52 protein-coding genes (2 of these 52 only partly in view) are annotated in these 56,433 nt (G+C 74.5%); 22 read left to right on the forward strand and 30 right to left on the reverse strand.

Going from position 1 to position 56,433, the window contains the following annotated elements; genetic code table 11:
• The 4 genes from mmsA to AC5RWQ_RS17060 form a co-directional block, all read left to right on the forward strand.
• Nucleotides 1-821: the 3' portion of a multiple monosaccharide ABC transporter ATP-binding protein gene (mmsA, locus tag AC5RWQ_RS17045; protein WP_494283690.1), read on the forward strand. It extends 727 nt beyond the left edge of the window; the window shows 821 of its 1,548 coding nt (coding positions 728-1,548); its start codon lies off the left edge, out of view; its stop codon occupies nt 819-821.
• Entirely contained in the window at nt 818-2,119 is a 1,302-nt protein-coding gene (gene mmsB / locus AC5RWQ_RS17050) for a multiple monosaccharide ABC transporter permease (protein WP_494283691.1), read from the forward strand. Before mmsA ends, mmsB begins: the two co-directional genes overlap by 4 nt.
• Before the next feature lie 52 nt (nt 2,120-2,171).
• The gene (locus AC5RWQ_RS17055) at nt 2,172-3,275 is read left to right on the forward strand and encodes a substrate-binding domain-containing protein (RefSeq protein ID WP_494283692.1); all 1,104 of its coding nucleotides are present in this window, start codon (nt 2,172-2,174) and stop codon (nt 3,273-3,275) included.
• A 132-nt stretch (nt 3,276-3,407) separates the two neighbouring features.
• Complete coding sequence (locus tag AC5RWQ_RS17060; protein WP_494283793.1) at nt 3,408-4,619, forward strand: ROK family transcriptional regulator; 1,212 nt, start codon at nt 3,408-3,410, stop codon at nt 4,617-4,619.
• Between the two features lie 15 nt (nt 4,620-4,634).
• Here AC5RWQ_RS17060 and AC5RWQ_RS17065 read toward each other — a convergent pair whose 3' ends face one another.
• Both AC5RWQ_RS17065 and AC5RWQ_RS17070 read right to left on the reverse strand, forming a co-directional pair.
• Entirely contained in the window at nt 4,635-5,594 is a 960-nt protein-coding gene (locus AC5RWQ_RS17065) for a DNA polymerase domain-containing protein (RefSeq protein WP_494283693.1), read from the reverse strand.
• Nucleotides 5,595-5,642: 48 nt separating this feature from the next.
• Nucleotides 5,643-6,401, reverse strand: coding sequence for an isocitrate lyase/PEP mutase family protein (locus AC5RWQ_RS17070; RefSeq protein ID WP_494283694.1), 759 nt, complete (start codon nt 6,399-6,401; stop codon nt 5,643-5,645).
• A 53-nt stretch (nt 6,402-6,454) separates the two neighbouring features.
• Between AC5RWQ_RS17070 and pdxR the strand changes: the two genes are divergently transcribed.
• On the forward strand, nt 6,455-7,858 hold the full coding sequence (gene pdxR, locus AC5RWQ_RS17075) for a MocR-like pyridoxine biosynthesis transcription factor PdxR (protein ID WP_494283794.1): 1,404 nt from the start codon (nt 6,455-6,457) through the stop codon (nt 7,856-7,858).
• Here the strand turns inward: pdxR and AC5RWQ_RS17080 are convergent.
• Nucleotides 7,798-9,240, reverse strand: coding sequence for an MFS transporter (locus AC5RWQ_RS17080; RefSeq protein WP_494283695.1), 1,443 nt, complete (start codon nt 9,238-9,240; stop codon nt 7,798-7,800). The two genes, pdxR and AC5RWQ_RS17080, sit on opposite strands and share 61 nt — an antisense overlap.
• A gap of 79 nt (nt 9,241-9,319) precedes the next feature.
• Here AC5RWQ_RS17080 and AC5RWQ_RS17085 point away from each other — a divergent pair, with 79 nt between their 5' ends.
• From AC5RWQ_RS17085 to AC5RWQ_RS17095, 3 genes are all read left to right on the forward strand, one after another.
• Complete coding sequence (locus AC5RWQ_RS17085; RefSeq protein ID WP_494283696.1) at nt 9,320-9,709, forward strand: winged helix-turn-helix transcriptional regulator; 390 nt, start codon at nt 9,320-9,322, stop codon at nt 9,707-9,709.
• 77 nt (nt 9,710-9,786) lie between these two features.
• Nucleotides 9,787-10,347, forward strand: a complete 561-nt coding sequence (locus AC5RWQ_RS17090; RefSeq protein WP_494283697.1) for a TetR/AcrR family transcriptional regulator — start codon at nt 9,787-9,789, stop codon at nt 10,345-10,347.
• 13 nt (nt 10,348-10,360) lie between these two features.
• Nucleotides 10,361-12,538, forward strand: coding sequence for an MMPL family transporter (locus AC5RWQ_RS17095; protein ID WP_494283698.1), 2,178 nt, complete (start codon nt 10,361-10,363; stop codon nt 12,536-12,538).
• 21 nt (nt 12,539-12,559) lie between these two features.
• On the opposite strand, the gene AC5RWQ_RS17100 is transcribed toward AC5RWQ_RS17095, so the two are convergent.
• Nucleotides 12,560-13,816, reverse strand: a complete 1,257-nt coding sequence (locus AC5RWQ_RS17100; RefSeq protein WP_494283699.1) for an erythromycin esterase family protein — start codon at nt 13,814-13,816, stop codon at nt 12,560-12,562.
• 80 nt (nt 13,817-13,896) lie between these two features.
• Here AC5RWQ_RS17100 and AC5RWQ_RS17105 point away from each other — a divergent pair, with 80 nt between their 5' ends.
• Nucleotides 13,897-14,088, forward strand: coding sequence for a DUF2795 domain-containing protein (locus tag AC5RWQ_RS17105; protein WP_334490837.1), 192 nt, complete (start codon nt 13,897-13,899; stop codon nt 14,086-14,088).
• Between the two features lie 66 nt (nt 14,089-14,154).
• Here AC5RWQ_RS17105 and AC5RWQ_RS17110 read toward each other — a convergent pair whose 3' ends face one another.
• Nucleotides 14,155-15,054: a Gfo/Idh/MocA family protein gene (locus AC5RWQ_RS17110; protein ID WP_494283700.1), complete on the reverse strand. Its 900-nt coding sequence runs from the start codon at nt 15,052-15,054 to the stop codon at nt 14,155-14,157.
• A 205-nt stretch (nt 15,055-15,259) separates the two neighbouring features.
• On the opposite strand from AC5RWQ_RS17110, the gene AC5RWQ_RS17115 reads away from it, so the two are divergent.
• Together AC5RWQ_RS17115 and AC5RWQ_RS17120 are read left to right on the forward strand one after the other, a co-directional pair.
• A complete protein-coding gene (locus AC5RWQ_RS17115; protein ID WP_494283701.1) occupies nt 15,260-15,664 on the forward strand; it encodes a hypothetical protein in 405 nt (134 codons plus the stop codon).
• Nucleotides 15,657-16,073 (forward strand): hypothetical protein, encoded by a 417-nt coding sequence (locus AC5RWQ_RS17120; RefSeq protein ID WP_494283702.1) that lies wholly within the window; start codon nt 15,657-15,659, stop codon nt 16,071-16,073. The genes AC5RWQ_RS17115 and AC5RWQ_RS17120 overlap by 8 nt, the downstream gene beginning before the upstream one ends.
• A gap of 102 nt (nt 16,074-16,175) precedes the next feature.
• Here AC5RWQ_RS17120 and fabG read toward each other — a convergent pair whose 3' ends face one another.
• Both fabG and AC5RWQ_RS17130 read right to left on the reverse strand, forming a co-directional pair.
• Nucleotides 16,176-16,934 (reverse strand): 3-oxoacyl-ACP reductase FabG, encoded by a 759-nt coding sequence (gene fabG, locus AC5RWQ_RS17125; protein ID WP_494283703.1) that lies wholly within the window; start codon nt 16,932-16,934, stop codon nt 16,176-16,178.
• 103 nt (nt 16,935-17,037) lie between these two features.
• On the reverse strand, nt 17,038-18,690 hold the full coding sequence (locus AC5RWQ_RS17130) for an alpha-amylase family protein (RefSeq protein ID WP_494283704.1): 1,653 nt from the start codon (nt 18,688-18,690) through the stop codon (nt 17,038-17,040).
• Between the two features lie 91 nt (nt 18,691-18,781).
• On the opposite strand from AC5RWQ_RS17130, the gene AC5RWQ_RS17135 reads away from it, so the two are divergent.
• Both AC5RWQ_RS17135 and AC5RWQ_RS17140 read left to right on the forward strand, forming a co-directional pair.
• The gene (locus AC5RWQ_RS17135; protein ID WP_494283705.1) at nt 18,782-19,390 is read left to right on the forward strand and encodes a DUF1349 domain-containing protein; all 609 of its coding nucleotides are present in this window, start codon (nt 18,782-18,784) and stop codon (nt 19,388-19,390) included.
• A 146-nt stretch (nt 19,391-19,536) separates the two neighbouring features.
• On the forward strand, nt 19,537-20,208 hold the full coding sequence (locus AC5RWQ_RS17140; RefSeq protein ID WP_494283706.1) for a DedA family protein: 672 nt from the start codon (nt 19,537-19,539) through the stop codon (nt 20,206-20,208).
• A gap of 82 nt (nt 20,209-20,290) precedes the next feature.
• Here AC5RWQ_RS17140 and AC5RWQ_RS17145 read toward each other — a convergent pair whose 3' ends face one another.
• The 6 genes from AC5RWQ_RS17145 to lysX form a co-directional block, all read right to left on the reverse strand.
• Nucleotides 20,291-21,607 (reverse strand): carbohydrate-binding protein, encoded by a 1,317-nt coding sequence (locus tag AC5RWQ_RS17145; protein WP_494283707.1) that lies wholly within the window; start codon nt 21,605-21,607, stop codon nt 20,291-20,293.
• A gap of 181 nt (nt 21,608-21,788) precedes the next feature.
• Nucleotides 21,789-22,532, reverse strand: a complete 744-nt coding sequence (gene yidC / locus AC5RWQ_RS17150) for a membrane protein insertase YidC (RefSeq protein WP_494283708.1) — start codon at nt 22,530-22,532, stop codon at nt 21,789-21,791.
• A gap of 79 nt (nt 22,533-22,611) precedes the next feature.
• Nucleotides 22,612-22,929: a DUF6412 domain-containing protein gene (locus AC5RWQ_RS17155; RefSeq protein WP_494283709.1), complete on the reverse strand. Its 318-nt coding sequence runs from the start codon at nt 22,927-22,929 to the stop codon at nt 22,612-22,614.
• A gap of 10 nt (nt 22,930-22,939) precedes the next feature.
• A complete protein-coding gene (locus tag AC5RWQ_RS17160; protein ID WP_494283710.1) occupies nt 22,940-23,785 on the reverse strand; it encodes an alpha/beta fold hydrolase in 846 nt (281 codons plus the stop codon).
• Entirely contained in the window at nt 23,782-24,444 is a 663-nt protein-coding gene (locus tag AC5RWQ_RS17165; RefSeq protein ID WP_494283711.1) for a DUF998 domain-containing protein, read from the reverse strand. Before AC5RWQ_RS17165 ends, AC5RWQ_RS17160 begins: the two co-directional genes overlap by 4 nt.
• Nucleotides 24,441-27,800, reverse strand: coding sequence for a bifunctional lysylphosphatidylglycerol synthetase/lysine--tRNA ligase LysX (gene lysX / locus AC5RWQ_RS17170; RefSeq protein WP_494283712.1), 3,360 nt, complete (start codon nt 27,798-27,800; stop codon nt 24,441-24,443). The genes AC5RWQ_RS17165 and lysX overlap by 4 nt, the downstream gene beginning before the upstream one ends.
• A 223-nt stretch (nt 27,801-28,023) precedes the next feature.
• Here lysX and AC5RWQ_RS17175 point away from each other — a divergent pair, with 223 nt between their 5' ends.
• The 3 genes from AC5RWQ_RS17175 (at nt 28,024) to AC5RWQ_RS17185 (ending at nt 31,536) form a co-directional block, all read left to right on the forward strand.
• The gene (locus AC5RWQ_RS17175) at nt 28,024-29,169 is read left to right on the forward strand and encodes a carboxylate-amine ligase (protein WP_494283713.1); all 1,146 of its coding nucleotides are present in this window, start codon (nt 28,024-28,026) and stop codon (nt 29,167-29,169) included.
• Nucleotides 29,170-29,217: 48 nt separating this feature from the next.
• The gene (locus tag AC5RWQ_RS17180) at nt 29,218-30,597 is read left to right on the forward strand and encodes an FAD-dependent oxidoreductase (RefSeq protein ID WP_494283714.1); all 1,380 of its coding nucleotides are present in this window, start codon (nt 29,218-29,220) and stop codon (nt 30,595-30,597) included.
• A gap of 69 nt (nt 30,598-30,666) precedes the next feature.
• A complete protein-coding gene (locus AC5RWQ_RS17185; protein ID WP_494283715.1) occupies nt 30,667-31,536 on the forward strand; it encodes an aminoglycoside phosphotransferase family protein in 870 nt (289 codons plus the stop codon).
• A gap of 147 nt (nt 31,537-31,683) precedes the next feature.
• Here the strand turns inward: AC5RWQ_RS17185 and AC5RWQ_RS17190 are convergent, their stop codons facing one another.
• Nucleotides 31,684-32,493: an Fpg/Nei family DNA glycosylase gene (locus AC5RWQ_RS17190; RefSeq protein WP_494283716.1), complete on the reverse strand. Its 810-nt coding sequence runs from the start codon at nt 32,491-32,493 to the stop codon at nt 31,684-31,686.
• 160 nt (nt 32,494-32,653) lie between these two features.
• On the opposite strand from AC5RWQ_RS17190, the gene AC5RWQ_RS17195 reads away from it, so the two are divergent.
• The 3 genes from AC5RWQ_RS17195 (at nt 32,654) to rocD (ending at nt 35,703) form a co-directional block, all read left to right on the forward strand.
• Entirely contained in the window at nt 32,654-33,337 is a 684-nt protein-coding gene (locus tag AC5RWQ_RS17195; RefSeq protein WP_494283717.1) for a thrombospondin, read from the forward strand.
• Between the two features lie 300 nt (nt 33,338-33,637).
• Nucleotides 33,638-34,492 (forward strand): dimethylargininase, encoded by an 855-nt coding sequence (ddaH, locus tag AC5RWQ_RS17200; protein WP_494283795.1) that lies wholly within the window; start codon nt 33,638-33,640, stop codon nt 34,490-34,492.
• Complete coding sequence (rocD, locus tag AC5RWQ_RS17205) at nt 34,489-35,703, forward strand: ornithine--oxo-acid transaminase (protein WP_494283718.1); 1,215 nt, start codon at nt 34,489-34,491, stop codon at nt 35,701-35,703. Before ddaH ends, rocD begins: the two co-directional genes overlap by 4 nt.
• Before the next feature lie 77 nt (nt 35,704-35,780).
• Here the strand turns inward: rocD and AC5RWQ_RS17210 are convergent, their stop codons facing one another.
• The 7 genes from AC5RWQ_RS17210 to AC5RWQ_RS17240 all read right to left on the reverse strand — a co-directional run bounded on the left by AC5RWQ_RS17210 (nt 35,781) and on the right by AC5RWQ_RS17240 (nt 44,298).
• Entirely contained in the window at nt 35,781-36,932 is a 1,152-nt protein-coding gene (locus tag AC5RWQ_RS17210; protein ID WP_494283719.1) for an FHA domain-containing protein, read from the reverse strand.
• Nucleotides 36,929-37,222, reverse strand: coding sequence for a 4a-hydroxytetrahydrobiopterin dehydratase (locus tag AC5RWQ_RS17215; protein WP_494283720.1), 294 nt, complete (start codon nt 37,220-37,222; stop codon nt 36,929-36,931). The genes AC5RWQ_RS17210 and AC5RWQ_RS17215 overlap by 4 nt, the downstream gene beginning before the upstream one ends.
• 131 nt (nt 37,223-37,353) lie before the next feature.
• On the reverse strand, nt 37,354-38,418 hold the full coding sequence (locus AC5RWQ_RS17220; RefSeq protein ID WP_494283721.1) for a fatty acid desaturase family protein: 1,065 nt from the start codon (nt 38,416-38,418) through the stop codon (nt 37,354-37,356).
• A gap of 107 nt (nt 38,419-38,525) precedes the next feature.
• Complete coding sequence (locus AC5RWQ_RS17225; RefSeq protein ID WP_494283722.1) at nt 38,526-42,032, reverse strand: SCO7613 C-terminal domain-containing membrane protein; 3,507 nt, start codon at nt 42,030-42,032, stop codon at nt 38,526-38,528.
• Nucleotides 42,033-42,079: 47 nt separating this feature from the next.
• Nucleotides 42,080-42,400, reverse strand: coding sequence for a divalent-cation tolerance protein CutA (gene cutA, locus AC5RWQ_RS17230; protein ID WP_334494147.1), 321 nt, complete (start codon nt 42,398-42,400; stop codon nt 42,080-42,082).
• A 9-nt stretch (nt 42,401-42,409) separates the two neighbouring features.
• Nucleotides 42,410-43,468, reverse strand: a complete 1,059-nt coding sequence (locus AC5RWQ_RS17235) for a 1-acyl-sn-glycerol-3-phosphate acyltransferase (protein WP_494283723.1) — start codon at nt 43,466-43,468, stop codon at nt 42,410-42,412.
• Nucleotides 43,468-44,298, reverse strand: a complete 831-nt coding sequence (locus AC5RWQ_RS17240) for a patatin-like phospholipase family protein (RefSeq protein ID WP_494283724.1) — start codon at nt 44,296-44,298, stop codon at nt 43,468-43,470. The genes AC5RWQ_RS17235 and AC5RWQ_RS17240 overlap by 1 nt, the downstream gene beginning before the upstream one ends.
• A gap of 180 nt (nt 44,299-44,478) precedes the next feature.
• Between AC5RWQ_RS17240 and AC5RWQ_RS17245 the strand changes: the two genes are divergently transcribed.
• Nucleotides 44,479-45,933, forward strand: coding sequence for a serine/threonine-protein kinase (locus AC5RWQ_RS17245; RefSeq protein ID WP_494283725.1), 1,455 nt, complete (start codon nt 44,479-44,481; stop codon nt 45,931-45,933).
• Nucleotides 45,934-45,935: 2 nt separating this feature from the next.
• Here the strand turns inward: AC5RWQ_RS17245 and AC5RWQ_RS17250 are convergent, their stop codons facing one another.
• From AC5RWQ_RS17250 to AC5RWQ_RS17290, 9 genes are all read right to left on the reverse strand, one after another.
• Nucleotides 45,936-47,039: a glycosyltransferase family 4 protein gene (locus tag AC5RWQ_RS17250; RefSeq protein ID WP_494283726.1), complete on the reverse strand. Its 1,104-nt coding sequence runs from the start codon at nt 47,037-47,039 to the stop codon at nt 45,936-45,938.
• A gap of 79 nt (nt 47,040-47,118) precedes the next feature.
• A complete protein-coding gene (locus tag AC5RWQ_RS17255) occupies nt 47,119-47,790 on the reverse strand; it encodes a BON domain-containing protein (protein ID WP_494283727.1) in 672 nt (223 codons plus the stop codon).
• Nucleotides 47,791-47,953: 163 nt separating this feature from the next.
• Nucleotides 47,954-49,510, reverse strand: a complete 1,557-nt coding sequence (locus tag AC5RWQ_RS17260) for a S1C family serine protease (protein WP_494283728.1) — start codon at nt 49,508-49,510, stop codon at nt 47,954-47,956.
• Nucleotides 49,511-49,572: 62 nt separating this feature from the next.
• Complete coding sequence (locus AC5RWQ_RS17265; RefSeq protein WP_494283729.1) at nt 49,573-51,132, reverse strand: sensor histidine kinase; 1,560 nt, start codon at nt 51,130-51,132, stop codon at nt 49,573-49,575.
• The gene (locus AC5RWQ_RS17270) at nt 51,129-51,830 is read right to left on the reverse strand and encodes a response regulator transcription factor (RefSeq protein WP_242794193.1); all 702 of its coding nucleotides are present in this window, start codon (nt 51,828-51,830) and stop codon (nt 51,129-51,131) included. Before AC5RWQ_RS17270 ends, AC5RWQ_RS17265 begins: the two co-directional genes overlap by 4 nt.
• A gap of 67 nt (nt 51,831-51,897) precedes the next feature.
• Nucleotides 51,898-52,512, reverse strand: a complete 615-nt coding sequence (locus AC5RWQ_RS17275; protein ID WP_494283730.1) for a PadR family transcriptional regulator — start codon at nt 52,510-52,512, stop codon at nt 51,898-51,900.
• Entirely contained in the window at nt 52,509-53,339 is an 831-nt protein-coding gene (locus tag AC5RWQ_RS17280; RefSeq protein WP_494283731.1) for a DUF4097 family beta strand repeat-containing protein, read from the reverse strand. Before AC5RWQ_RS17280 ends, AC5RWQ_RS17275 begins: the two co-directional genes overlap by 4 nt.
• 105 nt (nt 53,340-53,444) lie before the next feature.
• Entirely contained in the window at nt 53,445-54,410 is a 966-nt protein-coding gene (locus AC5RWQ_RS17285) for a lysophospholipid acyltransferase family protein (RefSeq protein ID WP_494283732.1), read from the reverse strand.
• Complete coding sequence (locus AC5RWQ_RS17290; RefSeq protein ID WP_494283733.1) at nt 54,407-55,183, reverse strand: GNAT family N-acetyltransferase; 777 nt, start codon at nt 55,181-55,183, stop codon at nt 54,407-54,409. Before AC5RWQ_RS17290 ends, AC5RWQ_RS17285 begins: the two co-directional genes overlap by 4 nt.
• Nucleotides 55,184-55,330: 147 nt before the next feature.
• On the opposite strand from AC5RWQ_RS17290, the gene AC5RWQ_RS17295 reads away from it, so the two are divergent.
• Both AC5RWQ_RS17295 and AC5RWQ_RS17300 read left to right on the forward strand, forming a co-directional pair.
• Nucleotides 55,331-56,002, forward strand: a complete 672-nt coding sequence (locus AC5RWQ_RS17295) for a hypothetical protein (protein ID WP_494283734.1) — start codon at nt 55,331-55,333, stop codon at nt 56,000-56,002.
• Nucleotides 56,003-56,151: 149 nt separating this feature from the next.
• A protein-coding gene (locus AC5RWQ_RS17300) for an ABC transporter ATP-binding protein (protein ID WP_494283735.1) crosses the window boundary here: on the forward strand, nt 56,152-56,433 show its beginning. 651 nt of this gene lie beyond the right edge of the window; only the first 282 of its 933 coding nucleotides appear in the window; the start codon lies at nt 56,152-56,154; its stop codon lies off the right edge, out of view.

Here is a 56,433-nt window from a genome sequence, read left to right on the forward strand (position 1 = left end):
TGGTCGGCCGCGAGCTGAGCAGCCGGTTCCCGGACCACACCCCGAAGATCGGTGAGGTCTTCTTCGAGGTGCGGAACTGGAACGTGCGGCACCCGATCTCGGCCGAGCGCCAGGTCTGCAAGAACGAGAGCTTCGTCGTCCGGCGCGGCGAGATCGTGGGCTTCGCCGGGCTGATGGGCGCGGGCCGCACCGAGCTGGCGATGAGCGTCTTCGGGCGCTCGTACGGCGTGTTCGAGTCCGGCACGATCATCAAGGACGGCAAGGAGATCGTGCTCAAGTCGGTGGCGGACGCGATCCACCACGGGCTCGCGTACGTCAGCGAGGACCGCAAGGCGATCGGCCTCAACCTCCTCGACGACATCAAGGCGTCGACGGTGGCCGCCAAGCTGTCCAAGATCACGCGCCACGGCGTCCTCGACGAGGTCCAGGAGTACAAGGCGGCCGAGGCGTACCGCAGGGAACTGCGGACCAAGGCCCCGACGGTCGACGAGAGCGTCTCCAAGCTCTCGGGCGGCAACCAGCAGAAGGTCGTCCTGGCGAAGTGGATGTTCACCGACCCGGACCTGCTGATCCTCGACGAACCGACCCGCGGCATCGACGTGGGCGCCAAGTACGAGATCTACGGCATCATCCAGCGGCTCGCCGACGAGGGGAAGGGCGTCATCGTCATCTCCTCGGAACTGCCTGAACTGATCGGGCTCTGCGACCGCATCTACACCGTGTTCGAAGGCGCCATCACCGGCGAGATCGCCCGGGAGGACGCGGACCCGGAGACCCTCATGAAGCAGATGACCTCGACGAAGAAGATGCAGACACGATGAGCCGATTCAAGGACCTGCAGAAGAACCTCTTCGGAGGCACCACGTCCAACGCCCGCCAGTTCGGGATGATCTTCACCCTGGTGGCGATCGTCGTCCTGTTCCAAGTCCTGACGGACGGCCTGACGCTGCGATCGGACAACCTGATCGCGCTGTTCCAGCAGAACTCGTACATCCTCATCCTGGCCATCGGCATGCTGATGGTGATCGTCGCCGGGCACATCGACCTGTCGGTCGGCTCGGTCGCCGCCTTCGCCGGCATCCTGGTGGCCAAGTCGATGGCGGAGTGGTCGCTGCCCTGGCCCGTCGCCATCCTCTTCGGCCTCGCGATCGGCGCGGCGATCGGCGCCTGGCAGGGCTTCTGGGTGGCGTACATCGGGGTACCGGCGTTCATCGTCACCCTGGCCGGCATGCTGCTCTTCCGCGGCGGCAACCAGTTCATCGGCAACGCGAACACCATCCCGGTGCCCGAGGGCTTCCGGGTGATCGGCTCGGGCTTCCTGCCCGAGGTGGGTCCCGGCACCGGCTACAACAACCTGACCCTGCTGCTCGGCCTGGCGGCCTGCCTGGCCGTGGTGTGGCGGGAGTTCCAGGCCCGCAAGACCCGCCGGGAGATGGACGCCGACCCCGCACCGATGTGGATCTCGTTGCTCCGGATGGCCGTCATGGTCGGCGTGATCGTCTTCGCCTCGCTGCGCTTCGCCAGCGGCCGGGTCGGCACCAGCTTCCCGGTCTCCGGCATCATCCTGGTGGCGCTGGTCCTGGCCTACTCCTTCTACACCCGCAACACCGCGGGCGGCCGGCACATCTACGCGGTGGGCGGCAACTCGCGGGCCGCGGAGCTCTCCGGCGTGAAGCTCAAGCGGGTCAACTTTTTCGTCATGATGAACATGTCGACCCTGGCCGCACTGGCCGGCATGATCTTCGTGGCCCGTTCGGCGGCCTCCGGCCCGCAGGACGGCAACGGCTGGGAACTGGACGCCATCGCCGCGGTCTTCATCGGTGGCGCGGCGGTCTCCGGCGGTATCGGGACCATCAGCGGTTCGATCGTCGGTGGTCTGGTCATGGCCGTGCTCAACAACGGCCTGCAACTCCTGGGTGTCGGCACCGACCGCGTCCAGATCATCAAGGGCCTGGTCCTGCTGTTGGCGGTCGCGCTCGACGTCTACAACAAGAGCCAGGGGCGCTTCTCGGTCATCGGCAGCATCACCCGCACGTTCCGCCGGGACACACCGAGCAGCGCACCCCCGTCCTCGTCCGACGCGAGCCGCGAGCCCGCCACGACGACGGTGTCCGGCTGACGGCCACCGACCTCTCACCCGTATCACCTCTGTAGAAGGGCATTACCTCCTCATGCGCAATTTCCTTGCCAAGACGGTGGCCATCGGCGCCATCGCGACGCTGGCCCTCACGGGCTGCGGCTCCGGCCGTGACGGCGACTCCGGCAGCGGTTCGGGTGACTCGGCCAAGGGCTTCGCGGCCGACTCCCTGATCGGTGTCGCGCTGCCGTCGAAGACCTCGGAGAACTGGGTCCTCGCTGGTGACCTGTTCACCAACGGCCTGAAGGAAGCCGGCTTCAAGAGCGACGTGCAGTACGCCGGCGCGTCGACCACCGTTGCCGACCAGCAGGCGCAGATCACCGCCATGGTGACCAAGGGCGCCAAGGTCATCGTCATCGGCGCGACCGACGCCGCGCAGCTCTCCACCCAGGTCGCCGCGGCGCACCAGGCGGGCGCGAAGGTCATCGCGTACGACCGGCTGATCACCAACACCCCGGACCTCGACTACTACGTCGCGTTCGACAACTTCAAGGTCGGCCAGCTCCAGGGCCAGGCCCTGCTGGACGGCATGAAGGCCAAGAAGCCGAACGGCCCGTACAACGTCGAGCTCTTCTCCGGCTCGCCGGACGACAACAACGCCGGTGTCTTCTTCAACGGCGCGATGAGCGTGCTCAAGCCGGAGATCGACAAGGGCAACGTCGTCGTCGCCTCGAAGCAGACCGACGTCAAGCAGACCGCCATCCAGGGCTGGAAGGCCGAGGGTGCGCAGGCCCGCATGGACCAGCTGCTGACCTCGACCTACGGCAGCAAGGCGCTGGACGGCGTCCTCTCCCCGAACGACACGCTGGCCCGCGCGATCATCACCTCGATCAAGGGTGCCGGCAAGCCGATCCCGGTCGTCACCGGCCAGGACTCCGAGGTCGAGTCGGTCAAGTCGATCATGGCTGGCGAGCAATACATGACGATCAACAAGGACACCCGGAACCTGGTCAAGCAGACCATCGCGATGGTGAAGTCCCTGCAGGCCGGTAACGCGCCCGAGGTGAACGACACCAAGTCGTACAACAACGGCAGCAAGGTCGTCGACACGTACCTGCTCCCGCCGGTCGCCGTCACCAAGGCGAACGCGGCCGAGGCGTACGCCAACGACCCGAAGCTCTCGCCGCTCACCAAGTAATCACCGCAGGACAGTGCTGACGTCGGGTCCCGGAAGCCTCCTTCCGGGACCCTTCGTCGTGCGGGGCCTCGGCCCGTGAGGCGGAACCCGGAAGGAGGGGACCAGACCGTGGTGGCACCCGTACGGTCCGGAATCCCCCGCCCCGGCCGCGGCCCGGACTTCCCGATCCCCTCGACGCCCGGCGCCGGCCAGGAGGAGATCCGGCGGCAGAACCTCGGCGCGGTGCTGCGCTACGTGCACATCCACGGCCCGACCTCCCGGGCCGAGCTGACCAGCCGCCTCGGCCTCAACCGGAGCACCATCGGCGCGCTCGCCGCCGACCTCGCCGCCGTCGGCCTCGTCACCGAGGAGGCCCCGACCACCGCCCGGCGCGCCGGCCGCCCCTCGCTGGTGGTCAGCCCCTGTTCCGAGCGGGTCTACGCGCACGCGCTGAGCATCGAGGCGGACCTGCTGCGCGCCGCTCGGATCGGCCTCGGCGGCCGCATCCTCGACCGGCGCGAGACCGACCGCCCGCACGGCATGCCGATCCTCGACGCGGTCGCCCCGCTGGCCGCGATGGTCCGCGACCTGGAACGCGCCGTCGAGGAGGACGCCCTCTTCGTGGGCGGCGCGGTCGCCGTCACCGACACCGTCCGGGACAGCGACGGGCGGATCCGGATCGGCGGCGCCGACGCGCTCGGCACCGCCCTCGACGCCGAGCTGGCCGCCCGCCCGGGCTTCGTCGCCGGCGACATGGCCGACATCAGCGGCCTCGCCGAACACGTCCGCGGGGTGGCCGCCGGCATCGACGATCTCGTCTACCTGCACGGCGACGTCGGCGTCAGCGCAGGCATCATCATCGGCGGCCGACTGGTCGTCGGCCACCGCGGTCACAGCGGCAAGGTCGGCCACATGGTGGTCAACCCGCACGGCCTGCCCTGCGGGTGCGGCTCGCGTGGCTGCTGGGAGACCGAGATCGGCGAGGCGGCGCTGCTGCGCCAGGCCGGCCGGGACCCGGCCGCGCGCGGCGCCGTCGCCGAGGTCCTCCGCGCCGCGGCCGACGGCGAACCCACGGCCCGGGAAGCCGTCGAGCGGGTCGCCGACTGGCTCGGCTTCGGGGTCGCCAACCTCGTCAACGTGGTCAATCCGGACATGGTCGTCTTCGGTGGCTCGCTGCGCGAGATCTACCTCGCCGGGGCGGACATCGTCCGCCACCGCCTGGACGCGATGGCGCTGCCGGCCTCCCGGGAGCACGTGCGGCTGCGGGCGGCGGCGCTCGGCCGCGACGCCGCCCTCGTCGGCGCCGCCGAGCTGGCCTTCGACCAGCTGCTGGCGGACCCGCTCAACGCCGGACTGCCCGGCTGAGGCACGAGCCAAGGGTCAGCCGGCCTCCCGGCGGGCCCGGGCGCGCCGTCTGCCCTCGTGCATCGCCTGCACCCGAGCCACCGGGATGGTCCGCCCCTCGGCCACCAGGTCTGCGGGAAGCCGCTGCGGCGCGGGCAGCGCCGCCGCCCACGGGTCCCGCTCGGCGACCAGCGCCGGGACGGTCCGCACGGTGAAGTCCCCCGGCGTCACCCCGGGCAGGTCGTCCCAGGCCACCGGGAACGAGACCGGCAGGCCGGGCCGGATCCGGGGGCTGTACGCGGCGACCACCGTCGCCCCGCCGGCCCGCGTCGGGTCGACGAAGACCCGGCCGCCCCGGTCCTCGCGGATGAAGGCGGTGGTGGCCAGCGCCGGGTCGAGCCGTTCGGTGTGCACCGCGAGGGCCCGGGTGGCGGCGGCCGCCTCCTCCGCGGTGGTCTCCTCGACCACCGGCACGAAGACGTGCACGCCCTTCGCGCCGCTGGTCTTCACCGCCCCGGTCAACCCCACGTCGGCGAGCGCCCGCCGGACCAGTGCGGCCGTCCGGACGACCGCGCCGAACGCGTCCCCCTCCGGCGGGTCGAGGTCGAGCACCAGGTGGATGGGGTGCTCCGGGCGCGCGGCGGTGCCCAGCGTCGGGTGGTACTCGACGGCCCGCTGGTTGGCGAACCAGAGCAGGGTGCGCCGGTCGTCGCAGAGTGCGTAGGACACCTGGCGGTGCGACGCCTCCGCCCAGACCGAGGTGCGGCGCACCCAGTCCGGGGTGTACTTCGGCAGATTCTTCTGCATGAACGGGTCCTGCCCGCGCAGCAGCCGGATGACCGAGAGCGGCCGGTCCCGCAGGCCGGGCAGGATCCGCTCGCGCACCGCGTCCAGGTAGTCGACCAGGTCCCGCTTGGTGACGTCCCCGCCGGCGAGCAGCGGTTGGTCCAGGTTGGTCAGTGCGACCCCGTCCCGGGTCTCGTCGGCCCCGCTCATCCGCCCACCTTGCCGGCCGCGCCGGTCGGGGGCAACCCGACGCGGCGGTCAGCCCGCGAACGGGTCGGCGCCGGCGGCCAGGGCGGCGAGCATCGCGTCGGCCCGGGTGCGCGCGGCGGCGTACACGCCGGAGCCGAGGCTGACCCGGGCCACCCCGAGCCGGGCCAGCTCGGCCACCGTCGGCACGCCGGCCCGCAGGTACACGTTCACCGGCCCGCCGACCGCCGCCACGAAGCGGCCGATCAGCTCCGGGTCGGCCAGCACGATCGGGTAGACGCAGTCGGCGCCGGCCTCCCGGTAGCGGCGGGCCCGCCGGACCGCCTCGTCGAATCCGGCGGCGGGATCCCCGGTGGCGTGCAGGAAGACGTCCACCCGGGCGTTGACCACCAGCTCCGGCCCGGCCGCCGCCCTGACCCCGGCGAGCAGCTCGGCCTGCGTGTCGGCGTCGCAGAGTTCGCCGGTACGCGGATCGGAGTCCTCCAGGTTGAGCCCGGCCGCCCCGGTGGCCAGCACCCGGTCGACCAGTTCGGCCGGGCGCAGCCCGTACCCCCGCTCGAGGTCTGCGGTGACCGGGACCGGGACCGACCGGACCACCCGGGCCACCGCGGCGAGCATCTCGGCGACCGGGGTGGCCTCGCCGTCGGCGTGGCCGAGCGACTCGGCGACGGCGCCGCTGCTGGTGGCGACCGCCGGGAAGCCGGCGGCGACGACGGCCCGGGCGGAGCCGGCGTCCCAGGCGTTCGGCAGGAGCAGCGGGTCACCGGGGCGGTGCAGGGCACGTAGCACGGCGGCAGGGGCATCGGTCATGGACCGATTGTCGGCCGACCGGCGGCCTGCCCCTAAGCTCCAATCCCGTGCCGATGGACTGGGCCGATTTCGGCGTCGACCTACATTTGGAGCTGGACGCCACGGGCGGGCGGCGGGCCGGCCTGGAGCGGGCGTTGCGCGCCGCGATCCGGGACGGCCGGCTGCCGCCGTCGGCCCGGCTCCCGGCCACCCGCGCGCTCGCCGCCGAGCTGGGCGTCGCCCGGGGTACGGTCAGCGCCGCCTACGACCAGCTGGTCGCCGAGGGTTGGCTGGTGGCCCGGGTGGGCGCGGGCACCGAGGTGAGCCCGCTGCGGCGGGCCGCCCCGGCCGCTCCCGCCCCACCGCCGGCCACCGCCGCACCCCGGTACGACCTGCGCCCGGGCAGCCCCGACGTGGGCGCCTTCCCGGTCGCCGCCTGGTCGCGGGCCACCCGCCGGGCGCTGGCCACCGCCCCGGCCAGCGCGTACGGCTACGGCGACCCGCGCGGCCGGCCCGAGCTGCGGGCCGCGCTCGCGGGCTACCTGGGCCGGGCCCGCGGCGTGCTGGCCGACCCGGAACGGATCGTGGTCACCAGCGGGTACGTGCAGGCGCTGGTGCTGCTCACCACGGTGCTCCGCGACGCCGGCCGGCCGGTGCTGGCGATGGAGGATCCGGGGCTGCCGTTCCACCGGGAGGTGGTGCGCCGCCAGGGCGGCCGGGTGCTGCCGCTGCCGGTGGACGAGCGGGGCGCCCGGACCGGGCTGCTCGGCGCGGACGACCTGGCCGAGGTGGCGGCGGCGGTGGTGACCCCGGCCCACCAGTACCCGTCCGGGGTGACCCTGCACCCGGCCCGCCGGCACGCGCTGACCGGCTGGGCCCGGGACGCCGACGCCCTGGTGGTCGAGGACGACTACGACGGTGAGTTCCGCTACGACCGGCAGCCGGTGGGGGCGGTGCAGGGCACCGCGCCGGAGCAGGTCGCCTACGTGGGCACCGCCGCCAAGACGCTCGGGCCGGCGCTGCGGCTGGCCTGGCTCGTGCTGCCCGCCCGGCTGGTTGGGCCCGTGGTGGAGGCCAAGCGCCACCTGGACGTGCAGACCGAGGTGGTCGGGCAACTCGCGCTCGCCGACCTGATCGACACCCACGGGTACGACCGGCAGGTACGCACCGTCCGGCGGCGCTACCGGCAGCGGCGGGACCTGCTGCTGGACCGGTTGGGCGGGCGGGTGGCGGGCGGGGTCTCCGCCGGCCTGCACGCCGTGCTCCCGCTGCCGGCGGGCGGCCCGTCCGAGGCGGAGGTGCTGGCCCGGGCGGCCGCGCGGGGGCTGGCGCTGACCGGGCTGGACGGGCACCGGCACCGTCCCGGTTCGGGCCCGCCCGGCCTGGTCGTCGGGTACGCCACCCCGCCCGCGCACGCCTATCCGGCCGCGCTGGAGGCGCTGGCCGAGGTGTTGCGAACCGTCGCCGGGCGGGCCTGACTCCGGCGCAGGGTCGCCACGGCGAGCAGCAGGGCGGCCGTCACCAGCGCGGCGGCCGCCCCGAACGCGAGCCGGTAGCCGCCGGCCAGGGCCTCGACCTCGGGCCAGCCGGCGCCGCGCAGCCCGGTCGCCCGGTGGGCGGCGAGGGTGGCCAGCGCGGCCAGGCCGAGCGCGCCGCCGACCTGCTGGGTGGTGTTGGCCAGCCCGGAGGCGAGCCCGGCGTCGGCGGGATCGGCACCGGCCATGGCGAGCGTGGTGACCGCCGGCAGGGTCAGTCCGCCGGCCAGCCCGAAGACCAGCGTCGCGGGCAGCACGTCGGTCGGGTAGTGCCCGTCGGCGGGCAGCCGGGCCAGCAGCAGGAAGCCGACGGCGGCGAGTCCCAGGCCGGCGAGGAGCACCGCCCGGCCACCGAACCGCGCGATCAGCCGCCCGGCGAGGCCGAGCGAGACCGCCGCGATCAGCAGCGGGGTGGGCAGGAAGGCCAGGCCGGTGGCGGCCGGGGCGAACCCGAGCACCTGTTGCAGGGCCACGGCGAGCAGGAACTGGAAGCCGAAGAACGCGGCGATGGTGAGGAGCTGCACCAGGTTGGCGGCGACCAGGTCGGGCGTGCGCAGGATCCGGGGTGGCAGCAGCGGGGTGGCGGCGACCGCCTGCCGGAGCGCGAACGCCCCGAGCAGGGCGGCGGCCAGGCCGGCGGCGGCGAGGGTCCGGGGCGAGGTCCAGCCGTGCTCCCCGGTGCCGACGATGGCGAGCACCGTCGCCATCAGCCCCGCGGTGACCAGCACCGTGCCAAGCAGGTCCAGTCCGGCCCGCGCGCCGAGCCCCCGGTCGGCGGGGACCCGCAGCACGGCGCCGCCGCCGATCAGCAGCCCGATCGGCAGGTTGATCAGAAAGATCGACCGCCAGCCGGCCAGTTCGGTCAGGTAGCCCCCGGCCACCAGACCGAGCGAGGCGCCGGCCGCCCCGGTGAAGCTGAACACCGCGATGGCGCGGGCCCGTTCGGCCGGGGCGGGGAAGAGCGCGACGACCATGCCGAGTCCGACCGCCGTGGCGAGGGCCCCGCCGGCGCCCTGGAGGAAGCGGGCGACGACGAGCGTCGCCGGGCCGGTCGCCAGCGCGCAGGCCAGCGAGGCGAGCGTGAAGAGCGCGATCCCGCTGAGGAAGACCCGGCGCCGGCCGGCCAGGTCGCCGAGGCGCCCGCCGAACAGCAGCAGGCCGCCGAAGGCGACGAGGTAGGCGTTCACCACCCAGGCCAGGCCGGCGGTGGAGAAGCCGAGGTCGCGCTGGATCGCCGGCAGCGCCACCGCCACGACGCTGCCGTCCAGGATGATCATGAGGCTGCCCGCGCAGAGCACGAGCAGCGCCGCCCAACGGTCCTTCATCGCAGGTCTCCCTTGGTGCACGGTTTGTTACCGAGACCATCGTCTGTGACCATCAGGACGAGCGGAAGGAGGCACTTTCGTGTCCCAGGGGAACAACTGTGTGTCCATCGGCCGGGCCCAGGCCCGCGCCTGCACGGTCCGCGAGGCCCTCGACCGGGTGGGCGGCAAGTGGAGCATCGGCATCCTGGTGGCCGCCTCCCCCGGGCCGGTCCGCTTCACTGAACTGGAACGCCAGGTCGAGGGGATCAGTCGCCGGATGCTCACGCTGACCCTGCGCAACCTGGAACGGGACGGCCTGCTCACCCGGCAGGTCCACCCGACCGTGCCGCCGAAGGTCGAGTACCGCGCGACCCCGATGGCGATGGAGCTCTACGAGTCGCTGGTCGCCCTCACCCACTGGGCCGAGCGGCACCGCGCGGCGATCAGCGAGGCGCGGGCGGCGTACGACCGGGAGCACGGCCCGGCCTGACCGCTGTGGCGAACGCCACCCGACGAGTCTGACCGATCGGTCAAGGTCTGACCGATCGGTCAGGCATGCTGGACGGCATGGCCCGCCCCATGCCCGAGACCCACGGCGACATCCTGGCCGCCGCGACGCGGCGCTTCGCGGCCACCGGCTACCGGGGCACCTCGCTGCAGGACATCGCCCGCGAGGTGGGCTGTTCGAAGGCGACGGTGCTCTACCACTTCGCCAACAAGGAAGCCCTGCTGGCCGAGCTGATGGCCCGACCCCTCGAGGTGCTCGCCGAGCTGGACGCCCGGCTCGCCGTCCTCGACGGCGCCGCCGCCCAGTGGGCCGCCGCCGAGGGCTTCGTCGACCTCGCGGTGCGCTTCCGCCGGGAGATCGCGGTGCTGCGCGGCGAGTTCCCCGAGCTGCTCACCCAGCCCGCCTTCGCCCACGTCCAGCGGATCTCCGAGCGGCTGCTCGACGCGCTCGCCGGCGACTGCGCCGGCCCCGCCGGCCGGATCGCCGCGTTGGTCGTGCTCGCCGGGGTACCGGAGGCGTGCGCCGAGTTCGTCGACCTACCCGACGAGGAGCTGCGCCCCGCCCTGCTCTCCATCGCCCGTCGGGCGCTCGTCCCGACCGACCCATCCACTCACGAATGAGGACAAGGATCTGATGGCGACCCTGCTGTACCGGCTCGGCCGGGCCTCACTGCGCCGCCGGCGACTCGTCGTCGCCGTCTGGCTCGTCGTACTCGTCGGCCTCGGCTTCGCCGCGGCCACCCTGCGCGGCCCGACGGCCAGCAACTTCACCATGCCCGGCACCGAGTCGCAGAAGGCGCTCGACCTCCTCGCCGACCGGTTCCCGGCGGCCAGCGGCGCCACCGGCACCATCGCGGTGAAGGCGCCCGCCGACGGCCAGCTCGCCACCCCGCAGGGGCAGGCCGTGGTCAAGCAGATCGTGCAGGAGGCCGGCACGCTGCCCGGGGTGGTCGGCGCCCTCGACCCGTTCCAGGTCCAGGCGGTCTCCCCGAACGGCCGGTACGCCCTGGTCCAGGTGCAGTTCGCCAAGGGCGCCGACGAGGTCACCGACGAGCAGCGCGAGGCGTACGAGAAGATTGCCGTGCCGGCCGGCGCGCAGGGCTGGCAGGTCGCGCCCGGCGGTGAGGTGCTCAACTCCGAGCCGGAGGTCGGCTCGACCGAGGCGCTGGGCGTGGCGGTCGCCGCGATCGTCCTGATCGTCACCTTCGGCTCGCTGGTCGCCGCCGGCATGACCATGCTCAACGCGCTGATCGGTGTGGGCGTCGGCATGGCCGGCCTGTTCGCGCTCAGCGGGGCGGTCGAGCTGACCAGCACCGCGCCCATCCTGGCGCTGATGCTCGGCCTGGCGGTCGGCATCGACTACTCGCTCTTCATCACCTCCCGGCACCGGCAGAACCTGCTCGACGGGCTGACCCCGGAGGAGGCGGTCGGCCGCGCCGTCGGCACCGCCGGCTCCGCCGTGGTCTTCGCCGGCGCCACCGTGGTCATCGCGTTGGCCGGCCTCGCCGTGGTGGGCATCCCGTTCCTCACCGTGATGGGTCTGGCCGCCGCCGGCACGGTCACCGTGGCCGTGCTCGTCGCGATCACCCTCGCCCCGGCGCTGCTCGGCTTCGCCGGCCGCAAGGTGCTCCCCCGCAAGCTGCGCGGCCGCGACGCGGTCGAGTCCGACGCCACCGGCTCGGAGGACCGCTCCGGGTTCGGCTTCCGCTGGGCGCACTGGGTGACCCGGCTGCGCATCCCGGTGATCCTGGTCGGCCTGCTCGGCCTCGGGCTGCTCGCGCTCCCCGCCCAGGACATGCGGCTGGCCCTGCCCGACGCCGGCACCGCGCCGGAGGGCACCCCGGCCCGGGTGAGCAACGACCTGATCCGGGAGGGCTTCGGCCCGGGCTTCACCGGCCGGCTCGCGGTGGTGGTCACCGCCGACTCGCCGCAGGCCACCTCGGCCGCCGTGCCGCAGGTCGCCGCCCTGATCCAGCGCACCGAGGGAGTGCTGGCCGTGGCCCCGCCGCAGCTCGACCCCAGCGGCCGGACCGCGCTGCTCGGCGTCATCCCGAAGACCGGGCCGACCGACGCCGCCACCGAGACGCTGGTGCACGACATCCGGGACCACGTCGGCTCGATCGGCAACGCCGAGGTGCTGCTGACCGGCGTCACCGCGATCGGCATCGACGTCTCCGAGAAGCTGTCCGACGCGCTCCCGGTCTACCTGCTGCTGGTGGTCGGGCTGTCGATCCTGCTGCTGATGCTGGTGTTCCGCTCGATCCTGGTGCCGGTCAAGGCGGCGCTGGGCTTCCTGCTCACCGTGGCGGCCACCTTCGGCATCACGGTCGCGGTGTTCCAGCAGGGACACCTTTCCGACCTGGTCGGACTGGACACCCCGGGGCCGCTGATCAGTTTCCTGCCGATCCTGCTCATCGGCATCCTGTTCGGGCTGGCGATGGACTACGAGGTCTTCCTGGTCTCCCGGATGCGGGAGGACTTCGTGCACGGTGACACCGCCCGGCAGGCCACCATCAACGGGATGGGGCACGGTGCCCGGGTGGTCACCGCCGCCGCACTCATCATGATCTCGGTGTTCGGCGGCTTCGTCTTCCTCGACGACCCGGTGATCAAGTCGATGGGCTTCGCGCTCGCCGTCGGCGTCGCGGTCGACGCCTTCGTCGTCCGGATGACCATCGTCCCCACGGTGATGTCCCTGCTCAACACGAAGGCCTGGTGGCTGCCCCGCTGGCTGGACAAGGCCCTGCCCAACGTGGACATCGAGGGCGAGGGCCTGCGCGCCCACCTCGAGAAGCAGCCGGTCGGCGTCTGACCCGGCGACCTGCCCGGCCGGTCACACGCCGGCCGGGTAGGTCTCCATCTCGCCGAAGGACGTCAGCGTGGGCAGCGGATGCAGGGCGGTGGTCTCCGCGCACCAGACGAAGGCGTCGTAGCGGTCGGCCAGCCGGGTCGGCACGTAGTTGCCCCAGGACTCGAACGTCGGGTCGTAGACCACCCCGATCGCCCTGTGGTCGACGGTGCGGGTGATCCAGTCAGGCTGGTCCGGGCCGCCGAAGACCAGCACCGCCCGGTCCGGCAGCAGCTCGTGCATCCGCCGCTCCACCGAACCCTCGCGGGCCGGCGGCACCACCATCGCCTCGGCCGGCGAACCCCAGCGCGGGGCGGCGATGACCGTCCCCCGGTAGCTGCCCATCCCGATCAGCGCGACCGCGTCCCGGCCGAGCCGCTCCCGGGCCAGCTGACCGATGTTGATCATTCCGTCGCCCGCCATGTCGGTGTAGCGGGCGTCGCCCACGTGGGTGTTGTGCGCCCAGACGATCCCCCGCGAGCCCGGGCCGTACCGCTCCAGCAGGCGATCCAGGGTGTCGGTCATGTGGATGTCGCGGACGTTCCACGACTCCGGGCCGCCGTGCACCATCGCCCGGTAGTAGCGTTCCGCGCCGGCCACCACCTCCGCGTTCTGCCAGGCCGAGAAGGCCGCCGGGCCGTCCGAGACGGCGTGCGCCCGGGTACGCGCCAGCAGCCGTACCACCTCCTCCTCGCAGCGGGCGGAGACGAACCGGCTGGCCGCGCCGTACTCCTCGACCCGCTTGTTGTACGGCTCGAAGCACCGGTACGCCTCCTGCGCCGCCTCCAGCGACCGCGGGTCCTCCTCGCCGAGGTAGTCGAAGATGGCCTGCATCGACTCCCACAGGCTGTAGACGTCCAGCCCGTGGAAGCCGGCCCGCTCGGACTCGGGGCGGTCGACGTTCCACGCCTTGAGCCAGCGGCAGAAGCGGTCCACCTCGGCGTTCGCCCACATCCAGGTGGGCCAGCGTTCGAACCGTTCCAGGGCGGTACGCGGATCGGCGGCGCCGCCGGGGGCGCCCACCACCGACCGGTGCACCCGGTCGCAGTCCGGCCAGTCCCCCTCCACCGCCACGAAATCGAAGCCCTGCTCGGCGATGAGCCGCCGGGTGAGCTGCTCGCGCAGCCGGTAGTAGTCGTAGCTGCCGTGGGTGGCCTCACCGATCATCACCACCCGGGCGTCCCGGACGCGCTCCAGAACCGGATCGAAGTCGCTCGGCGCGCCGAGCCGCTGAACCAGCATGTCCGCGGCTACCCGGCGCTCGGACGGGCAAACCGGCCGGGCGTCGGTGTGCCGGCGCGCTGGACGGGTAGCCGGCCCCCATGACCGTCACCGGGGTGCAGTTCCAGGAGTACCTGGCCGGGCTCGACTACCCGGTCTCCCGCGAGGACCTGGTCCGCTGGGGCCAGGAGAACGGCGCCAGCACCGAGATGCTCCAGATGTTGCGGGCGTTGCCGGCGGAGCAGTTCGACTCCCCCGCCGACCTCAACGAGGCCCTGAGCACGCTGGCCTGAGTCAAGCCACCATGCAGGGGTAGGGACATCGTCTCGCCGGGGCCGGCCCGCCCGGGCCGTGACCGGTCAGACGTCGACGGTGCGGCCCTCGGCGCGGGCGGTCTCGGCGGCCGTCAGGACGGCCACCACGTCCCGGCCGAAGCGCACGTCGCAGCGGTGGTCGCGGGTGCCCGCGTCGACCTCCTCCAGCAGCTGGTCGATGGCGGTGCCGAAGGCGCTGATCGCGTTCCCGTCCCCGGGCGGCACGGTCTCGGTGCCGTTCTCGCCGAAGAAGACGAAGTCCCTGGTCACCGCCTCGGGCGGCGCGTCCAGGGTGAGCGAGAGCGAGCTGGTGGCGCCGCCGTCGTGGGTGAGCAGCAGGTGGACCAGGCCGCTCGGGCCGTCCATCGCGGCCACCCGGGTGACCCGGCCCAGCACCGGCAGGATCAGCGACAGCGCGTGCGGGCCGATGTCCCAGAGGGCACCGTGCTTCTTCCGCCACTGCGAGTCGCCGTACGGGCTGCCCGGCTGGTAGATCGAGGCGAACATCGTCGCCCGGGCGTGCTGCCAGCCGCCGGCCGCGGCGGTGGCGGCGAGGAATCCGGTGATGTTGGGGTGGTAGCGCTGGGTGAAGAAGACCACCGAGGCCACCCCGGCCCCCTGCGCGGCGGCGACCACCCGGTCGGCGTCGGCGAGCTCGAGCGCCAGCGGCTTGTCCAGCAGCAGGTGCCGACCGGCGGTGGCGGCCCGGACGGCGATGCCGGCCTGCACGTCCGGCGGGAGCGCGACGGCCACCGCGTCACACGCGTCCAGCAGCGCGTCGACGTCGTCGAAGACCGGCACGCCGTGCCGCTCGGCCAGCGCCGCCGCCCGCTCCGGGTTACGCCCCCAGACGCCGGCCAGCGTGGCGCGCGGGTGCGCGTCGATCGCGGCGGCGTGCGTCTCCGCCGCCCAGTGACCAGTGCCGAACAAGCCGAACCGCAGCACGGATACCCCCGGTGTCGTCGTCGGTCACGGCGACGCCGCGACCGTGATCCACGCTAGCCCGCCCGCCGTCGGTACGCAGGCAACGGGTCCGATGCGCCGCGACGGAGCGCGGCGCGACCGGCCGGGCGGCGCGACGCGCGGACCGGGGCGACCGCGAGTACTACGACGGTTAGTAGGCTGTGCCGGTGACCGACACTCCGCTCGGATGCCCCCGATGACCAGCGCGGCCGCGGCCGGCTCGCCGGTGGACGGCATCCTCCCGACGGCGGCGATCGTGCTGTCGCTCGTACTCGCGCTCTGGGCCCTGGTGGCCGCGGTGCGCCACCGGCCGCCGGACCGGGCCCAGTTCCTCGGCCTGGCCGGGTTGGAGGTCGCGCTGCTCGCGCTGGCCGTGGTGGCGCTGGTCGCCATCGGCGGCGGGGACCAGCCGGGCGAGCCGGGCGCCTTCTTCGGCTACCTGGTGACCCTGGTCTGCCTGCCGCCGCTGGCGTGGGTGCTGGCGAGGATGGAGCCCACCCGCTGGGGATCGGCGATCGTCTGCGCGATCTGCCTGGTCACCCCGGTGGTCGTGGTGCGGTTGCAGCAGACCTGGGAGGCCCTCGGTGGCTGAGACCCGGGCGCCGGAGCGCGCCACGAACAAGGGGCCGGGGCGGCTGCTGATCGCGGTCTACATCCTGTTCGCGATCGCCGCCACCTCCCGCGCCGGGCTCCAGATCGCCACGAAGTTCGACGAGGCGCCGGTGGCGTACCTGCTCTCCGCGCTGGCCGCGGTGATCTACATCGTGGCCGCGGTCGGGCTGGCCCGGGCCGGGCACACCGGCCGCCGGGTGGCGCTGGTCTGCTGCTCCGTCGAGCTGGTCGGGGTCGTCGGGGTCGGCATCCTCAGCCTGGCCGACCGGGAGCTGTTCCCCGACGAGACGGTCTGGTCCGGCTTCGGCAGCGGCTACGGCTACATCCCGCTGGTCCTCCCGGCCCTCGGCCTCCTCTGGCTCTACCGCACCCGCCACACCACCACCTGACCCTCCCCGCTCCGGGAGCCGCTCTTGCACGGAAAGAGTGGCCACGGAGCGCGGAATGGCCGCTCTTTCCGTGAAAGAGCGGCCATTCCTGGTGCGGGGCGGTCAGTCCTTGGGGCCGCCGGCTACGTAGATGACCTGGCCGGAGACGAACGAGGCGCCCTCGCTGGCCAGGAACGAGACGGTGTGCGCGACGTCCTCCGGGCGGCCGGGGCGGCGGACCGGGATCTCGGCCGCGGCGTGCTTCTGCAGGTCGTCGAAGTCGACCTTCATCCGAGCGGCCGTCGCGGCGGTCATGTCGGTGACGATGAAGCCCGGCGCGACCGCGTTGACGGTCACGCCGAACGGGCCCAGCTCGATGGCGAGGGTCTTGGTGAAGCCCTGCATGCCGGCCTTGGCGGCCGAGTAGTTCGCCTGGCCCCGGTTGCCCAGCGCCGAGGTGCTGGAGAGGTTGACGATCCGGCCCCACTTGCGCTCGACCATGTGCTTCTGGGCGGCCTGGCTGAACAGGAATGCGCCCCGCAGGTGCACGCCCATGACCGTGTCCCAGTCGGCGTCGGTCATCTTGAACAGCAGGTTGTCGCGGAGCACGCCGGCGTTGTTGACCAGCACCGTCGGCCCGCCCAGCTCCGCGGCGACCCGCTCGACGGCGGCCTCCACCTGGGCCCGGTCGGACACGTCGGCGCCGACACCGAGGGCCCGCCCGCCCGCGGCGGCGATCGCGTCCACGGTCTCCTTGGTCGCCGACTCCTCGATGTCGACCACCGCGACGGCCATGCCGTCGGCGGCCAGCCGCCGTGCGGTGGCCGCCCCGATGCCGCGTGCGGCACCGGTCACGATGGCGACCCGCTGCTCCTCCGACATGATTACCTCCCGGTAACTTGTGGCTCGATCGAAGGAGCTTAACCCAGGGGTACGCGGACCGGCCCGCCGCCGACGAGCGGCGACGGGCCGGTGCGGCGGGTGGTCAGGACGACCAGCTGCGGCAGAGCCGGATCCAGCGGTAGCCGTGTCCGGCGAGCTTCAGCCGGTCCAGCTTGCCGACCTCGTCGTAGCCCCGGTCGGAGAGGACGTCTATCGGCAGGTCGGCCTCCGGCTGCAGGGTGCTCAGGTCGACCTCGACGTCGTCGGTGCCGAGGTTGTGCAGGAAGACCATCGTCCCGGTGGGACCGTCGGCCCGGTGCGCGAGCACGCCGGCCGGCATCGGCACGTCGATGTGGGTGGTGGCGCCGGAGCCGACCTCCGGCGCCTCCCGCAGCGTCCGGATCATCCGCTCGAACCAGCCGAGCAGGGACCGGGGGTCCTTGCGCTGGGCGGTCACGTTGACCGTCTCGTAGCCGTACTCGCCGGTGTCGATCACCGGTCGGACCAGCTTCTCCGGTTCCGCCGTGGAGAAGCCGCCGTTGGTCTGGTACGACCACTGCATCGGGGTACGGATCGCGTCGCGCCCCTTCAGCGCCAGGTTCTCGCCCATGCCGATCTCCTCGCCGTAGCGCAGCACCGGCGTGCCGCGCAGCGAGAACTGCAGGGCGTACGCCAGCTCGACGTGCCGCCGGTCGTTGCCGAGCATCGGGGCGAGCCGGCGCCGGATGCCCCGGCCGTAGAGCTGCATCTCCTCGTCCGGGCCGAACTTCGCCAGCACGTCGTTGCGCTGGTCCGCGGTGAGCCGGGACAGGTCGATCTCGTCGTGGTTGCGCAGGAAGGTCGCCCACTGGCCGCCGGCGGGCAGCTTCGGGGTGTCGCGCAGCGCGTCGATGATGGCCTCCGGGTCCTCCCGGGCGAGGGCGAGCATCAGTCGGCCGTTGAGCATGAAGTCGAAGAGCATGTGGATCCGGTTGCCCGACCCGCTCCCGTCGCCGAAGTAGACCGGAAGCTGGTCCGGCTCGACGTTCGCCTCGGCCAGCAGGACGGCGTCGCCGCGGCGCCACTGCACGTGCTGGCGCAACTCGGTGATGAACTCGAAGTCCTTGGGCGAGTTGGAGTTGCCCGGCTCGGTCTGCTCGATGATGAACGGCACCGCGTCCATCCGGAAGCCGGAGACCCCGAGCTGGAGCCAGAACGAGGTGATCTTCTTGATCTCCTCGCGCACCTTCGGGTTGCTGATGTTCAGGTCCGGCTGGAACTTGTAGAAGCGGTGGTAGTACCAGGCCTTGGCGGTCCGGTCGTAGCTCCACGTCTCGTGCTGCTCGCCGGGGAAGACCATGCCCTGGTGCCGGTCGTCCGGCTCCTGGTCCGCCCAGACGTACCAGTCCCGGTACGGCGAGTCGGGCGAGGAACGGGCGGACTGGAACCACGGGTGCTGGTCGGAGGTGTGGTTGACCACCAGGTCGATGATCACCCGGATGCCCCGGTTCTGCGCCTGGTGCAGCAGTTCGGCGAAGTCACCGAGGGTCCCGAGTCGCGGGTCGACGTTGTAGAAGTCGGTCGCGTCGTACCCGTCGTCCTGGTTCGGCGACGGGTGGATCGGGTTGAGCCACAGGCAGGTCACCCCCAGCCGGGCCAGATAGTCCAGCCGGCCGATCAGGCCACGGAGGTCACCGACCCCGTCGCCGTCGGAGTCCGCGTACGTGTCGACGTCGAGGCAGTAGACGACCGCCTCGGAATACCACCTGTCACCCATGCCGGGTTTATGTCTCCGATCGGCTCCCTCGGCAAACGCCGGGGTGGCAGGCGCCCCCGGAATGGTCGGGGACCGGCGGTACGGTGCGGGCATGAGCGAGGACGGCACGATGCGCGACGTGGACTGGGACGCCGGCGACTGGCTGACCGAACCGGTCCGGGTGGCGCGGAGCGCCGACGGCGGGCTGCTGGTGGAGCCGGGAGCGGAGAGCGACTTCTGGCGGCACACCAGCTACGGCTTCGTGCACGACGACGGGCCGGCCCTGCTCGCCCCGCTGCCCGGTGGCAGCGCCGTCGAGGTGTCCTTCCGGCTGGACTACACCGAGCGGTTCGACCAGGCCGGGGTGCTGGTCCGGGTGGACGAGCGGAACTGGGTCAAGGCCGGGGTGGAGGTCAGCGACGGCCAACCGCAGCTCGGTGCGGTGGTGACCCGGGAGGTCTCCGACTGGTCGGTGGCCCCGGTGCCGGAGTGGGCCGGGCGGGAGGTGACCGTCCGGGCCAGCCGGGACGGCGACGCGCTGACCGTCCGGGCCCGGGTGGACGGCGAGCCGTGGCGGCTGGTCCGGCTGGCGCCGCTCGCGCCGGGGGCCGACGCGCTCGCCGGGCCGTTCTGCTGCTCGCCGACCCGGGGCGGGCTGACCGTCCGGTTCACCGGCTGGCGGCGGGGCCCGGCCGACGAGGCGCTGCACCCGGAGGACTGACCGCCGGGCCGGGCCGGTCGCCCGGTCCCGGGGGTGCCGGCGCGGGCGGGCTGAGCGGCAGGTCAGTGGGGCGGGTCACGGCAGGTGTGAGGGCCAGTGTCGCGGGTACCACCGTCTGATCCCCGGCAACTCTCGGAAGGACGCCCATGGCTCTCGCCCAGAACGTCGACCCGAACCAGTTCAGCGGGCTGACCGGGTGGGTGGCGAGCATCATCGACTCGCTCGGCGCGGTCGGCGTGGCCTTCCTGGTGGCGCTGGAGAGCGTCATCCCGCCGATCCCCAGCGAGATCGTGCTGGCGCTGGCCGGCTACCTGTCGTCGCAGGGTCGGTTCAACGTCGCGCTGATCGTGCTCGCCGCGACGGTCGGGTCGCTGGTCGGCGCGCTGCTGCTCTACTGGCTCGGCGCGGCGCTGGGCGAGGAGCGGCTCAAGCGCTGGCTGGACCACGTCCCGCTGGTCGACCGGAGTGACCTGGAGAAGGCGGACCGTTGGTTCGAGCGGCACGGCCGGTGGGCGGTCCTGATCGGCCGGGTGGTCCCGGTGGTGCGGAGCCTGGTCTCGGTGCCGGCCGGGGCGAACCGGATGCCGCTGGGCGAGTTTCTGCTGCTCACCACGTTGGGCAGCGGGGTGTGGAACGCGCTGATCGTCGGTGCCGGCTACGCGCTGGGCTCCCGCTGGCAGCAGGTGGAGCAGTACAGCAGTTGGTTCAACTACGCGATCTTTGCGATCTTCGGCATCATGATCGCCAGCTGGGTGGTCAAGAAGGTCCGCAGGCGGCGGGCGCGGCGCGACCGGCAGTCGGTGACCGCCGGCCGCTGACCGCGCCGGAGCAGTTCGACACCATTGCCCGAAAAACGCCGAGGGGCCCGCGTCGGCGACGCGGGCCCCTCGGCGCCGGGCGTCAGCGCCGGAAGGTGAACCAGTTGACGTTGACGAAGTCCGCCCCCTGGCCGCTGGTGAAGGTCAGGTAGACGGTGTGCCGCCCGGTCACCGCGGCGGTGTTGCCCGGCACCGAGCGCCAGCTCTGCCAGCCGCCGGTGTTGGCGATCGCGAAGCTGCCGATCGGGGCGCTGGTCGGGCTGTCCAGCCGGACCTCGACCAGCCCGCTCACCCCGTTCGGCGCGCCGGACGCGACCCGGGCCACGAAGTCCCGCGGCCCGGTGGTGCCGAAGTCCACGTTGTCGTACCGGGCCCAGTCACCGTTGCGCAGCGCGCCGAGGTTCTGCCCGCCCTCGGTGCACGCCTCGACGATCACCCCGTTCTGCGCGCTGAACGCCTCGGCCTGGATGGTCCCGTACGCGTCGACCGTGCCGGACGGCGGCGGGGTGGTCGTGGTCGGGCTCGGTGACGGGCTGGAGGTCGACCCCTTGCGGTAGACGGCCACGTAGTCGACCAGCATCGGCCGGCCGGAGACGGTCGACCGGGTCGGCGTGGTGTAGCCGGCCACCCCGTTCGGGAACGACCCGCCCATCGCCACGTTGAGCAGCAGGAAGTATCCGCCGTGGTCGGTCATCTGCCCCCAGTACGGGTCACCGACCTGGGTCTGGCTGACGGTGTGGAAGAGCTGCCCGTCGACGTACCAGCGCAGTTGCTGGGGGCTGACCGAGGCGTCCCACTCGGTGCGGTAGGTGTGGAACGCGGACTGGCAGCTGCTGCCCGGGCAGGCCCGGGTGTTGCCGAGGCCGTTGAACTCGTTGCACGGCCCGCCCGGGGCGTACCCGCAGTGCAGCGTGCCCCAGACCTGGTTGAGCCCGTTGACGTTCTCCATCACATCGATCTCGCCGATGCCCGGCCAGTTCTGGTAGTTGCCCCGGTAGGGCGAGCCGAGCGACCAGAACGCGGGCCAGTAGCCGGCCGCCTCGGCGCCGGTGACGTTGGGCATCTGGATCCGGCCCTCGATCGCCAGGACGCCCCCGGCGGGCGGCTTGAAGTCGGCGCGGACCGTCTCGATCCGGGCCGAGGTCCACCGGCCGGCGGTGTCCTTCAACGGGGTGATCCGCAGGTTGCCGGCGCCGTCCTGGCTGAGGTTGGCGGTGCTGGAGGTGTACGTCTGGATCTCGCCGGTGCCCCAGTTGGCCGGGCCGCCGGGGTAGCTGGTGCCGGTGTCGATGATCCAGTTGGTCGAGGACGGCAGGGTGCCGGCCCCGCCGGTGAAGTCGTCGCTCCACATCAGGTTCCAGCCCGACGGCGGTGGCGGGACGGCGGCCTGGGCGGTCATCTGGACGCCGGCCAGGACGGTGGTGGCGGCGACGCCGAGGGCGAGCAGGAGGCGCCGGCGCCGGCGCGGGGTGGCGGGGGCGGCGGGGGGCCGCCGGGACAGCGTTCATCGGGGTGCCTCTCTGGGGGACGGGAGAGAGCGCTCTCTGAGAGCGCTTTCTACGCCGTCACGACGCCCCTTGTCAACGGGAGTCGATGCCTGCCGGCTGCGGGCGGCGCAGCACCACCTGCTCACCGGCGGTCCACGCCGTGGTGGTCACCAGATAGAGCACGGCGGCCAGCGGCACCACCAGCGCCACCAGCACCGTCGTGTACGGCAGCAGCGGGATCAGCCGGCCCAGCACCGCCGCCCCCGGCCCCTCGGTCGGGGCGCCGGCCACCGTGCCGGTCGCCGCCGCCGCCCGCTTCGCCCGCCGGGAGGAGAACCAGGCCAGCACGAGCAGCAGCCCGAGCAGCAGCCCGAAGACCGCCAGCACCGACGGCGACAGCCCGTCGCCGAGGTGCCAGCCGAGCGGCACCCCGCCAAGCTTGTCGTCCAGCAGCCCGGCGCCGCCGTCGCCGGTGGCGAAGAGGCGGTACATGACCAGGAAGAACGGCGCCTGGAGCAGGGCCGGCAGGCAGCCGGCGACCGGCGACGCCCCGGCCCGTCGGTAGAGCGCGAAGAGCTCCGACTGGAGCTTCGCCGGATCGTCCGCGTGGCGCTGCTGGAGCTGACGGACCTCCGGGGTGAGCGCCGCGCGGCGCCGCTCCCCGCGGACCTGCGCGAGGGTCAACGGGGAGATCAGCAGGCGGACGGCGATGGTGAACAGCACGATGGCGGCGGCGGTGGCCGCCCCGCCGGTGAGCGGCGCGAGCACGCCGGAGAGCCAACCGACGGCGGCGCCGGCCGCGGCCGCCGCGTCGTGCACAGGGGAGAAGGCGAGCATGGGTGAACCCCTCGGTCCGATTCCGGATGTCCCATCGGGACGGATGACGGCGGAACCGGCCGGACGGCGGCGCGCGGGGTCAGCCCGCGACCGGACGCCACCCGACCGGCGGGCGGCCACCCGGCGCCCGGGGGCGGGGCCGGCCCGCCGCGTCCGGATCGACCTGCCGGGGCACCCGGCGGCCCCGGGCCCGGGCCCGCAGCCCGGTGGCCCGCCGGCCGGCCGGCGGCGCGCCGGCCCCGGCCAACCCGGCCCGCCCGGCGAGGACCGCCGCGAGCAGCAGCGCGGCCAGCACCGCCGCGCCGGCGAGGAGATCGGCCGGCCGCTGGCCGAGCAGCGTCAGCTCGGTGAGCGCGTACGCCCACAGACCCGTCACCGCCACCAGCACACCCGGCACGGGCACCAGCCTAGGACCCGCTGTCACGCCCGACGGCCGTGACGGCGCGGACCACCACCTCCGGGTGGTCGGAGTGCAGCAGGTGCCGGGCGTCCCGGAACACCTCGTGCCGGCCCGCCGGGAAGCTCCCCGCCAACCGGTCGTGCCCGCCCCGCCACGCCGCCCGGCCGGCGGGCGCGGGCACGTCGCCGAGCGCGGTGAGCACCCGCACCGGCAGGGCGGGCGCGGCCGTCCGCCGCCGCAGCTCGACCAGCTCCGCAGCCATCGACGGGTACGCCAGCCACTCCACCAGCACGCGGGCCAACGCCGACCCGGAGGCGTACGGCAGCCCCCGCGCCCGATCCGGCGGCCGGATGCTCATCCGGCGTACCGCCCGTTCCCAGGCCCACGGGCCGACCCGCACGGCCAGCCCGGTCCGGTCGAGGAACCCGCCCAGCGCCGACGCCCGGCCCGCCACCGCACCGGCCGACCAGCGGGCCACCCGCGCCCACGCCGGCTGCTCCACCACACTCGGATCCACCAGCACCAGCCCGGCCAGCCGTCCCGGATGCAGCCGGGCGTACGCCTCGGCGGGCAGCGCCGCCGCCGAGTGCGCCACCAGCACCGGCCGGCCCAGCCCGGCCACCCCGGCGTCGATCCGCGCGACCTCCCCGGCCAGCGTCGGCGCCGCGCCGTCGTCCGGGAGCGCCCCGAGCCCCGGCCGGTCCAGCCGCGCCACCCGCCACCCGGCGGCCCCCAGCAGCGGCGCCACGGCGTCCCAGGTCCCCGCCCCGTCGCCCATCCCGGCGCAGAGCAGCACCGCCGGACCGCCGCCGCGCCCGCCCGCCGCCGCGCCGTCGCCGCCCGGCCCGGTCACGGGGCCGCCGATCCCGGTCGGGTGCCCCACCCGGCGACCGCGCCGGCGAGCAGCAGCCAGCCGGAGAGGCCGACCAGCTGGACCCGTTGCCACAGCCCCAGCCCGAACTCCGGGTACGCCGACCCGACCAGCGTTCCCACCGTCCCGATCAGCAGCACCACCGCCACCGCGAGCCCCCACCGCCGCCGGACCGGGCCGCGCAGCACGGCGAGGAGCACGACCAGCGAGAGCACCCCCGCGGCCACCGCCACCGACGAGGTGACCGTGTGCGCGTGGTGCCGCCAGGAGAGCGCGCCCAGGTCCTCCAGCCGGGCGCAGCGCGGGTCGACCGACGGGGCGCAGTCCATCGTGGTGATCCCGCCGTCCAGCGCGGTGCACACCCCGAACACCACCGTCGCCCACCAGGCGAGCCGGGGAACGTCCCGGGCGGTGCGCGACAGCACCAGGCCGGCGGCCGCCGCGAGCAGCCCGGTCGCCACGTCGCCGAGCTGGAAGAACAGGTGGTGCGGCTGGTCCCGGGCGGCCAGCTCGCTGAGGTAGCTGTCCACCAGGCCGAGCCGCGGGTTGAGCACCGTGCCGAACAGCCAGGAGGCGTAGCAGAGCGCCGACACGCCGAGCGCCGCCGCCGGCAGCGCCCGGACCGGTCGGGACGGGCTCACGACGACTCGCGGACCATCGGGAACGGCAACGTCTCCCGGATCGACCGGCCGGTCAGCAGCATCACCAGCCGGTCCACGCCCAGCCCCAGCCCGCCGGTCGGCGGCATCGCGTACTCCAGGGCGGTGAGGAAGTCCTCGTCCAGCTCCATCGCCTCCGGATCGCCGCCGGCCGCCTTGAGCGACTGTTCGGTCAGCCGGCGCCGCTGCTCGGTCGGATCGACCAGCTCCGAGTACGCGGTGCCCAGCTCCATCCCGAACGCCACCAGGTCCCAGCGCTCGGCCAGCCGCGGGTCCCTGCGGTGCTGTCGGGTCAGCGGCGAGACTTCGGTCGGGAAGTCCAGGTAGAAGGTCGGTGCGTCGGTCCGCGCCTCGACCAGCCGCTCGTAGAGCTCCAGCAGCACCGCGCCCGCCCCCCAGCGCGGGTCGTACGGCACGGCCGCGGCGTCGCAGAGCTTGCGCAGGGCGGCCAGCTCGGTGTCGACGGTGACCTCCTCGCCGAGCGCGGCGGAGACCGCCTCGTGCACCGTCCGCACCGGCCACTCCCCGCCGATGTCCACCGGTTCCCCGGTGCCCGGCCGGCGGGCCACCGGCGCGCCGTGCACCGCGACCGCCGCCGCGACGATCAGCTCCCGGGCCAGCTCGCGCATGTCGTGGTAGTCGGCGTACGCCTGGTACGCCTCCAGCACGGTGAACTCGGGGTTGTGGCTGTAGTCGACGCCCTCGTTGCGGAACGCCCGGCCCAGCTCGTACACCCGCTCCACCCCGCCCACGGCGAGCCGCTTCAGGTAGAGCTCGGGGGCGATCCGCAGGGTCAACCGCCGGTCGTACGCGTGGGAGTGGGTGACGAACGGGCGGGCGTTGGCCCCGCCGTGCACCCGTTGCAGGATCGGGGTCTCCACCTCCAGGAAGTCCCGGGCCACCAGCGACTGCCGCAGGCTGTGCAGGGCGGCGCCCCGGGCCCGCAGCAGGTCCCGCGCCTCGGTGCTGGTGGCCAGGTCCAGGTAGCGCTGGCGGACCTTCGCCTCCGGGTCGGCCAGCCCGCGGTGCTTGTCCGGCAGCGGGCGCAGGCACTTGGCGGTCAGCCGCCAGTCGGCCACCCGCACCGACACCTCGCCGTGCCGGGTGGCGTACACCTCGCCGGTCGCGCCGACGTGGTCGCCGATGTCGACGGCGGCCCGCCACCGGTCCAGGTCGTGTTCCAGCATCAGTTGCAGGTCGCCGGTGCCGTCCCGGACGGTCGCGAAGCAGACCCCGCCGAAGTCGCGGACCAGCAGCACCCGGCCGGCCACCGCGACCGTCTCCCCCGTACCGGTGTCCGGCGCCAGGCCGGCGTGCCGGGCGCGCACCGCCGCGCAGCCGTCGGTACGGCCGAACCCCACCGGATACGGGTCGACGCCCTCGGCGCGCAGCCGGTCCAGCTTGGCCCGGCGAACCCGGACCTGCTCGGGCAGCTGCTCCGGCTCGGCGGCCGGGCCGACCGCGTGCACCGCCCCGGCCTCGGGCGGGACGAAACCCACCCCGCCGCCGGCCGGCGGCACGCCGTGCAACGGCGAGGGGCGCCCACCGGGCAGCGCGAGGAAGCCCTCGGCGACCGCCGCGGCCAGACCCACCCGGGCCAGCTCCCGGCGCTCCCCGAAGCAGAGGTAGCGCGGCGTCCAGTGCGGCTGGTACTTGGCGTTGGACAGGTACAGCGACTCCAACTGCCACCAGCGGGAGAAGAAGAGCAGGGTGTGCCGCCAGAGCCGGATCACCGGGCCGGCGCCGATCCGGGCGCCCTGCTCGAAGACCGACCGGAACACCGCGAAGTTCAGCGACACCCGCTCGACGCCGAGCCGGGGCGCGGCACCGAGCAGCGCCGCCACCATGAACTCCGTGATCCCGTTCTCGGCGGTGCGGTCCCGGCGCATCAGGTCCAGGGAGAGCCCGTCGGCGCCCCACGGGCTCAGCGACAGCAGGGCGCGGACCCGGCCCGTGCCGTCGTGCGCCTCGACCAGCACGCAGTCGCCGTCGGCCGGGTCGCCGAGCCGGCCCAGGGCCATCGAGAAGCCCCGCTCGTGCTCGGTGTCCCGCCACGTGGTGGCCAGACCGGCGAGGGTGGCCAGTTCCTCCGGCGGGATCTCGGCGTGCCGGCGGACCCGGGCGGTGTAACCGGCCCGCTCGACCCGGTGCACCGCCTGGCGTACCGGGCGCATGTCCCGCCCGTCCAGGTCGAACTCGCGGGCCAGCAGGATCGCCTCGTCGCCCAGTTGCAGCACCTTCAGCCCGTGCCGGTGGTACGTCCGCGCGCCCGCCTCGCCGGCGCCCATCACCGCCGGGGTCCAGGCGTGTTCCCGGGCCTGCTCCAGCCACGCCTCGATGGCCGGCCCCCAGGCCTCCGGGTCGCCCACGGGGTCCCCGCTGGCCAGGCTCACCCCGTTGACCACCCGGTAGGTGATGGCCGCCTTGCCGCTGGCCGAGAAGATCACCGCCTTGTCCCGGCGGGTGGCGAAGTAGCCGAGGGAGTCCCGCTCGCCGTACCGGGCGAGCAGGGCGCGGATCCGCTGCTCCTCCTCCGGGTGCAGCACGGCGGCGGCGCGCTGCGAGCGGAGCAGGGTGAACAGCCCGGCCAGGAAGGCCGCCGCGCCCATCGCCCCGAGCACGAGGTTGACCCAGCCGGGGGCCTGCCCCTGCCGGGTGACGTCCAGCGTGATGGCGCCGCCAAAGACCTTCTCGATGGCGTACCCGAGCCGGTCCAGCCAGGTCCGCAGGCTCCCCGGGACGGCGGTGAGCAGCAGGTACCCGACGCCGATCGCGGCCGCCGCCAGCCCGAAGAAGACCGCCAGCGCCCGGCGGGTGCTGCCACTGCGGACCCGGGCGTAGAACTCCCGCCGGGCAGCCAGCAGCAGGGCGAGCGCGCCGGCGGCGAAGCCGATGCCGACCCAGACGCCGACCGTCTCGATCATGTTGAAGATCCGCTGCCCGGCGTCGTCGGTCAGCCGGGCCGCGCCGACCACCACCAGCAGCACGCCGGCCAGCGCACCGACCACCAGGCTCAGCGTGAAGTAGACGACGAGCACCCAGTACGCCAGCCGCTTGCGGCGCAGCACCGCCGAGGCCAGGGTGCCGATGAACACCGCGTACGCCAGGTTGGCCGGGGCGGGCAGCAGCAGCGTGTCGATGGTGGTGCGGACCGGCTGGATGTCCGAGCGCACCGCGCTGCTCAACGCCGCCAGCGCGCAGACCGCGGCGATCACCCAGAGCAGGGTGGCGAAGATCCGGGGGACCTGCCGCCGCCAGTCCGCGCCGGCCGGCCCGCCGGCACCGTCCCCACGGGTCGCCCCGGGCGTCACCGAGCGCGGCGCGGTCGTCGGGGTCACCTGGCCTCCCTACGTCCTGTGTCGCCGGTCCGGGCACGCGTCGGCGCCGGTTCCCGGCGGGCGGATGCCGGAGCGGCACCGTCGGCGGACGGCTCATCGTAAGCATCCGTCGGCGTGTCCCGGGGCGCCGCGTTTCCCCCGTCGGACACCCTGGGTAATGGGCCGGTCGACACGGCGGCGGAGCGGATTCGCGGCGACCGGCACGGAACGGACGGTGGTGGCGATGGCCAGCGGGATTGCGGCCCGATCCGACGGGGTGTCCGCGACGGCGGACGACGCCGGCCTGCGCACGGTCGGGGTCGAGGAGGAGTTCCTGCTCGTCGACCCGCACACCGGGGCCGCGGTGCCCGCCGTGGACCTGGTGATGGAGCAGGTGCCGGCCGAGCTGCGCGGGCAGGTGGAGCGGGAGTTCCAGACCAGCCAGATCGAGATCGGCAGCCCGCCCGGGCTGGAACTCAGCTCGATCCGGCACTCGCTGGGCGTGCTGCGTGCCGCGCTGGCCGACGCCGCGGAGCGGGCCGGCGTACGGCTGCTGGCCATCGGCACCGGCCCGGTGGACGGCCCGGTCCCGCCGGTGGTCGACAAGCCCCGCTTCGACCGGATGATCGAACGGTTCCGGCTGCTGGTGCCCGGCCCCGGCAACAACGGCATGCACGTGCACGTCGGGGTGCCCGACCCGGACACCGGGGTGCAGGTGCTCAACCACGTCCGGCCCTGGCTGCCGGTGCTGCAGGCGGCGACCACCAACTCCCCCTTCGCCGCAAGCGAGGACACCGGCTACGCGAGCTGGCGCTCGGTCGAGTGGGAGCACTGGCCGTCGGTGGCACCGACCCCCTGGCTGGAGTCGTACGAGCACTACCAGCGGCTGATCCGACAGTTGATCGCCACCGGCGTGATGCTCGACGAGGGAATGCTCTACTGGTACGCCCGGCTGTCGGCGAAGTACCCGACGGTGGAGATCCGGATCGGCGACGTCTGCCCCTCGCTGGACGACACGGTGCTGGTGGCAGCCCTGGTCCGGGCCCTGGTGGCGACCGCGATGAGCGACATCGCCGAGGGTCGTCCGGCGGTGAACACCGACCATCACCTGCTGGTCGCCGCGCACTGGCGGGCCGCCCACGACGGGCTCGAGGGCGAGGGCGTCGACCTGTCCAACGGCGAGCTGCGCCCGGCCTGGCAGCTGCTGGACCGGCTGGTCGAGCGGGTTCGCCCGGCCCTGGCCGAGCACGGCGACCTGGATGAGGTGACCGGCCTGCTGGGCGGGCTGCGCCGGCACGGCACCGGGGCGGCCCGGCAGCGGGCCGTGTTCGCCCGTACCGGCCGGCTGGAGGACGTGGTCGCCGACGTGGCCCGGCAGACCCGTGGCTGATCGCCGCGCGGCACACCGGGCGGCTTGCCGCGTGGAAGACTGGGCGGCGTGACCCGACGGCTGATCGTGATCGGTGGGGACGCGGCCGGGATGGCGGCCGCCTCCCAGGCCCGGCGCCGGCGCGGCGCCGACGACCTGGAGATCGTCGCCTTCGAGCGGGGGAAGTTCACGTCGTACTCGGCGTGCGGCATCCCGTACTGGATCAGCGGGGTGGTCCCGGAGCGGGACGCGCTGATCGCCCGCGCCCCCGGCACCTTCCAGGAGGACTTCGGCATCGACGTGCGGCTGCGCACCGAGGTCACCGGCATCGACCTGGAGCGCCGCGAGGTGGTCGCCCGGGAGCTCGACGGCGGCGGCGAGGTCCGCGAGCGGTTCGACACCCTGGTGTACGCCGCCGGCGCGGTGCCGGTGCAGCCGACGTGGGCGACCGGCGACGTCGACGGCATCTTCGGGGTGCAGACCCTCGACGACGGGGCCGCGCTGCGGGCGTGGCTGGACGGCCAGCCGGCGCCCCGTACCGCCGTGGTGGTGGGCGGTGGCTACATCGGCGTCGAGATGGCCGAGGCGCTGATCGAGCGCGGGCTGGCGGTCACCCTGGTCGAGCAGGCCGAACAGCCCATGTCCACGGTGGACCCGGACATGGCCGCGCTGGCCGTCGGGGCGATGCGCGGGCTGGGCATCGAGATCCGTACCGGCACCGCGGTGACCGGCGTCGACGAGCGGGACGGCCGGGTGTCCGCGGTGCTCACCGCGGACGGGCCGCTGCCGGCCGACGTCGTGGTCCTGGGCCTGGGGGTACGCCCGAACACCGCGCTCGCCAAGGCGGCCGGCCTGCCGCTCGGGCCGACCGGTGGGATCCGGGTGGACCGGCGGATGCGGGTGTTCGGGATGCCGGACGTCTGGGCGGTCGGCGACTGCGTGGAGACCCTGCACCGGGTCAGCGGCCTGCCGGTGCACGTCCCGCTCGGCACCCACGCCAACAAGCAGGGCCGGGTCGCGGGGATCAACATCGGCGGCGGGTACGCCACCTTCCCCGGCGTGATCGGCACCGCGGTGACCAAGGTCTGCGACCTGGAGGTGGGGCGGACGGGGCTGCGCGAGCGGGACGCGTCGGCCGCCGGCTTCGAGTTCGTCTCGGTGGTGACCGAGTCCACGAACCGGGCCGGCTACTACCCGGGCGCCAAGCCGATGACGATCAAGCTGATCGCCGAGCGCCCCACCGGGCGGCTGCTCGGGGCGCAGATCGTCGGCCGGTCCGAGGCGGCCAAGCGGATCGACGCGCTCGCGGTGGCCCTCTGGAACGAGATGACCGTGGACGAGATGACCGCCCTCGATCTCGGCTACGCGCCCCCGTACGCGCCGGTCTGGGATCCGGTGCTGATCGCCGCCCGCAAGGCCGTCGACGCCCTCGCCGCCGCCGGCCGCTGACCCTGTCGGTTTGTGTGAAGAGTTGTTGCTGGGACGACAACAACTCTCCACGATCGGCAGGATGGCCGGATGGAGATTCCCGAGGGGTTGTCGTGGGCGCGGCGGGTGCCGGCCGGACGGGAGTGGCTGGCCGCCCTGCCGGACCTGCTGGCCGGCTGCGTCGAGCACTGGCAGCTGCGGGTCGGTCCGCCGTATCCGTACGCGTTCGCGTCCCTGGCGATGCCGGCGGAGCTACCCGACGGCACCCCGGCGGTGCTGAAGGTGCAGTACCCGGACGACGACAGCCGGCACGAGGCCGCCGCGCTGGCGCACTGGGCCGGTGACGGGGCGGTCCGGCTGCTCGACCACGACCCGCGGCGTCGGGCCCTGCTGGTGGAACGCTGCCTCCCCGGCACCATGCTGCACCAGCAGCTCCCGCCCGCCCGGGCGCTCGATGCGGTGGTGGAGCTGCTCCCCCGGCTCCTGACGCCCGCCGGCCCGCCGTTCACCACGCTCGCCGACGAGGCCGCCCGCTGGGCCGAGTGCATGCCGGTCCACTGGGTGCGGGCCAACCGGCCGTACGAGCGGCGGCTGCTCGACGCCGCGCTCGGGCTGCTCGCCGACCTCGCGCCGAGCCAGGGGGAACAGGTGCTGGTCAACCAGGACCTGCACGCCGGCAACCTGCTCCGGGCTACCCGGGAGCCGTGGCTGGCCATCGACCCGAAGCCGCTGGTCGGCGAGCGGGAGTTCGCGCCGGTGCCGATGGTGCGCGGCGGGGAGCTGGGGCACTCGCCCACCGCGGTACGGCGCCGGCTGGACCGGCTCAGCGCCGAGCTGGGGCTCGACCGGGACCGGGTCCGGGGCTGGACGATCGTGCACACGCTGGCCTGGAGCGTGGCCGAGGGCCAGGTCTTTCCCCACCAGGTCGAGGTGGTCCGCTGGCTGCTCGGCGCGGAGTGAGCCGGCGCGGGCCGCCGCCCGGTCGTCGACGTCCGCCGGCGGCCCGCGACCGGTCAGCCGGCCGCCGACTCGGGCCGGCGCCGGTCGTCGACGTGCGCCGGCCGGCGCACGGTCAGCCGCCGGTCGTCGGCGACCGCCTGCGGCTGGTCAGCCGGCCTGGCAGGTGGGGCACCAGTAGAGGTTGCGGCCGGCCAGCCCGCCACGGCTGACCGGGCCGCCGCAGACGTGGCAGGGCGCGCCGGGGCGGCGGTAGACGTACACCTCGCCGCCGTGCCGGTCGACGCGGGCGGCCCGGCCCATCGCCTCGGGCAGGTGGGCGTCGCGCACGGTGTCGATCCGCCCGCGGGCGACGGCCCGGGTCATCAGCTCGACCAGGTCGGCCCAGAGGGCGTCCCAGCCGGCGGGGCTCAGGTCCCGGCCGGGCAGGGTCGGTGACAGGCCCGCCCGGAACAGCGCCTCGGTCACGAAGATCAGTCCGGTGCCGGCCACCACCGACTGGTCCAGCAGCAGCGCGGCGAGCGGGGTGGGGCTGCGCCGGATCCGGGCGTACGCCCGGGCGGGGTCGGCGTCGGCGCGCAGCGGGTCCGGGCCGAGCCGGTCGCGCAGCGCCGCCACCTCGGGCGGGGTGAGCAGCTCGCAGGCGGTGGGGCCGCGCAGGTCGAGCCAGTGCCGGTCGCTGGCCAGCCGCAGCCGAACCTGGCCGACCGGGGCGGGGGGTTCGCCGTCGCCGTCGGTGAACTTCCCGTAGAGCCCGAGGTGGACGTGCAGGGTCAGCTCGTCGGCGTAGTGGTGCAGCAGGTGCTTGCCGTACGCCTCGGTGCCGTCGAGGACGGTGCCGGAGAGTCGGGCGGCACCCTCGGCGAAGCGGCCCTGCGGGCTGGTGGCGGTCACCTTGTCGCCGGCGAAGAGCTCGGCGTGCCGGGCCGCCAGGCGGTGGATGGTGTGTCCCTCTGGCACCGGTCAACGGTAGCCGGGCGCCGGCACGCCGGCGGGTCCGGACACCGGTGCTGCGAAGTCGCGTGTGGCGTATCGACGGACGGGGTATCTACCGGGTGTTACCCGCGTGGCTGCCACCGATTCTGCCGAGGCCTCCACGCATTGACGAGGAGGTGTAGTGATGAACATTCCTTCACTGTCACGCCGCCGGACCGAGCCGGCACCGGACAGCAACGGCGACGGTCGGATCGACGGGCGTGACGCCGCGCCGGTAGCCACCGACCGCGACGCCGACGCGACGACGTACCGCAGCAACGCGATGGCGGCCGACGACCCGGGGCGCGGACCGTCCGGTCGGGTCGCTGCGATCGACGACGAGCCGCGTACGCGGGTCCGGCCGATCGGCGTGACCGACGACGACACCGTGCGGGCCGTGCCGGCGGAGGAGCGGACCGTCGACCTGGCGCGCGGCGAGCGGCGTCCGCTGGACCACACCGACGCCGACGACCTGCCCGCCGGCCCGCCGGTGGTGGCCGGGCCGAAGCCGCGGGCCAGCCTGCTGGCCACGCTCGGTCTGATCGTCTCGGTGGCGGGGGCGCTCTTCGTGCTCACCGGCACCCTGGCCGGGTACGGCATCGGGCTCGGCGCGATCGGCGCGGTGCTCTCCGTCATGGGCCTGATGGCGACCCGCCGCCGGCACGTCGCCGGCAAGACCGACGCGCTGATCGGCATGCTGGTCGGCCTGGCCGCGGTGGTGCTCGGCATCGTCGCCTTCACCGGGCAGTTCGACTGGCCGACCACCGACGGCGACTGGGTGGGGCGGCTCCGTGAGTGGCTCGACTCACAGTTTGTCGATCGGTTCTGACGGGCATTTCTCCCCGCGCCGGCGGTGCGCCGGCGACGCCCGACCAGTCTGGTGGTTCACCAGCCGGGCACGCACTCTCTCGGGGGCGGCGATTCGCCGCCCCCGAAGCGCGTCCAGGGCCGTCACCCCTTCCCGGGTGACGGCCCTGCCGCAATTCGGGCAGAACCAGCACCGACGCAACGGATCGCCACCCGTCGGGCAGCAGACGCAACGAACAACCACCGTACGCAAGCCTCGGCGGTGGATGTCGTCGGCTCGGGCCGCATACCGTTGACCAACGGCGCCAGCCCGTCGGCCGAGGTGGCCGGGCGCGCCCGACCCCAGGAGCAGGACATGACGATGGACGCGACCCGCCAGCGCTTCCTGATGTGCCGGCCGACGTACTTCGCCGTCGACTACGCGATCAACCCGTGGATGGACCCGACCGCGCCGGTCGACGCCGAGCTGGCCATCCGGCAGTGGGAGCAGCTGCGCCAGACCTACCTCGACCTGGGCCACGAGGTCGAACTGGTCGATCCGGTCGCCGGCCTGCCGGACATGGTCTTCGCCGCCAACGGCGGCACCGTGATCGACGGCAAGGCGATGGCGGTCCAGTTCCGCGACCCGCAGCGCGCCGACGAGGCCCCGGCCTACCGCGCCTGGTTCGAGGCCGCCGGCTTCGAGATGTACGACCCGAAGCACGTCAACGAGGGCGAGGGCGACGTCCTGCTGGTCGGTGACTACCTGCTCGCCGGCACCGGCTTCCGCACCGCGCACGCCTCGCACGCGCAGTTGCAGGAGGTCTTCGGCTACCCGGTGATCACCATGCAGCTGGTGGACCCGCGCTTCTACCACCTGGACACCGCGCTGACCGTGCTCGACGAGCGGACCGTGGCGTACCTGCCGGAGGCCTTCTCCCCCGGCAGCCAGGCGGTGCTGCGCCGGCTCTTCCCGGACGCGATCCACGCCACCATGGCCGACGCCGAGGTGCTGGGCCTGAACGCGGTCAGCGACGGCCGTACCGTGGTGCTGCCCGCGCAGGCCACCGACCTGGCCGGCAAGCTGCGCGACCGGGGCTACGAGACCATCGGGACCGACCTGTCCGAGCTGCGTAAGGCCGGCGGCGGACCGAAGTGCTGCACGCTGCGACTCCGTCAGGGAAAGGCAACCAAGTGATCGAGGACATGTTGCGGACTCCAACCGCGGTACGCGACGCGGAGCGGTACACCGCGCACAACTACCACCCGCTGCCGGTGGTGATCTCCTCCGCCGAGGGCGCCTGGCTCACCGACGTGGACGGCCGCCGTTACCTGGACTGCCTCGCCGGCTACTCGGCGCTGAACTTCGGCCACCGGCACCCGAAGCTGATCCAGGCCGCGCACGAGCAGCTCGACAAGCTCACCCTCACCAGCCGGGCGTTCATCCACGACCAGTTCGCCGACTTCTGCAAGGAGCTGGCCGAGCTGTGCGGCAAGGACCTGGTCCTGCCGATGAACACCGGCGCCGAGGCGGTGGAGACCGGCATCAAGGTCGCCCGCAAGTGGGGCTACCAGGTCAAGGGCGTCACCCCCGGTCAGGCGAACATCGTGGTGGCTGAGGGCAACTTCCACGGCCGGACGACCACCATCGTCAGCTTCTCCACCGACGAGGACGCGCGCGCCGACTTCGGGCCGTACACCCCGGGCTTCACCGTGGTTCCCTACGGTGACCTGGACGCGCTGGCCGCCGCGATCGACGAGAACACCGTCGCCGTGCTGCTGGAGCCGATCCAGGGCGAGCAGGGCGTCGTGGTGCCGCCGGAGGGCTACCTGCCGGGTGTGCGCGAGGTCTGCACCGAGCGCAACGTGCTCTTCATCGCCGACGAGATCCAGTCCGGCCTGGGCCGGACCGGTCACACCTTCGCCTGTGAGCACGAGGGCGTCGTACCGGACATGTACCTGCTGGGCAAGGCGCTCGGCGGCGGCATCGTGCCGGTCTCGGCGGTCGCCGCGAACGCCGACGTGCTCGGTGTGCTGAAGCCGGGCCAGCACGGCTCGACCTTCGGCGGCAACCCGCTGGCCTGCGCGGTCGCCACCGAGGTGGTCCGGCTGCTGGCCACCGGCGAGTTCCAGCGCCGCTCCGCCGAGCTGGGCGAGCGGCTGCGCGCCGGCCTGGAGGCGCTGCTCGGCAAGGGTCTGGTCGCCGTCCGGGTGCGGGGCCTCTGGGCCGGCGTGGACATCGACCCGGCGCTGATGAGCGGCCGGCAGGCCTGCGAGCGGCTGATGGAGCGGGGCGTCCTCGCCAAGGACACCCACGGCTCGACCATCCGGCTGGCTCCGCCGCTGGTCATCACCGAGGAAGAGATCGACCACGCGGTGGCCCAGCTGGCCGCGGTGCTGGCCGGCTGACCCTCGTACGCGAGAAGGCGGGCGTCGGGACCTCGGTCCCGGCGCCCGCCGTCGTCCTCCCCGCCCCGCGGCGGCGCTCAGACCCGGGGCAGCCGCATCGCCATGGTGGGCGCCTCGGCCATCACCGAGGTCGGGGTGAACGCCGCGCCGGTGGGCAGCTCGTGGGCCCGGCCCACCTGGACACCGGGGTAGAGCTCCACCATGTCGGCGCCGCCGAGCACCCGGGACTGGTTCGGGGCCAGCGGGATGCGGTCCGACTCGGCCATCGAGCCGTTCGGCCGGATGCCGGAGCCGTTGGTGCTCACGTCGGTCACGATCACCTCGCCGACCCGCAGCTCGAAGCGGACGTGGCCGCGGCTGATCCAGCGCCGGGCCTCGTCGTTGAGCCACTGGCCGAGCATGATGCCGCCAGCCTGCTCGGGCGCCCGGCCGACCAGCACCGGCTGCTCCTCGGTGAGCAGGAACCGGCGCCGGATCAGCCCGCCGATGCGGATCGCCAGCACCTCGCTGCGCGGGCGCGGGCCGGCGTCGCCGAGCCGGGCGCCGTGCCGCGGGCAGGTCGGTACGCCGTTGCGCAGGGTGGGCGGCGGCTGACCGGCCGGGGCGCGGTCCACCCGGGCCAGGTCGGCGAAGGCGCCGCCGCCCCCGCCGCCGCCGAAGAGCGCGCAGCCCGGCTCCGGGCAGCGCCACTGCCGGGCCAGCAACTTCCCGCCGACCGGGGAGCGGTCCCCCTCGACGGGGGTGTGCCCGCCACCCACGTGGGCGACGAAGACCGGCCCGCCGGCGCCGGGCACCGGGGCGAGCAGGCGGCCCGGCTGCTCCACCAACCACGGGAACCGGCCGCGCAGGCCGTCGAAGCGGACCCGGCTGAGCACCGGCAGCCCGAGCAGGTCGGCCACCTCCAGCATCCGGTCGCCCGGGTTGTCGAGCACCTCGACCAGGCCGTCGTCGGCCCACCGCCGGACCACCATGCGCTCGTTGGAGGTGAGGTCGGCGTCGGAGAGCAGGGCCCGGTGCACCACGGCGTAGACGGGGACGCTGTCCTCCTCCAGTTCCCGGGAGAGGGCGTCGATCACCATGCCGAGGCGGAGCAGGCTGGCCGGCCGGCCACCGTCGAGGTCCTGGTAGCGGATCACCTCGGCGAGGTCGAGGACGGCCCGGGCCAGGGACGGATCGGTGCTGACCCGCCCCTCGATCGCGTCGAGCACCTTGCTGATCTCGAACCTCATCGCGCACCCCCGACGATGTCGTCGATCCGCCGGGCCAGCTCGACGTCACGGTGGGTGACCCCGCCGGCCGAGTGGGTGACGCACCGGAAGGTCACGGTCCGCCACCGGATGTCGATGTCGGGATGGTGGTCGAGCTCCTCGGCCACCACCGCCACCCGGTCCACCACGCCGATGGCGTCCGGGAAACCGCCGAGCTGCACCGTCCGACTGATCCCGCCCGGATCGCCCGACCAGTCCGTCAGCCCGCCCAGCTCTTCTCGCACCGCTTCCGCGGTGAGCAGGTCTGCCATGGCACGACCCTACCGGTGCGCCGGCCGAACGGCCGAGCTGCCACCACCCGACCGGCCGGGGCCGGCGTGGCACCGGCGTCCGGGCCCGCGCCGCCGGCCCTCGGCGAGGAGGGCCGGCGACGTCAGGCTGATCAGCGGGCGCGCAGCGGCCGGCCCACCTCGTGCAGGTGGGCGAGCGCCTGCCGGTACGACTCGACCAGCCCGGTCTCGGCGTACCCGACTTCCCGCTCGGCGCAGTACGCCCGCACGATCGGCTTGGCCCGACGCAGGTTGCCCCGGGGCATGTTCGGGAAGAGGTGGTGCTCGATCTGGTGGTTGAGGCCGCCCAGCACCACGTCCACCCACCGGCTGCCGCCCACGTTGCGCGAGGTCAGCACCTGCTTACGCAGGTAGTCCAACTCGTCGTCGGCGGTCGGCATCGGCATGCCCTTGTGGTTCGGGGCGAACGCGCAGCCCATGTAGAGGCCCCAGAGCGCCTGGTGGACGACGACGAAGGCGAGCACCTTCAGCGGGGACATCACCGCCAGCAGCAGGCCCAGGTAGGCGACGCCGTGCGCGACGAGCAGCAGCGCCTCGACGACCCGGTGCCGCATCGGCGTCCGCCAGCCGCCGTCCGGGTTCCGCTCCACCATCGCGCGCACGCTGGCCACGTGCAGGCTGATCCCCTCCAGCAGCAGCATCGGGAAGAAGAACCAGGCCTGCCGCCGGGCCAGCCATCGCGCCACGCCCCGGGTCGCCGCAGCCTGCTCGTACGTCCAGACCAGGGCGCCCGCCCCGACATCCGGGTCCTCGTCCTCGTGGTTCGGGTTGGCGTGGTGGCGGTTGTGCTTGTCCACCCACCAGCCGTAGCTGAGCCCCACCGCCAGGTTGCCGGCGAGCAGGCCGGCCACCTCGCTGGGGCCGCGCCGGCGGAACATCTGCCGGTGCCCGGCGTCGTGCCCGAGGAAGGCCACCTGGGTGGTGGCGACAGCCAGGGCCACCGCCAGCAGCGGCTGCCACCAGGAGTCACCGACCGCCACCACCGCGACCCAGCCCGCCAGGAACACGGCCGCGGTGACCACGATCCGGACGGCGTACCGGCCGGGCCGCCGGTTGAGCAGGCCCGCCTCATTGATCAGCCGGGATAATCCGGCGTAGTCACTGCCGCGTCGCGCCGGCCGCTCCGCCACCGTCGAAACCGCCACATCTGCCCCCATCCTGGGCTTGGCCGCCCGGATGGCGACACCCGCCATCGAGTCTGGCCCCAACAGTAGCGCTGAGTAATCCCGCCAGCCCCCGAAGGCGAGGGGGTGCTGGCCCTACCTCAGCCCATCCGCCCGACCGCCGCTCGCAGCCGGGCGAGGTCGCGGCGCCGCCGCTCGTACGTGGCGGCGAGCGCGATCAGCGCGAGTCCACCGAGCCCCAGGTAGACCCACCGGGGCAGCAGGTCCCAGTTGCGGGCCAGCTCGTGCAGAGCCAGCAGGGTCAGCGTGCCGCCGCCCACCATGACCGGGGCCTGCCAGCGGCGGGTGGCGCCGGCGAGCACCGCCACCAGCGCGACCGCGCCGAGCAGCAGCCGCCGCCAGGGCTGCGGATCGGGCGCCGTCAGCACCGACACCAGGCTGGGCAGCAGCCCGGCGGCGAGCCCGGGCCCGAGCGCCGGCCAACTGGTCAGCCCCTCCCGGGTACGCACCGCCACCACGCCCGCCACCAGCGCCAACCCGGCCGCCGGCACGGTGTACGCCTCCAGCAGGACCACGCCGCCGGCCGCCAGGAGCAGCCAGGCGCCGAGCAGCTCGCTGCCTCCGGCGATGCCGGCGAGGGCCCACCGCCCGGCGGTGGACTCGCCCCGGCGGGGCAACCGCAGCGCGACGGCGGCGCCCCAGAGGACGCAGACCGCGGCGGCGTGGCGCGGCGCCGCGGCGGTGAGCAGCAGGGCCACCAGCGCCACCGCCTGGGCGGCCGCCTCCATCGCCCCGCGTGCCGGCGGAAAGCCGCGCCCGACGCGCCGGCCCAGCAGCGGGGCCGCGAGGAGCACCGCCACCGCCACCGCGAGCGCGGCGAAGCCGGCCGTCCGCGTCGGCAGCCCGGCGGCCAGCGGCGCGGTCACCGCGAGGCAGGTCGCCGCGGTCACCGTCGCCAGCCAGCCCAGCAGCCGGATCTCGGGGCGGCGCCCGGCGGCCCCCACCACCGCCGCGGCGACGACCAGCAGCGCCAGCCCGGCCAGGGTGCCCGCCCGGGTGGCGAGCAGCCCGACCAGTCCAGAGCCGGTCCAGACCACCCCGACCGGCACCGTGACCAGCTTGAGCGGCGAGCCGGCCACCGGAGCGGGGGCGCCGGCGGCCGGCACCGGAAGGGACGTCTCGACGGCCGGGGCCGGCGCGGTCCGCGTCGCACCGGCCACGGCCGGACCGGCGAGCGCGGCGAGAAGCAGCGCGCCGACGCCGGTGAGCAGCACCGCCGCCGACACCGTCGGCCAGGGCGCGCCGGCGGCCACCAGCAGCACCGGCAGCGCCGCCGCCGCGAAGGGCAGGGCGGCCAGCCCCGGCAGCGCCCGGCCACCGGCGGCCCGCCGGGCGACCAGGGCGGCGGCGGCCGCCAGCACCAGCAGGGCGGCGGCCACGGCCGGCGCGCCCGGGACGGGCCGCGTGGCGGGCACCCCCGCCCAGGGCAGGACCGGACCGCCGTACGGGGAGACCAGCGCCCCCACGCTGACCGGCGCGGCGGCCAGCACCGCCAGCACCGCCGACCCGCCCCCGATCAGCCGCCCGACGACGAGCCCCCGGTCGGCCACCGCCAGCGCCAGCGCGGCGAGCGCGGCGTAGAGCGCGACCGGCTCCCGGCCCGGTACGACCAGCGCCGCCGGGGCGAGCCCGGCCAGCGCGACGGCGAGCGCGGTGGAGGCGTACCCGTCGAGGTCGGGGCGGGTCCGGCGGACCGCGAGGAGCGCGCCGAGCAGCACCCCGGCGGCGGCCAGCGCGCCGCGGAGCTGCCACCAGGACGGCGATCCGGCCGCGTGCAGCGCGACCACCGTCCCGACCGGGACGGCGAGCAGCCCGGCGACCAGGGCGAGCCCGGCGGCCCGGTGTTGCACGGCGCTGCCCCGGCGGGCCACCACCGGCGCGGCGAGCCCGACCGCCAGGACGACGCCGAGCGTCGCCAGCGTGCCGCCCGGGGTGGCCAGTCCGACGAGCAGCCCGTGGCCGAGCAGGACGCCGCCGGCCAGCGAACCGGCGAGCGCGGTCGGGGCGCGGCGTCCCGGACGCAGGGCGGTCAGCAGCAGTCCGGCGCCGGCCAGCAGGTCCAGGGCGAGCGCCGCCGGCCAGGGCGTGGCCGCGACGGCCGGCAGCGCGGACGCGGTCAGCGCCACACCGACCACCGTGGCCACCGGGCGGGCCGCCCTGGGCAGCAGCAGCATTACCGCTGCCGCGGTCAGCGCGACGGTGATCGGAAGCTGCCACCCCCAGCCCAGCTCGGGGCCGGCTGCCGCGCCCCGCCACGGGGGCAGCGACCGGGCCGCCGCGCCACCGGCGAGCAGCGCGGTGGCCAGTACGCCGACCTGGGCCAGCACGCCCACGACGATCAACGCGCCGACCCGGGGGCCGGAGCGGAACCGGGCCGGCAGCAGCCGGACCGCGCCGGCCGCCCCGATGCTCACCACCCCCGCGGCGAGCAGCAGGAACCCGGCGCCCAACTCGGCCACCGGCCGGAGCAGCGCGGCGGCCAGCAGCGGCACCAGCAGCCCGGCCGCCACCGGCCGGAACGGACCGCCGGCGACCCGCGCGGCGCCGAGCAGCACCACCCCGACCAGCAGCAGCGGCAGCCCGGCCAGCAGCGGCTGCCCGGCGGCCCGGCCCCAGGCCAGCGGCACCAGCGCGGTGCAGGCGGCGAGCGCGGACGCGACGCCGAAGCCGAGCCAGGCCAGCACCCGCCCGGCGGCCACCGTCGATCCGCCGCGCGGGTCGGCGACCGGCCCCCCGCCGGCCGCCGACCCCCCGTGCCACGCCCCCACCGCGCCGCGCAAGGCGACCACCACCCCGAGGTCGAGCAGCGCCACCCCGAGCAGGACCACCGTCCAGCCCGTCACCCCGGGCCGGGCCGCCACCGCCGCCAGCGGCAGCACCGGCTGCGCGACCAGCAGCGCCGCGAACCACGGCACCGTCAGCCGGCTCAGCCGGGCGTACCCGGCGGCGACCGCCGCGCTGGCCCCCCCGACCAGCGCGGCGTACCGGGTGGCCGGCCAGCCGGCCGCGCCGAACAGGTTCACCGACCAGGCGGCGTTCCCGTCGAGCACCACCAGCAGCAGCCCCACCGCGGCGAACGTCTCGGCGGTGCCGCGCAACCCGCGCCGCATCGCGACCAGCGGCACGGCCAGCATCAGCGCGGTGAACGCGGCCAGGATCAGCGCCCGGCCGGCCACCCCGACGGCGGCCCAGGCGACGGCGGTGAAGACCATCGCCGCAGTGCCGAGCAGCAGTCCACCGAAGACGAAGAGCAGGCTCTGCACCGTCAGGGTGGAGGCCTCCGGCCGGCCGGGCGCCGCCGGCACCGGACGGGGCACCGGCGGCACCGGTGCCGGCCGGGTGGGGACCTCGACCCGGACCCGGGCCGCCAGCTCCGCCCGGCGGCGCTGCGCCGCGAGCAGCCGCGCCGACGCCTCCTGGTACGCCCCGCGGGCCCGCTCCACCTCCCGGCCGAGCGCGACGATCTCCCGGTCCAGCCGGACCACCTCGGCGGCGGGCGGGTACGGCGGCCGGCCGCAGCCGGAGCAGCCGCGGATCAGGTCTGCGGGCGCGCCGCAGCCGGGGCACGGGTAGGCGGTGTTCTCCACCCGGTCATCGTCACGGCCGGCGCAACCCCGGCCCAGAGTGCGCGTACCTAGGTGCGGGTGTTCTCGTGCACCCAGGCCGCGTACGCCGGTTCGCCGCATTCGACCCGGGTCACCAGGATCTCCGGCACGTCGTACGGGTGGGTGGCGCGGATCTGGTCGACCAGCGCGTCGGCCCGGTCGGGGGTGGTCTTGAACTGCACGGACCACTCGGTGCTGGTCTCCACCCCGGACCGCCACCAGTAGGTGCTGTCCACCTGACCGCCGACCTGCGCGCAGGCCGCCAGTCGCCCGGCGACCGCCGCGGCCGCCAGCAGGTCGGCGACCGAGCGCGCGTCCACCACTGTCGTCACCACGCAGATCTGCTCCACGGAGCGACCCTACGCGGGCCCGGTCCCGCTGCGGTCGGCCCCGGCGTCCGTGTCGCCGGCGACGCCGTCGCGGTTGGCGGCGATCCACGCGTCGATCCGGCCCCACCAGTCGAAGAGCCAGTCGATGCGCTTCTGCCGGTCGACCGGGACGTCCTCCGGGGGCACCGACCAGAACCGCATCACGATCCGCTTGTCCATCGGCAGTTCCCGCCACACGTCGGTGACGGTGAGCATCCGGTCCAGCCCGGTGTGCGCCACGAAGATCACCCCGGCGTCCGGGGCGGCCTCCAGCGCGGCGAGCAGCCCGCCGGGCTGCGGCGCGAGGACGTGCTGCATCCGCTCGGCGCGCAACGCCATCCGCTCCAGGCCGAGCGCGCGCAGCCGGGCGATGGCCCGCAACCGGCGACCGGGGGTGAAGTTGCCGCCCTCCGGAAAGATCACGAACGCGTCGTCGTCGTCCAGGTCGGTGGCGAGGTGTGCGATCTGCCGGACCGAGGCGTCACGGCCGTCACCGGGGGCGATGAACCGGTTGGGCAGCCGGTTGAGCAGTACGTCGATCGCCGGGTCCCACTGGAGGCTGGCCTTGAGCACGATCCGCGGCTCGCGATGGAACCAGTTGACCAGGGCGTGGATCAGGATGAACGAGTCGCCCGGGCCGGCGTGCCGGCAGAGCACCAGCTCCGGCCGGCCCGGCAGGGCCGTGTCCGGGTCGGTGCCGACCACGTCGATGCTGAGCCGCAGCGTCCACCGGGCCTGCCAGAAGAGCACCTGGAGGAAGCGGCCGGCGAGCACGTAGTGCGCGCGTTGGAAGGCCGGCGACCGCTTGCGCCAGCCGAAGCCGGAGGCGAGCCAGAGCACGAAGAGCGCGATCAGCGCCGCCGCGTCCCAGACCAGGTAGACCGCGCCGATCCAGAGCAGCCGCAGCGGTCGCAACCGGCCGGGGACGAACGGCGAGACGGCCAGGGCGAGCAGCGCCCAGACCGGCACCGTGGTCACCACGGCGACCGCGAGCAGCACCACGCCGGGGGCGATCAGCAGCCGGCGCAACCACCACGGTGGCAACGGCATCAGCGGTCCAGCTCCGCCAGATAGCGGCGGGACGCGGTGTACGCGCGGCTGATCCGCCGCCCCACCGCCGCCATGTCCCGGTACGCCCACGGGCTGTCGTCGCGGGGTTCCAGCCCACCGGTCGGCAGCACGTGCACCTCCACCCCGTCGGGCAGGGCCGACATCTCCCGGGCGAACCGGTGCCGGCGGGCGATCTCGAACGCGACCTGGGCGATCTCCCAGGGCCGCCGGGGCGGCGTCAGCTCCCGTTCGATCCGGCCCACCTGCAGGACGAAGATCCGCCGGGCGCCCGACACGACCGCCTCGCCGATCGGGATGGAGTTTACGATCCCGCCGTCGATGTAGTGCTGGCCGTCGATCCGGGCCGGGGGCAGCAGCCCCGGCACCGAGGCGGAGGCGAGCACCGCCGGCACCACCGGTCCGCTGTGGAACCAGTGCTCGGCGGCCCGCTCGATGTTGGCGGCGCAGCAGCGGAACGGCACCTTCAGGTCGGCGAAGGTGGTGTCCACGCCGAGTTCGCCCTCCAGCAGCTTGCGCAGCGGCCGGGGCGAGTGCAGGTGGGTACGGGCGGCGAAGCGGCGCAGCTGCCGGGCCACCGAGTCGCCGTACACCTCGCTCGCCTCCGGGGAGGCCCAGAGCCGGACCAGCCGGTCGGTGACCGCCTCGGACGGGTCGGCGGCGACCAGCGCGCCGTTGACCGCGCCGATCGAGGTGCCGAGCACGATGTCCGGCCGGATCCGGGCCCGGAACAGGGCGCGGAGCATGCCCACCTCGACCGCGCCCAGCACTCCCCCGCCGCCGAGCACGAACGCCACCGGACCGCCACTCATGTCGTTCATCCTGGCACGTTCCCGCCGGGCCGCCCGGCGCAGCCGCTGGCCGCCGGGCGGGATGGCGGGCGGTGAGACGACCGGCGCGGAGGGTGACCGGAGAAGGGGACGGCCGTTGACACGACGGACACATTCTTGCAACCTGACACCACCCCCGACCCCAGGCAGGTGCGATCACCGATGGCAGCGCTGCACGCCGGCCGGTTGCTGGCCCGCAGGTACCGGCTCATCGACCGGATCGGGGCCGGTGGCATGTCGGTGATCTGGCGGGCCCGCGACGAGGTGCTCGACCGGGTCGTCGCGGTCAAGGTCCTCGCCCCGTCGCTCGCCGCGGACGCCCGGTTCCGGGACATGGTCCGCGAGGAGGCCCGCTCCGCGGCCCAGCTGGTGCACCCGCACGTGACCTCGGTGCACGACTACGGCGAGACCCTCGCCCCGGACGGCGCGATCACCTCGTTCGTGGTGATGGAGCTGCTCAGCGGCGAGGAGCTGGAGCACCGGCTCACCGAGGGGCCGCTGCCCTGGCCGCAGGCGGTCGAGGTGGGCGCCCAGGTGGCCGAGGCGCTGGCCGCGGCGCACCGGCTCGGCATCGTGCACCGGGACATCACCCCGGCCAACGTGATGATGACGCCGGTCGGCGCCAAGGTGCTGGACTTCGGCATCGCCACCCAGGTCGGCGCCCCGGACGAGGACGAGGACGGCGGCACCTTCGGCACCCCCGCGTACGTGGCGCCGGAACGGCTGGACGGGGCCCCGGCCCAGCCGTCCACCGACGTCTACTCCCTCGGCGTGCTGCTCTACGAGACGCTGACCGGCCGGCCCCCGTACCCGGCGGACACCTGGGAGCAGCTCGGCGCGGCGTTGCAGGCGGAGGAGCCGCTGTCGCTGGACGACGTACCCGGGCTGCCGCCCGCGGTGGCCCGTACCGTCCTGTGCTGCCTGGCCAAGGACCCGCGGGCGCGGCCCACCGCCCACCGGGTGGCGGCGGCGCTGCGGGACCAGCTGCTCCCCGGCGATCCGCAGGCGGCCACCATGCTCGCCCCGACGGTCACCCTGCCGGCGCTGGCCGCCCCCGCCGCCGCGCACCCGCCGGCGGAACCGGACGCGCCGGCCACCCGCCGGCGGCCGTTGCTGGTCGTCGCCGCACTGGTGGCGGTGACCACGGCGGCGGCGCTGGTCGCCCCGAACCTCGTACCCGACGGCACCACCCCGCCGGCCGCCCGGCCCACCGGCGCGCCGGCCGCCGACCCGCCGACCCCGCGCGGGCAGCCGTGGTCGGCCCCGCCCCCGTCGCAGCCGGCGCCGACCGGCGGCGCGCCGTCGTCGGCCCGACCGCGGCCGGCGCCGGACGGCGGACAGGGCGCGGGCGGGCTGACCGAGGCCGCCGGCCGGCTGCGCCAGCTGATCGACGACGGGGTCCGCACCGGCGACATCCGCGACGACGTGGGCCTGGACCTGCGCAACGTGCTGGGCAACCTGACCCGCGAGGTCGCCGACGGCGACTCCGACCTGGCCACACCGGTGGCGCTGCTGCGGGAGAAGGTCGTCCGCCGGGTCGACGAGGGCGGCATCGACCCCGGGTACGCCCGGACGCTGGACGCCGCCATCCTTCAGCTGGGCGCCACGCAGGCCTGAGGTCAGTGGGCGGCGATCGGTTCCCGGGCCGGCACCGCGGCCAGCGCGAACCGCCGGTACACCTCCTCGTAGCCGAGCGCCATCCGCTCGATGGAGAAGTTCCGGGCCGCGTGCGCCACGCAGGCCGCCGGGTCCAGCCGGACGACCTCGCGCAGCGCCGCCGGCAGGTCCTCGGCCCGGTCCCGGACCAGGCCGGTCACCCCGTCGACGACCAGTTCCGGCACCGACCCGCGGCGCAGCGCCACCACCGGCGTACCGGTCGCCATCGCCTCCACCATCACCATGCCGAACGGCTCCTCCCACTGGATCGGCATGACCAGACAGCGGGAGTCGACCAGCATTCGCAGCGTCGCCGCCCGGTCGGCGTTGAACACCACGGTGACGTCCTCGTCCAGCAGCGGCTCGACGACCTCGGCGAAGTAGCGGCGCTCCGCGGGCTCGTTGCACTTGCCGGCCAGGACCAGCGGCAGCCCTGCCGCGCGGCACGCCCGGATGGCCACGTCGGGGCCCTTGTCCGGGCTGAACCGGGCCAGCCAGAGCACCGGCCCCCGGCCGGGGGCCGCCTTACGCGGCACGTCCCGGATGTCCATCGCGTTGTGCACCGTGCCGACCCAGGGCAACCCCGGGTTCATCCGGCGCTGGGCGTGCGAGATCGCCACCAGCCCGACGCCGTCGTCGGTGTCGCTGAGCACCGTGCCGTACTCGCCGACCGGGTTGCCGTGGACGGTGGCCACGGTCGGCACGGCCCGCCGGCCGGCCAGCAGCGGCCCGATGGTGGTGTGATCGTGGACGACGTCGAAGTCCGCGGCACTGACCAGGTGGTTCACCCGGGCCAGGTGGGCCAGCTCGGGCAGCGCCTCGCCCAGCCGCTCGTACTGCAACTCCGGGACGGTGGAGACGAAGTCGGCGGCGGTGCCGTGCTGGTGGCCGGCGCCGAAGAGGGTGACCGCGTTGCCGCGGGCGATCAGACCGTCCACCAGACCGTGGACCACCTGTTCCAGACCCCCGTACCCGGGCGGTGGCACGGAGAGCCACGGCGGGATCACCATGGCTATCCGCAGCGGCCGCTCGGGCAGGCGTTCCGATGGACGGTGGGTCACGGCCACGAGTCCTCCCCGTTGGTCCCCGGTGAGTGGGATCGGGGGCGATTTCCCCGTCCCACCAGTGGTAAACGGACGACTCGACTCATCCGGTGACGGCCAGCCGGTCGTCCACGGCCCGTACGCCGGGGGCGGACCAGGCGACCCGTTCCGCCTCGTCCCGCTCCCACCAGGAACGGACCGTCCCGCCCAGCAACACCGTGTCCCCGACCAGCTCGACGGTGATCTTTTCGGTGCCGGCCCGACGCCGCAACGCCCGGCGCAGGTCGTGCGCGGTCTGCTCGGCGCTGGCCGGGGCCGGCGAGACCACCTCGACCAGGTTCGTCACCCCGCGTACGCCGCGCAGCCGGCGCAGCTCCTGTTCGGCGGTGCGCCGCTGGTAGCCGAACTCCACCTCGCCGCGGAGCATCAGCCAGCCGGCGGAGACCGTCACGTCGATCCGCTCGGCGGGCACGAAACTGTCCCACTCCAGGGCCCGGATGGCGGCGAGCGCGAGTTCCGCGTCGTCCTGGCTGTCCAGCCCGGGCAGGCGTACCTCCAGGTCGTCGGCGACCGCCCGGACCCCGCGTACCCGGTGGGCGCAGCGCTGGGCCGCCCACCGGCGGGCGTAGCTCTCCACCCGGCCGGTGAGGGTGACCACGCCGTCGGCGACGCTGACCCCGATCTCGGTGGGCTGCGCCTGCGGATCCCAGTCCAGCTCCTCCAGGACGTCCCGCTGGATCTCCGGATCGGTGCGGGTGCCCAATGCCGTCGTCATCGCGTCCCCTCCTGTCGGCTCCTGCCGACGATGGCCCGGGCCGGGGTGAGACCGGTTCACCCGGGACGGGTGAGGCCTGGCGGTCGCGAAAAAAGGCGGCGGGTGACGGCGCCAACCCCCTTGGCTCCGCCACCCGCCGCCCCGGAGGAGGCAGGTCTGTTCGTTATGACGTCTCAGCGAGCGTCACGGTTGCCGTCGCCGCGGATCCGTTTCGCTTGTAGGTCACCTCGACCCGGTCGCCGACCTTTCCGGCCTGGACGGCACCGACCAGATCGTTCGAGTCGTTGATCACCTTGTCGCCGAACTTGGTGATCACATCGCCCCGCTGGAGGCCCGCCTTCTCGGCGGCGCTGCCCGGGGTGACCGCCGCTACCAGCGCCCCGCCGTCCTCGGCGGCGTTGACGCTGACCCCCAGCGACGGGTGGCTGACCTTCTCACCGCGCTGGAGCTTCTCGGCGACGTCCTTGGCCTTGTTGCTCGGGATGGCGAAGCCGACGCCGATGTTGCCGCCGCTGCCCTGCCCGGCGGTGGCGATCGCGGTGTTGATGCCGATCACCTCGCCGCGGGTGTTGACCAGCGCGCCGCCGGAGTTGCCCGGGTTGATCGGGGCGTCGGTCTGGAGCAGGCCGGAGATCGAGCTGGCGGCCTGCTGCGGGTTCTGCTGCTGGCCGTTCTCGCCGGCCTGGATGGTCCGGTCCCGGGCGCTGAGGATGCCGGCGGTCACCGAGCCCTGCAGGCCCAGCGGGCTGCCCAGGGCGAGCACCTGGTCGCCGACCTGCATGCCGTCGCTGTCGCCGAACTTGGCGGCCTTGAGGTTGCTCACCCCGCTCGCCCTGACCACGGCGAGGTCGGTCTTCGGGTCGGTACCGACGATCTTGGCCTGGGCGGTCTTGCCGTCGGCGAAGACCACCCGGACGGTGTCGCCGGAGGCCGAGGCGACCACGTGGTTGTTGGTCAGCACGAAGCCGTCGGCGCTGAGCACCACGCCGGAGCCCTCGCCGTTGTCGGTGAGGATGGAGACCACGCTGTCCTGCACGGCCGCCGCGATCTTCGGCAGGTCGGCGCTGTTGATCACCGGAGCCGCCGAGTAGGTGCGGGTGATGCCGCCCGAGTCGCCGTCGACGGCCAGGGCGAGCGCGCCACCGGCCACGCCCGAGCCGAGCATCAGGGCGAACACGGCCACGCCGGCGCCGACGAACTTCGCCACCTTGGAGGGACGGGGGCCCGGGCCGGCGGCCCAGGGCGGGACCGGCTGCCCGGCGTGCTGCGGGGGCACCGGACCGGCGGGGCCCTGGCCGCCCGGGTAGCCGGCGGCCCAGCCGGACTGCTGCCCGGGCTGGTAACCGGCGGCCGGGTACTGGCCGTGGGCCGGGTAGGGCTGGTAGCCGGGCCGGTAACCCTGGTCGCCACCGGCCGGGTACGGCGCAGCAGAGGCTTGGGCGCCCGGGTACGGCGCGGCGGAGGTCTGGGCGTACGGGGTGCCGGCGGCCGGGGCGCCCGGCGCGTACGGCGAACCGGAGGCGGGCGGGTAGGCCGGGGTGCCGGCCGGCTCCCCCGCGGCGCCGGCGACGTCGCCCGGTCGGTCGGCCGGGGTGGCCGGGAAGGCGGCGGTGGTGTCGGACTGCCCCTGCTCGACGCGGGGCTGCGCGGCGGTGGGGTGCGACGGCTCGGCGTCGGAGGCGGCCGGCCGCCGCTGGGGGTCGGTCTCGAACTCGGTCATGCGTCCAGCTTCTCCCGTCGCTCTGTCACCAGCCTGGAACCAGCCTGGAAGTTTTCTGAAAGTCACTCCGCCTCGACGCCCGTGTCCGGCAGCAGGGGCAGCCGGACCCGGAAGGTCGCCCCGCCACCCGGGGTGTCGGCGACCTCGACCATGCCGTGGTGGGCGGCGACCAGCGCGGCGACGATGGCCAGCCCCAGCCCGGTGCTGGTGATCCCGCTCGCCCGCCGGGTACGCGCGGCGTCGGCCCGGTAGAACCGCTCGAAGACCCGCTCGGCCTGCTCGGGGGAGAGCCCCGGGCCGGTGTCGGCGACCTCGACCACGGCCAGGTTGCCGGGCTCGGTCCGCAGCCGCAGGGTCACCGACGCGTCGGGCGGAGTGTGGGTGAGCGCGTTGGTCATCAGGTTGCCGATCACCTGCCGGAGCCGGGCGTCGTCCCCGTGCACCACCAGGGGGCCGGAGCCCGGTTCGATCTCCAGCTCGATGCGACGCTCCGGGGCGACCACCCGGGCCGCCTCGACGGCGTCCGAGGCGAGCACCGGCAGCTCCACCGGGGCCAGCGAGAGCGGACGCTCCCGGTCCAGCCGGGCGAGCAGCAGCAGGTCCTCAACGAGCAGTCCCATCCGGGCCGCCTCGTCCTCGATCCGGCGCAGCAGGTCGGCGGTCTGCTCCGGGGCCCGGGCGGCCCCCTGGCGGTACAGCTCGGCGAAGCCCCGGATGGTGGTCAGCGGGGTACGCAGCTCGTGCGAGGCGTCCGCGACGAACTGCCGCATCCGCTCCTCGGACCGCCGGGCCCGCGCCTCGGAGACCTGGGCGGCGTACGCGGCGTCCCGGGCGCTGGACTCGGCGGACCGGGCGGCGGTCTCGGAGGCGGCCCGCGCGGTGAAGGCCGCCTCGATCTGGGCCAGCATCGCGTTCAACGCCCGGGAGAGCCGCCCCAGCTCGGAGGTGGCGCAGGGCTGCCCCTCCTCCGGGTCCGGGACCCGGCGGGTGAGATCGCCACCGGCGATCGCCGCGGCGGTGCGCTCGATCTCCACCAGCGGCTTCAGGCTGGTCCGGACGATGGCCGCGCCGACCGAGGCAAGCAGGATCAGCACCGCCCCGCCGACCAGCAGGTCTATCCAGACCAGCCGCTTGACCGCCAGGTCGACGTCGGTGAGGTGCTGCCCGACCGCGAGCACCCGGCCGTCGGGCAGCTCCCGGTAGAGCATCCGCCAGCGGTCCCGGCCGTCCTGGGAGCGGACGGTGAACGGGCCCCCCTCGTCCGCCCGGAAGCCGGCCAGGTCCGCGGGGACCGCCGGCAGGTCGTCCTGTTCCAGGTTGGGGTCCCACCCGATGAACCGGGTCTCCTGGTCGTTGGCGAGCGCCACGACGTAGTCCGTGGGCAGGGTGGCTGAGCTGGCGCTGCCGTTCTCCAACGCCGGCAACACCCGGCCGCTGAGGTACTCGCTGGCCCCGCGCAGCTCGCCGTCCACCTGCCCGACCAGGTAATCGCGGAGGAAGTACGTGGTCAGTGAGCTGATCACGACCAGCGCGGCGGCGACCAACGCCAACACCGAGGCGACCAGCTTGACCCGGAGCGGTACGCCGCGGAGCTTGACCTTGGCCTCGTCGACGACGCTCACGCCGCCGGCTTGCGCAGCACGTAGCCCACCCCGCGCAGCGTGTGGATCAGCCGGGGCTGGGTGTTGTCCACCTTGCGCCGCAGGTAGGAGATGTACGACTCGACGATGTTGTCGTCGCCCCGGAAGTCGTAGTTCCAGACGTGGTCGAGGATCTGCGCCTTCGAGAGCACCCGGTTGGCGTTGAGCATCAGGTAGCGCAGCAGCTTGAACTCGGTCGGCGAGAGCTGCACCCGCTGGCCGGCACGGTGCACCTCGTGGGTCTCCTCGTCCAGCTCGAGGTCGGCGAAGGTGAGCCGGGAGGGCGCGTGCTCGCCGGTGGCGGTGCGCCGCAGCACCGCCCGGATCCGGGCGGTCAGCTCCTCGAGGCTGAACGGCTTGGTGACGTAGTCGTCGCCGCCCAGGGTCAGCCCGCGGATCTTGTCGTCGGTGGCGTCCCGCGCCGTCAGGAAGACCACCGGGGTACGCGTGCCGCCCTCGCGGAGCATCCGGATGACCTCGAAGCCGTCCAGGTCGGGCAGCATCACGTCGAGCACGACCAGATCGGGGCGGTGGTCCTTGGCGGCGCTCAGCGCCGCGCTGCCGCTCATCGCGGTCGCCACGTCGAAGCCGGCGAAGCGCAGGCTGGCGGAGAGCAGTTCGAGGATGTTGGGATCGTCCTCGACGACGAGCAGTCGCGCCTCGGTCTGGGTAGCGGCCATGCCCGCCATCATCCGTGACGTCGCTGCGCCGGCGCTGGACGGATCCTGGAAAAACCCTGTGAGCCGCTCAGCGCAGCAGCCGGCGCAGCCCGTCCAGCGCGCCGTCGAGGACCCGGATCGCGGTACGGAGCTGGTTGTCGCTGAGCCGGCCGGCCCGGACCAGCGCGCCGACCTCCACGGTGAACGCGGCGAGCCGCTGGTCGAATTCGGCCAGCAGCGGTGACCCGCCGGCGACGGGGGCCGGCCGGGGGGTCGGGCCGGGCGCGGGGCGGTCCCACCGGGTGTGCCGGGTCTGCCGGGTCGCCTCGCGCAGCTCCCGCTTGAGGTCGCGCACCGAGCCGCGTACCTCGGTCTGGATCTCACCGGCCAGGGCGGAGAGGTCCTCGACGGAGGCGCTGATGTCGAATTCCAGGGTGGCCAGCTCGTCGGCGCGCTGGCGCAACTCGGCCCGGCCCGCGTCGGTGATCTCGTAGACCTTGCGGCCACCGGCGGCGGTGTGGCTGACCAGCCCCTCGACCTCCAGCCGTTGCAGGCGGGGGTAGATCGTGCCGGCGCTCGGGGCGTACAGGCCGAGGAAGCGGTCCTCCAGCAGCCGGATCAGCTCGTAGCCGTGCTTCGGGCCGTCGTCGAGCAGCTTGAGCAGGTAGAGCCGGAGCCGCCCGTGACTGAACACGGCGGTCACGGCAACTCCTCCTGGTCGTCGTCGACTCCACGGGCGAGCAGGGCGATGCTGCCGGACGTCGCGGACGCCCAGAGCTTACCCGCGCCCGCGCCGAGGACACCGTGGCTGTCCTTCACCGGGCCGAACCCGGGGCCACCGCCCACCTCCCGGAAGCCGCTGGTGATCCGGCCCGAGGTGGTGTGCAGGTGGACGGTGAGGTCGCTGTCCTCGCGGACCCGGACGGTGATGCCGCCGGAGATGGTGGTCAGCCGGATCTCGCTGCGCCGGGGATTGTCCAGGTCGCAGGTGATCGCCCCGGAGACGGTGTTGGCGTGCACCCGGTCGGCCGCGCTGTCGGCGAGCACCACCTCGCCGGAGACGGTCTCCAGGGTCAGGTCGCCGGCCACGCCGAGCGCCTCCACCGGGCCGGAGACGACCTTCGCGGTGGTGCGGCCGGCGAGCCCCATCAGGGTGACCTGCCCGGAGGTGACGTCCACCAGGGTGTCCGCGCGCAGCCCGGAGGCGACCAGCGATCCGTCGACCAGCCGCAGGTCGGCCAGCACGTGGGCCGGGACGGCGATCGACACCTCGGCCCGGAACTTGCGGCCGAGCTGCCCGATCCACCAGAGGAACCCGGGCCAGCGGGGGGGCCGTTCGTGGCCGACGTGCAGGTGGCCGTCGCGGTGCTCGACGACGACCGGCCGGCGGCTGACCCGGGTGACGTCGACCCGGGCCGGGCCGTCGGTGCCGACGACGTTGAGCCGGCCGCTGATCAGCCGGACGTCGAGCCGGGTGACCGGCTCCTCCAGGGTGAGTCGTTGCGGTCGGTCGACCCTCCAGGTGGCCATGGGCCCTCCCCTCGATCGGGGCGCGACCGGACGGTGCGCCACTCACGAGAGGAGCGTAACGCGATACATCGCGATAGAACAAGACTGTCGCGTGTCGGCGATCCGTCACGCCGCCAGGCCGAGCGCCTCCTCCCCCGCGGGCACCGGGCCGCCGGCCGGCACGGGACCGCCGGCCAGCCCGGGACCGCCGGCCAGCACCGGGACCGGGACCGGGACCGGGACGGGGTGGAGCGTGGCCGCGCGGGCCGGCACCAGGTGGACAGCAGACTCGGCGGCGCGGGCCAGCAGCCGCCGGTCCGCGTCCCGGGCCGGGTGCAGCGCCGCGGCCACCGAGACGGCCACCACCAGGTCACGAGCGGCGAGCACCCGGCGTAGCGACTGCCAGAGGTTCTCGTCGCCGAGGAAGGCGGCCGTCGCGGTCAGCTCGCCGGTGGCCGTACAGCGGTAGGCGATCCGGACCGGCACCACCGGCGCCCCGGCGTCGATCGCCGCCTGGAACGCCGCCGGCCGGAAACCTCGCTCCGGCCGGCAGTCGGCCGCGGGGGCGGCGCCGCACCACGTCGTACCCTCCGGGAAGACCGCCACCGGGTCGCCCGCGCGCAGCGCCGCGGCGAGCCGGGCCACCGTCGCCGGCAGCTCCCGGGGCCGCGACCGGTCCACGAAGACCGCGCCGCCGGCACGGGCCAGCAGCCCCACCAGCGGCCACTCCCGGACCTCCCGCTTGGCCAGCAGCCGGGCCGGGGCGACCGCCAGCACCGCGAGGATGTCCAACCAGGACACGTGGTTGGCGACCAGCAGCGCCCGCCGCCGGGGCAACCGGCCGCGGATCTCCAGCCGGACGCCGAGGGCGCGCGCGGTGGCCCGCGCCCAGCCGCGCACCGCCGCCGCCCGCTCCGCCGCCGGCAGCACCGGCAGCAGCGCGGCCAGGCCGGCCCCGGCCAGCAGCATCCCGACCACGCCGACCAGCCGGGCCATCCGGAGCAACGGGGCCACGGCCGGCACCTCGCCCGGCGGCGGCAGGCACTGCGGGCCGCAGCCCGAGACCGGCCGCCAGAGGTCGGCGCCCGTCACCGCTGCCCGCCGAGGAAGTGCCGCAGGTAGCGCGGGTTCATCCGGTCCAGGTCGAACAGCACGTAGAAGTCGGCACAGCGGAAGTCCGGGTCGTACGCCGGCTCACCGGCGATCCAGGCGCCGAGCCGCAGGTAGCCGCGGAGCAGCGGCGGGACCAGGGCCCGGCCGGCCGCGCCGCCCTCGGCCAACTCCGCCGGGTACGCCTCCGATTCGGCGAACCAGGGACGCAGCGGGCGGATCCGCAGCGGCGGCGGCGCCAGGTGCTTCGCACGCACCTGGGCCCAGACCTCGGCGGCGGCCCGGCCCCCGTCGTCGACCGGCACCGAGGCGCAGCCGCCGAGCCAGCGCGAGCCCCGCAGGTGCAGGTAGCGGGTGAGACCCGCCCACATCAGGTTGATCACGGCACCTGAGCGGTGGTCGGGGTGGACGCAGGAGCGGCCCGTCTCGACCAGGGTGTCCCGCAGCGGGTCGAGCGCCGTGAGGTCGAACTCGGCCTCGGCGTACCGGCGGTCGGTCCGGCCCGGGGGCAGCAGCCGGTAGGTGCCGACCACCGTGCCGGTGCGCTCCTCGCGCACGATCAGGTGGTCGCAGTGGGCGTCGAGCTCGTCGACGTCGAGACCGGCCTCGCCGGGGCGCAACGTCGCGCCGAGTTCGGTGGCGAACACCTCGTGACGCAGGCGTTGCGCGGCCGCGACCTGGGTCGGGTCGTCGGCGATCAGCAGGGTGTATCCGCTGGTCGTCAGGGGTGCGCCAGCGGCATGCAGAACGGCCATGGGACCTGTGTAGGTGCCGGGGGTTGCCGGTCCCCCGGCGACGGGTGTCGATCCGGTGAACGCCGGCCGGCGCTCCGCCGCAGGGCGTGACGTGCGAGGCTGCCCGGCGGGACCGGCGCGCACGCCGGACGGTACGGAGGTGGATCGATGATGATCGGGTCCCGGTACAACGGGCCGCCCGGGTCGGGCAACGGCGGCTGGAGCGCCGGGGTCTTCGCCGGGGCGTACGGCGCGAGCCGGCCGGTCGAGGTGACCCTGCGCCGGCCACCGCCGCTGGACACCCCGCTAACCCTGGCCGACGGCGACGTCCTCGACCCGGACGGGCAGCTGGTCGCCCAGATCCGCCCGACCGACGAGCCGCCGGTGGCGGTCGCCCCGGTCGACGCCGCGACCGCGGCGCGGGCCTCGGCGGCGTACCCCGGGCTGCGGGACCACCCCTTTCCCGGCTGCTTCGTCTGCGGCCCGGAGCACCCGGACGGGCTACGGATCTTCCCCGGCCGGCTCCCCGACGGTCGCACCGCCGCGCCGTTCCACGCCCCGGCGCAGGTGGTGCCGGCGACGGTCTGGGCGGCCCTGGACTGCCCCGGCGGCTGGGCGGTGATCGCCCCCGGCCGGCCGTACGTCCTCGGCCGGATCGCCGCGGTGGTGGACGCGCTGCCGGCCCCCGGCGACGCGTGCGTGGTCACCGGCGAGCTGGTTGGCGCAAACGGGCGCAAGGCGCTCGTGCACACCAGCCTGTACGGCCCGACCGGTGCGCTGCTGGGCCGGGCCCGGGCCACCTGGATCGCGCTGCCGCCGGAGCCCGCACCTCATCGATGAGACGACCACCTCCTACCCGAGGTGGTTCACGGCCGGTGATCAGGCGTGATTGACCGGGTTGACCGGGCTTGCCAGGCTGTGCCACGGCGCCTTTCGGCAACGGCGCCCACAGCGCGGCGCGTGACGTGCCGCCGCACGGGAGGAGAACGATGTCCGACGGGCAGTGGAGCCCCAGCACCGGCCAGATCGTCGTGTCCGGACTGACCAAGCAGTACAAGAACGTTCGGGCGGTGGACAACCTGTCCTTCACGGTCGAGCCGGGCCGGGTGACCGGCTTCCTCGGCCCGAACGGCGCCGGCAAGACGACCACCCTGCGCATGCTGCTCAACCTGGTCACCCCGACCAGCGGCGACGCCACCATCGGCGGCCGCCGGTACGCCGACCTGACCGACCCGCTGCGGCAGGTGGGCGCGGTGCTCGAGGCGTCCGGC

It is taken from the genome of Micromonospora sp. BS32, assembly GCF_059089345.1.

Coding starts and splice junctions, on each gene's coding strand:
- mmsB (WP_494283691.1), top strand. CDS start 818: ATGAGCCGATTCAAGGACCTGCAGAAGAACCTCTTCGGAGGCACCACG.
- AC5RWQ_RS17055 (WP_494283692.1), top strand. CDS start 2,172: ATGCGCAATTTCCTTGCCAAGACGGTGGCCATCGGCGCCATCGCGACG.
- AC5RWQ_RS17065 (WP_494283693.1), bottom strand. CDS start 5,594: ATGAGCGGGGCCGACGAGACCCGGGACGGGGTCGCACTGACCAACCTG.
- AC5RWQ_RS17070 (WP_494283694.1), bottom strand. CDS start 6,401: ATGACCGATGCCCCTGCCGCCGTGCTACGTGCCCTGCACCGCCCCGGT.
- pdxR (WP_494283794.1), top strand. CDS start 6,455: ATGGACTGGGCCGATTTCGGCGTCGACCTACATTTGGAGCTGGACGCC.
- AC5RWQ_RS17080 (WP_494283695.1), bottom strand. CDS start 9,240: ATGAAGGACCGTTGGGCGGCGCTGCTCGTGCTCTGCGCGGGCAGCCTC.
- AC5RWQ_RS17090 (WP_494283697.1), top strand. CDS start 9,787: ATGGCCCGCCCCATGCCCGAGACCCACGGCGACATCCTGGCCGCCGCG.
- AC5RWQ_RS17095 (WP_494283698.1), top strand. CDS start 10,361: ATGGCGACCCTGCTGTACCGGCTCGGCCGGGCCTCACTGCGCCGCCGG.
- AC5RWQ_RS17100 (WP_494283699.1), bottom strand. CDS start 13,816: ATGCTGGTTCAGCGGCTCGGCGCGCCGAGCGACTTCGATCCGGTTCTG.
- AC5RWQ_RS17105 (WP_334490837.1), top strand. CDS start 13,897: ATGACCGTCACCGGGGTGCAGTTCCAGGAGTACCTGGCCGGGCTCGAC.
- AC5RWQ_RS17115 (WP_494283701.1), top strand. CDS start 15,260: ATGCCCCCGATGACCAGCGCGGCCGCGGCCGGCTCGCCGGTGGACGGC.
- fabG (WP_494283703.1), bottom strand. CDS start 16,934: ATGTCGGAGGAGCAGCGGGTCGCCATCGTGACCGGTGCCGCACGCGGC.
- AC5RWQ_RS17130 (WP_494283704.1), bottom strand. CDS start 18,690: ATGGGTGACAGGTGGTATTCCGAGGCGGTCGTCTACTGCCTCGACGTC.
- AC5RWQ_RS17135 (WP_494283705.1), top strand. CDS start 18,782: ATGAGCGAGGACGGCACGATGCGCGACGTGGACTGGGACGCCGGCGAC.
- AC5RWQ_RS17140 (WP_494283706.1), top strand. CDS start 19,537: ATGGCTCTCGCCCAGAACGTCGACCCGAACCAGTTCAGCGGGCTGACC.
- AC5RWQ_RS17145 (WP_494283707.1), bottom strand. CDS start 21,607: ATGACCGCCCAGGCCGCCGTCCCGCCACCGCCGTCGGGCTGGAACCTG.
- yidC (WP_494283708.1), bottom strand. CDS start 22,532: ATGCTCGCCTTCTCCCCTGTGCACGACGCGGCGGCCGCGGCCGGCGCC.
- AC5RWQ_RS17175 (WP_494283713.1), top strand. CDS start 28,024: ATGGCCAGCGGGATTGCGGCCCGATCCGACGGGGTGTCCGCGACGGCG.
- AC5RWQ_RS17185 (WP_494283715.1), top strand. CDS start 30,667: ATGGAGATTCCCGAGGGGTTGTCGTGGGCGCGGCGGGTGCCGGCCGGA.
- AC5RWQ_RS17195 (WP_494283717.1), top strand. CDS start 32,654: ATGAACATTCCTTCACTGTCACGCCGCCGGACCGAGCCGGCACCGGAC.
- AC5RWQ_RS17210 (WP_494283719.1), bottom strand. CDS start 36,932: ATGAGGTTCGAGATCAGCAAGGTGCTCGACGCGATCGAGGGGCGGGTC.
- AC5RWQ_RS17215 (WP_494283720.1), bottom strand. CDS start 37,222: ATGGCAGACCTGCTCACCGCGGAAGCGGTGCGAGAAGAGCTGGGCGGG.
- AC5RWQ_RS17220 (WP_494283721.1), bottom strand. CDS start 38,418: ATGGGGGCAGATGTGGCGGTTTCGACGGTGGCGGAGCGGCCGGCGCGA.
- AC5RWQ_RS17235 (WP_494283723.1), bottom strand. CDS start 43,468: ATGCCGTTGCCACCGTGGTGGTTGCGCCGGCTGCTGATCGCCCCCGGC.
- AC5RWQ_RS17240 (WP_494283724.1), bottom strand. CDS start 44,298: ATGAGTGGCGGTCCGGTGGCGTTCGTGCTCGGCGGCGGGGGAGTGCTG.
- AC5RWQ_RS17245 (WP_494283725.1), top strand. CDS start 44,479: ATGGCAGCGCTGCACGCCGGCCGGTTGCTGGCCCGCAGGTACCGGCTC.
- AC5RWQ_RS17255 (WP_494283727.1), bottom strand. CDS start 47,790: ATGACGACGGCATTGGGCACCCGCACCGATCCGGAGATCCAGCGGGAC.
- AC5RWQ_RS17260 (WP_494283728.1), bottom strand. CDS start 49,510: ATGACCGAGTTCGAGACCGACCCCCAGCGGCGGCCGGCCGCCTCCGAC.
- AC5RWQ_RS17270 (WP_242794193.1), bottom strand. CDS start 51,830: ATGGCCGCTACCCAGACCGAGGCGCGACTGCTCGTCGTCGAGGACGAT.
- AC5RWQ_RS17280 (WP_494283731.1), bottom strand. CDS start 53,339: ATGGCCACCTGGAGGGTCGACCGACCGCAACGACTCACCCTGGAGGAG.
- AC5RWQ_RS17290 (WP_494283733.1), bottom strand. CDS start 55,183: ATGGCCGTTCTGCATGCCGCTGGCGCACCCCTGACGACCAGCGGATAC.
- AC5RWQ_RS17295 (WP_494283734.1), top strand. CDS start 55,331: ATGATGATCGGGTCCCGGTACAACGGGCCGCCCGGGTCGGGCAACGGC.